The following is a 57,671-nucleotide window of genomic DNA, read 5'->3' on the forward strand; positions in this document are numbered from 1 at the left end:
AGGTTGTTCACCGAAGGCTAATGCGCTTAAAATCATAATTTTTTTAAAGGCATCTTGACCTGATACATCGTTATATGGGTCTGCCTCAGCATATCCTAGACGTTGTGCCTCTTTTAATGCATCCTCAAACGCCCAGCCTTCTGCACGCATCTTTGTTAAAATATAATTTGATGTACCATTTAAAATACCTTGAATACGTGATACATCATTCACCAGTAAAATATTTTTCATTGTTTTAATAACAGGTACACCGCCTGCTGTAGTTGCCTCATACCCTACGAAAACACCATACTCTTTTGCTAATGCTTGCAATTTTAAGCCATGTTTGGCAAACATCACTTTATTTGCTGTTATGACATGACATTTATTTTCGATTGCTTGTTTCAAGTATGTATAAGCGGGTTCTTCGTTCACAATTGCTTCAAATACTACTTGCAGTCCATCCTCTTCTAAAATCTCTGCCATGTTGTCTGTCATTAAATGTTGTGTACCTGGTACACGTTCACGGCTTGTGTCTGTCACAAGAATTTTAGCTACTTCTAATTCTAAACCTAACTTATTTTTAAGCTCTTCTCGTTTTTCATTTAAAATATGATAGATACCTTGCCCCACCGTACCAAAGCCTAAAATCGCTGCCTTAATTGTTGCCATATCGCTTAATACCTCCACTATTGATGTGTTGTTTGCACATACGCGTTCAAACTATAACTTATGCTGAATTGTAACGCATTCAATCATATAAAACAAGGAAAATCTTTTCCACACGCACACTTGTTTATTTAGAAAGGGCATTACTTTGAGTTTCTTCTATTATAATAGTGACATAAAAAAAGCTGTTGAGCATCTGGCGTCTCAACAGCTTTATTGTATTATTGTGCTGCCATAATGGCTTGGTCTAAATCAGCGATAATATCTTCGATTGCTTCTAGACCAATGGACAAGCGAATTAACTCCTCAGATACACCTGCAAGTTCTAACTCTTCTTTTGATAACTGTTGGTGTGTTGTTGATGCAGGGTGAATGATTAGTGACTTAGCATCTCCCACATTAGCTACATGTGAGAATAATTTAACACTATCAATTAATTTAGCACCTGTCTCACGACCACCTTTAATACCAAATGTGATGATAGAACCAAAGCCATGTGTGAAATATTTATTCGCTAAATCATGTGTAGGGAAGTCAGCAAAACTATTATGATTCACAAATGTTACTGCTGGATGTGCTTTTAAGTATTGTGCTACCTCATTGGCATTTTCATTATGTTTTTGTACACGTAAATGCAGTGTTTCTAACCCTTGTAGGAAATTAAACGCCGCATCTGGACTTAACGTTGGCCCAAAGTCACGTAATAATTGTACACGTAGTTTTGTTGCAAATGCTGCTGCCGCTGTGTCAATACCGTAACGAATACCATGGTAACTCTCATCTGGCTCAGTAAAGTATGGGAATCTTCCTTGTGTCCAGTCAAACTTGCCTGCATCAATCACAATGCCCCCGATTGTTGTGCCGTGTCCCCCAATCCACTTTGTTGCCGAATGAATGACAACATCAGCGCCAAATGCAATAGGATTACAACCATATGGAGAAGGGAATGTATTATCAATTAGTAAAGGCACCCCATGATCATGGGCAACTTTCGCTACTGCCTCAATATCTAACACTTGTAAGCTTGGGTTACCAATTGTCTCGGCAAAGATAGCACGTGTTTTGTCTGTAATGGCTGCTGCAAAGTTTGCTGGGTCTTTCTCATCAACAAATTTTACTGTAATACCATAACGAGGTAATGTGTTAGCAAATAAATTATATGTACCACCATATAATGAGCCAGCTGCTACAATCTCATCACCTGCACTTGCAATGTTTAACACAGCAAATGCAATTGCTGCCATACCTGAAGATAATGCTACTGCTGCTGTGCCACCTTCAAGTGCTGCAACACGTTGTTCAAAGGCGTCTACTGTTGGATTCATAATACGTGAATAAATATTGCCTGCCTCTTGTAAAGCAAATAAGCGCTGCGCATGAGCTGTATCGTTAAAAACATAAGAAGTTGTGCGGTAAACGGGTACGGTACGAGAACCTGTTGTAGGGTCTACCTCTTGTCCTGCATGTAATAATAAAGTTTCTGGTTTAAAGTTTGTCATTAAAAAAGCCTCCCAAATTTGTTTTTACGTTGGCATTGTGTAGAGGAGGTTTTGCGAAAAAAATAAAACCCCTTCTTATCAAAATAAGAAGAGGTTGTCATATCATTTTCCTCCCCTTATCTGCCAGACAGTTGTCTGTAGGACTTAGCACCATTGTGAATTTTCTATACAACTTCACTGGTTGCTGGGCATCATAGGGCCTATTCCCTCCGCCGCTCTTGATAAGAGTAATTATTAAATTGCCTTCGTTGTTACACAGTATATACCCTACTGTTTTACTATGTCAACAAGTAAATTATTTTTTCTGAAACTTTGAAAGCTATTCATGCGTATGTATGTTGTACCATTTCACGTAAAAAAGGAGCGATGATCATCATGTTATTTGCACTTATTTGTACAATTATTAGCGGTTATTTTATCGGTTGTATTCATGGTTCTGTTATCGCTCAGAAATTATCAGGGATCAATCTAAAAACGCAAGGTTCTGGCAATGCTGGCGCATCAAATGCCACACTTTTATTAGGTTGGAAGTATGGCATTCTAGTTGCCATTATCGATATTTTTAAAGCTTTATTTGCCGTCATCATAGCGCGTTATCTATTTTCATACTATCATCTTTCAGATGGCGATAGCATCATTTTACTGTATGTGTTATCTGCTTTTGTTATTATAGGGCATAATTTTCCGTTTCATATGAAATTTAACGGCGGTAAAGGAACAGCTTCTTTAATTGGTGCATTTTTAGCCTTATATTGGCCCTTAGGGTTACTTGGTACAGTAGCCTTCGTTATTATTGGACTGCTCACCAACTATTTAATCATAGGGCTATTTGCGATCTATCTTATTTTTATAGTAAGCGCCTATTATTTAGGTGGTTGGCTCACATGTTGCATCGCATTATTATTATTTATCATTACCTGCTACTTACACATACCTAATATCAAAAATGTGTACCATGGTACTGAGCCTAAAGTACGTAATGCCTTTAAAAAGAAAGTACCATAATGAGTAAGGCGGTCGTTATCGCATCGCTATATGTTGTGACAGCTGGGCTTGACACATAGGCCGAGTCTTTGAAGACGTAAGGCATTAACGTACCAATAACAGAAGATAACATAACTGCACCATATGTCACACTAAAGATTTGTAGCGCAAGTTTATTGTCATTTTGTACAACATAACTCAGTATGGCTACTATTGTAGCACTAACACAACCAATGATAATTGCTGAACTACTGTCTCTCTTTAGTAGTTTAGCAAAACCTGCTTTACCTTCTTGCTCTTTCACACGCAGAGACGCTGCTAATGCTTGAGTGCCTACATTCCCTGCAATACTTGCAATAATAGGAATAAATAGGGCTAAAATGAGGAGTTGTTGTTGATAAAAGTAAATCAAACTAAACGGGATCACACTAATAACTAACATTCTAAGCAACCAAGTTAAACGTACTTGAGTTGCTTTTTTTGTCCCGACTTCTAAATCAATAGCCCCACTAACACTCGCCATCTCACCAAAATCTTCTTCGGTTTCTTCATAATAAACATCCATCACATCATCCACTGTCACAATGCCAACTAATTTACCTTGTTCCACCACTGGCAATGCTAATAAGTCGTAATCACGTACAATATGCAAGACCGTTTCTTGGTCAGTATCTGACTCAACCGTAATCATTTTGTCTTGCATAATCGAAGCCATTGTTGCGGCATCACTCTCTAACAAAATATCTTTTAGCGAGACAACACCACATAATTGCTCTTGTTCGACGATATAAATATAGTAAATTGTTTCAGCGTGCTCACCTTGTTGGCGCACATGGCGTAATACTTCCACTGTTGTTTGCTCAGGTGTTGCTGTAATAAACTCTGTTGTCATAATTGCGCCAGCAGTGCTTGCACCATAACCTAGCATATGCTTTACCTTATCTCGTTTGGATTGGTCAAGTTTATGCAAGTAGGTTTGACGATTCGATATCGAAAACTCGCTCAAAAAATCTACCATTTCATCTGTTGGTAATGCTTGTACCGTTTCTTTTGCATAATTTTCTTCTAGCTCTTCTAACACTAATTGTTGTTCACTCGCCTCCATACGACCAAAAATCTCTGCAAACTCTGTTGGTGTAATAAAACGATATAATTTCTCTCTGGAATGCTCATTTAACATGTAAATAAACGCGAGTTGATTATTAGGATGCAAGGTTAAAAATTGTGCGCGAAAAGATACTTGCTCACCATTTTTTAAGTGCAATGCTAAATAATAAGAATACTCTTGCCAATTTTTAATTGTTACCATTCGGATCACCTACTTACAAATGTTCAACCTCCACATTTAACACATGGTCTATTTTTTTAAATAAATAATAAATCTCTGTTGTATATTGATTCTCAGGTGCAGAAAGTAATAATGTTACATGTTGACCATTATCGCCATCTTTAATTTTCACATTTCGCACGCGAATTTCTTGTTTTGTCTCTTTTTTAAGTGTTCTCGTTTTACCTTCGATTGTTTTTAAGAGCTCTGTCATTTTAGCATTAGGCTCCATAACCAACTTCACAGCCACATCGCGTTGACGTAAACGTTGAGGCCCTAATCGTTTAACAAACTGAGGGATAAAATTAACAGCCATAATAAATAAAAATACAGCATATGCTGTTTCTGCATATAAGCCGACACCTACTGCGATACCAATACCTGATGCTGCCCAGATTAAGGCGGCACTTGTCAACCCTGAAATAACATCGTTTTGTCGGCGTAAAATTACACCTGCCCCTAAAAAACCAACACCGCTCACAATTTGAGCGGTGAGGCGCATAGGGTCCATATTACGAAAAGTTGGTGTAGCAAAACGATGAAAGGATTCAATTGATACAACTGTAACAAGGCAACTTGCCACACATATAATCATTGTTGTTTTTAAGCCTAAGGGTTTATGCTTTAATTGACGATCAATGCCAATTAATAGTCCAAAGAAAAGGGCTATTGTTAATTTCATCATGATTTCTGTATGAGTCATCTGCTACACCGCCTTTCTTGTTATAAACCTAAATACCAACTAGCAATTGAGAAGTAGATTAACACACCTACAATATCTGCTACAGAAGTGATTAATGGTGCGCTTGCTGTTGCAGGATCCATCTTTAATTTATTAAAGATAAATGGCAGTGACATACCAATCAAACTACCTACCATAACGACTAGTGTCATCGTTAGTGAGACAACTACTGCGATTTCTGCACCTCCACGTACAAAACCTACAATCGAAACAGCGATTGCCATTGTAATCCCTAGTAAAAAGGAGATAGAAATCTCTTTTGTAAATAATTTGAGCCAATCTTTAATTTTGACATCACCTAAAGCCATCGCTCGAATCATTAAGGTGGAGGCTTGCGAACCTGCATTCCCTCCACTGTCTACTAACAAAGGTAAAAAGAAGACGAGTGCAATATTATTTTCAATTACATCTTCAAAATGAGCAATACCAGCACCTGAGAATACATTCATAAAGACTAATAATACGAGCCATGTAATACGTTTTCTGTAAAGTAAGCTAACACTTGCATCTTTTAAACCTTCACCTAGTGGCGAAACTGGTGCCATCTTTAAAAAATCTTCTGTTGCCTCATGTTTGACTACATCTAAAATATCATCAACATGAACAACACCAATCATTTGAAAACGTTCATTCACAATGGGTACTGACAATAAGTCCTCCTTTTCAAACATCATCGCTAGTTCTTCTTGGTCCATATCTGATGGCGCATACACTACATCTTTTGTCATAATATCTTGAATGCGACTGTCCTTCTCTGCAATTACAAGCTCCCTAACAGATAACACACCACATAAACGACTGTAATCATCTGTCACATAAATATAATGTAGATTTTCTTTATTTTTTGCATGCTTTCTAAAGTATGCGATGGCATTATCTACGATGAAGTGACCTGGTACTGTAATGTAAGTGGTCTCCATAATTTGTCCAGCTGACTCATGTTTAAAGTTTGCCATTGTAAAACCTCCCTTAACTCCACCTCCAACATGATGTTAAGAAGTGAATATTTCCTTGCTTACTCCTATGACTCTCAGGGGAACTATCCAATTCCCATCACCACACAATCTCTAATTTAATGAATTAAAAGTAACGTTTTTTATAAAATACATACGTAAAGGCAGCACTTAAACTCACCATAATAACGATTAATGCTGTAAAAGCATAAGGCTCGTCTTGGAAGGGTAAAGGTACATTCATGCCATAAATACTCGCTACTAATGTGGGCACAGATAATACAATAGCTGCCGCTGTTAAAAATTTCACAATATGGCTCACATTATTTTGGATAACATTCCCATAAGCATCCATCACGTTATTTAAATTTAATTGACTAATCTCTGCAATAGCATGCGCTTGATCTAATTCAATCATCGCGTCTTCTACTACATCTTCATCATGGTCTTGTAATGGAAAATATTTCCCATACACCATCTTCTCTGTCATTGACTTCATCTGCTTTAACGATGTTGTCATGTGCAATAAACTTTCGTTGAGATTTAATAAGGTATACAACTCTTTATTTTGATAGGATGCTGCAAGTTGTTTCTCTGTATGTTGAATCGCTTCTTCAATTTCTTCTAAAAATGCCACGTAAGCATGAGCAACGGACTTAATGACATTTAATGTATTGCGTGTTGGGCCACCATTTTGCCAGAGCAAAGCCTCTTTAGCGAGCGACTCATATAAAAAGGAGGTATCCTTTTGACATACTGTAATAAATTGCTGCTCATTTTGAATGATGCCAAGTGGTATAGTTTTGTAGCGTACCTCTTTAGATAAATCTTCTACCACATCGTCTTCATAAGGGATATGAACAATAATAAGGCTATTTCCTTTATGTTCTTCAATCCTTGCTCTTTCATGAGGGTCTAGGGCATCTTGTAAAAAATGCGCTGGTAAATGATATGCTTTCGTTATCTTTGCAACTTCACTCTTTGTTGGTGCTGTTAATTGTACCCATGAGCTACTATTCATTTGAGAGGTAGGTGCTAAGCCGATACCTGGTTCTTCTTTAAAATACGTTAACAATGGGAACGCCCCTTCCTTAAATAGTTAAAAATCGTTTCTTTTTAAACAATGCCATTAGCACGGCAACAATAAGCACCATTAAAATGCCAACTACAATTGTGGAAATCCACTCTGTTTCATATGGCAATGCTACGTTCATAGAAAAAATACTGCCCATCATTGTTGGAATGACGAGAACGATCGTTAAAGTAGTCAAAATTTTCAAAATAGAATTTAAATTATTATGGATTACCACAGCATAGGCATCCATGAGATTACTGAGGCTTTCTCTTCGTAATTCGGTTACAGCTTTTGCTTGTTTAATATCTAGTAAGGCACTTTGTAACATGCGCGCATCTTCATCATATAGTTTAATATCACGCCCATTAAGTAAGCGTTCAAAAACCATTTGCATAGCCCCTAATGATGTTGAAAAATAGACTAAACTTTTATTCAAGTTAATTAAGCCAAATAACTCATTGTTACGATAGGCTTTTTTCAACTTATGTTGGAGTCTACCTACTTGTTGTGTAATGGTCATTAATGTTTGTTCATAAGCTATAGCAACACCCTCAAATAAAAATAACGTCATGCGTGTTTTCATATGAGTATCAAAATCGCCATACGTTCCTTTGATTAATGACGCAAACATAGGGACTTCTTCTTTTGCTACTACTACCATGTGATCTTTAACATGGATAATGCCAAATGGTATCGTTTGATAAGGCAAAGCCTCTAATACATTGTGCTTTGTTTTAGTTGGCATATTTAAAATCATTAATAATGCTTCTTGCTCACGTGTAATCCGTGGACGTTCATTGACATCCAGTACATCACGGAAAAATTTTGCCGGAATCTTTAAATCCTTCGCTGTTTGGGCAATTTCTTGTGATGTAGGATTTACCATGTATATTAAGGCATTATGCACAATGCGAGATGCTTGCTTTAATTGCCCTTGCTCAGGGCTGTAGTATATCGTCTGCACAGCTTTTCCTCTTTCCTAAATGATTTGTTTTTTACGTAAAATAAAACCTGATAAGACAATCATCACAACACAGATGAACATAATTATCGTTAAAGCATACGGCGCATCTTGGAACGGTAAAGGCGTATTCATACCGTAAATACCAGCTGCTCCTAAAGGCACAGCTGCCATTAAAATGTAAACCGTTAATCGTTGTACACTTATACTTAAATTATTTTCAATCATCGCTGAATAGGCATCCATTAATCCGCCTAAATTGATGTTGTATACTTGTGCCATATTTGCTGCTTGATTTAACGCCACCTCAATATCTAGCAATTGTTGATCTTCTTCACCATCTAACCAAGTATGTAACTCATAGACCAATTTATGCACCATCATTTGATTGGCTTTTGCTGTGCGAGCCATCATCGTCAAACTGCGATTATACGCCATCAAATTAAACATTTGCTTGTTGTGAATTGCTGTCTTTAGTTTATTTTCTGTTTCAGTTACACGCATATCAATCTCATATAGCGCATCAATGGTGTGCATGGCTATGAGTTGTAATAACGCCAACACATACTCATGTGAAAATGTTGTAGTCATTGACAGTATAGGGTGCGTTGAAGCACAAATGGTTACAGTATAAGTGGGGGCTAAATAAATGCCAATTGCTATACTATCGTAAGCAATGCCCTTCTTCTTTTCTGTTGCGATTGGGGCTTGTACAATCATCATTAAAGCATCACCACGTAATTTCACACTTGGCAAGGCATTTTTTTGTAATGCCGCTTGTAAAAAAGATGGTGGCACATGATGCTTCACCTTTACATTTTTTACTTCTTGATCTGTTGGTTGCATGAGTAACACATGTTCATGATTAATCTCACTTGTTTTACTACGCGACCTTGTTATCGTCAACATCGTAACACCTCCTTTTGTATAAAACATGGTACAAAAAAACACCCCTCTACAAAGAGGAGTGTGATAAAAGCGCATCGAAAAAACGCCTAAATAAACCCCCTTCGTAGAGTTTTAGCACTATATGACATAGGATAATTCCAGCTACATTAAAAATCACCTTAGCTCGATGATTCCTGTTGACCCATTGGCGTCTCTGGACATTTCTGGGCAGCAGCTTATCTTCATATAGGAGCCTCACCTAACAAGTGTTTAAGTGTGCATATATTTTGTATCGTTTTGGCAAAAAATAAAAAGCATCCCTCTCTACAAAGAGGAATGCTTAATGGACATCACTAAATAAATACTTATGAATAACATAAGCCATAGTAAATTAAGCCTCTTTCGTAGAGCTTTAGCACTATATGACATAGGATATATCTAATATCCAGCTACATTAAAAACCACCTTATGTCGATGGTTCCTGTTGACCCATTGGCGTCTTTGGACATTTCTGGGCAGCAGCATGTCTCCATATAGGAGCCTCACCTAACGAGGAATCTGTATCATTTTTTTCTTGCCGTTCAACAACTCTAGTTATACGCCACTCTTTTTTAACTGTCAACCATATATTTTTATTTTATGGCACAGATCAGGGAGCAAACCTTGTCATAACAATGTTTGACAAATTTAAAATAAATTTAGACAAGTCGCTTTCAACACCTCAACTTTTATACTAAAATGAGGGAGAATGCATTTGAAGGGATGGATTAAAGATGGTAAAAGAACTTTTACGTAACCACTCATCTGTACGCATTTATGATGGCGTGCAATTGAGTAAAGACAAGGTAGTCGATTTAATCACTACAGCACAAATGGCAGCTACTTCACATTTTGTACAAGCTTATAGTGTAGTGTGGGTAACAGATGAAAAAAAGAAAGAACAATTAGGCTTACTCTCTAATAACCCTCGACAATTTGAAACATCTGGTGCAGCCTTCGTATTTTGTGTAGACTTTAAACGACTACAAGTAGCAGGGCAGCTTGAAGGTGTAGATATTGTGGCTGATTCAGCAGAAAATGTACTTGTTGGGGTTGCTGATGTTGGTCTTTTCGCACAAAACTTCGTAGTAGCGGCAGAGAGTGAAGGATACGGAATTTGTTATATTGGAGGAGTGCGTAACAAACCTGAGGAAATTAGTGAATTATTACAATTACCTGACCATGTCTTTCCGTTATTTGGTCTAACCATTGGGGTACCAGCAAGACGTAATGAAGTGAAACCACGCCTACCTATTAGCACAATTCTTCACGAAAACACCTACGATGCAAGTCACTATGAAGAAGATTTAAACGCTTATAATAAAACGATGGAAACGTATTATAACAGCCGTTCTTCTAATCGTAAAATTGATAATTGGACAAAACAAATGGCTGATTTTTTAGTAGAGCAACGTCGTCCACATATAAAAGAATTTTTACAAAAAAAAGGCTTTACTTGGCAATAAAAAAATCGCGCGCATAACAGATGCGTGCGATTTTTATTTATTATGCTTCTTTCACAGGTTGGTCAAAATAGGTTGCGGCTGCTTGTTCATCAAATCTACCTTCCCATTTCGCAATAACAATCGTTGCTAATGAGTTACCCATCACATTGACCGCCGTACGAGCCATATCAAGTATACGGTCAATACCAGCAATGAACGCTAAACCTTCAACTGGAATACCAACAGAACCTAACGTTGCTAACAATACAACGAAAGACACACCTGGTACACCCGCAATCCCTTTTGAAGTAATCATTAATACTAACACTAATGTAATTTGTTGACCTATTGTTAATGGAATATCATACATTTGAGCAATGAAAATAGCGGCTATTGCTTGGTATAATGTCGAACCATCTAAATTAAAGGAATAACCTGTTGGTACAACGAAGGAGACAATGTCTTTTGGCACACCGAAACGCTCCATCTTTTGCATAATTTTAGGCAAAACGGTTTCCGAACTTGACGTTGAATAGGCTAGAATCAGTTCTTCTTTTAAAATCTTTACCAATGTAAAAATACTTGTCCCTACATATTTTGCGATTAACCCTAGTACAATAATGACAAATAAAAACATACAAACATATACTAATATCGCTAATTTCCCTAGCGCAACTAAAGAGCTTAAACCAAATTTTGACACAGTAATACCAATTAAAGCAAACACACCAAATGGCGCGAACTTCATTACCGTATTAGTTACCCAAAACATCGCATCAGCTACACCTGAAAAAAACTGAAGTACAGGTTGCCCACGCTCTCCAATGGCTGCTACCCCTAAGCCAAATAATACAGAGAAGAAAATAATAGCTAACATATCCCCTTGTGCCATAGCGTCGATAATATTCGTTGGCACAATGCTAACAATCGTATCACCAAACCCTGAGCTTTCAACATCCTTTGTCGTTTCCACATATGTTGAAATATCTGTTTGTGTAATGTCATTCATATTTACACCAACACCTGGTTTAGCAAGGTTAGCTGCTAATAAACCAAAGACGATGGCAATTGTTGTAACAACCTCAAAATAAATGATGGTTTTTGTCCCTAGGCGACCTAGCTGCTTCATATCACCTGTGCCTGCTACACCTAGAATTAGTGTAGATATAATAATCGGAACAACAATCATTTTAATCAAATTTAAAAATATTGTGCCAATTGGTTGTAAATACTTCTCTACGTTAGGGTTACCATAAAAAATAGCTCCTACAATAATACCGAGCACTAAACCAATTAAAATTTGATAAGCTAAGCTTATTTTTTTCTTTTTCAAGCTTACTCCCCCCTACAATGATATCGTTTTCAAAAAACTTGTTATCATTGTAGAAGGTGACTTATCAATTCCGACAAAATCCTACATTATTTTTTAAAATTTTATTGATAATATTTTTCGTTAGTTTCCACCAGTAACACTTGTAAAAAACGCTTTATATTCACTTTTATCTTTTTAGGCATGGGCTTTTCATCTTGAATCGCCTTCATACATAACCTGATTTCAGCAAATTCAAAATAACGAGGGGCATAATACTCAAACTCTTGACTGGCATAATCTACAGCTCCCATAATCGCAATATTATGCATAGCTGTAATAATAGCACGGCGTATTCTCTGTTCAATTGCTTTTGTTTCTTTCATAATATCGAGGGCTGTAAACTTAGTTTGCGATGCTAATTTCTCATATAAATCTTTGAGTGGTGGTAATTGTTTTAGCACATCATTTTGCTGGGTAAGCAGTTCGATGATGGCTACAATATCTTCACTCCCTGACTCGCCTACAATCCCTAAATCATTTAAAATAGACAATACAATATCTTTAACGGTACGCTGTTGCTCTTCAACCGCCTCTTTTTCAATATGCACTAATGATTTTTTGATAGTTAATAAAGATTGCTTTAAAAGAAAGCGCTCTGCTGTCTTTTTCAACACATTTGTTACTTCTATTTTATTAATCGGTTTATGAATAAAAAACTCCACATCTTGTTGATACGCCTCGCTAATCATATCTTTATTCACGACTTGTGAGATCATAACAAAATGCCCTTTAAAGTTAGCTTTTCTTAATTGATCAATTGTGACAATGCCATCTTGTTTTGGCATTAATAAATCAATCAAAACAAAGTCTGGATGACTTAATAAAATAGGTGCTACAGCTGATTCCCCGTCTTCAGCCTCTCCTACAATTACACCTAAATCACTATCAATAATAATTTGACTTAACATTCGTCTGCTCACAATGTCATCATCTACTATAAAATAACGCATATTCTCACCCCTGTAGTTTCTTAGTTGGTACTTTTACACGGAAACAAGCGCCCTGCCCCGTGCTTTCACAAGTAATCACTCCTTGTAATTGATGAACTAAATCTCGCACGTGAGACAGCCCAATACCTGTAGCTGCAACGCCTGCTTGATTATACTTCGTTGTAAATCCTGGCTCAAAAATAATCGTTGCATCCTCTGTAGCCACACCCATACCCTCATCCGTAACGATAAACCACGTATTCAACCCTTGCTCTTTCACTTGTATCGTAATAACCCCTCGCGTCATTGCTTCTACAGCATTGGCTACTAAGTTATTTAGAATCGTTAAAATGACTAATTGCTCTTTCACCGCATAATCTGTTAGTTGGTCCACTTGAATTATAATATTCTTTTGTAAATGTAACGCGTAATTTTCATTACTCACTCTCACATGTTGTACAAGTTGAGATAACTGTGCTTCATAACTATGATGGGTTGTTAAATTATTCAAACTTGCATAAATACGTTGAGAATCCTTCTTTACCTCATGAATTTCTTGGGCAATATGTAGAGCTGATGTGTAACTTTGATGCTCTTCTGTTTTTAATTGCCGATATAAGCTATAACTTTGCGCCATTACTTTTTCAATTTGATCCATCATTTTTTGCAAATAAAACGCTTCCATATACATAGTCGAGTTTACTGTTAAGTCAGCTGTCAGTTGACGTTGGCTGTAAGCTTGTGCAATTGAATAATAAATACCCACAACAAAAAAGCTCCTAAAACAAGCCACACCAATAATAAGAAGCCAACCCGTATAATCAATTGTAGTATGCAAAAATGCGTAACGTAACAATTGTTCACTACTGTTTGCAGTCACTTCAACGGCAACAGCTAGCACCCCTAATATAATAGCCCGCTCTCGCTGTTGATCTAACTTTAAAAACCGATAGCCGATACTATAAACTGTGTAAAAAATAAGCACAGGTGTATTTTCGTATAGGCTACTTAAAAAGGTATCACGATGGAAACCAATATCAATTAATGTGCGTGTTAATACAACAACTACGCCTGTTACAACACCTGTGCGTACAATGTGGGATGTGGGTCGAATTAATAATAATAACAAAAAAACAATACTACCTAAACCAAAACGAAAACTAATATGTTCAAAAGGTAATAATTTTATCTCACTGCTAATTGCTGTTAAGGTTGCAATAATAAATACCCATAGCCATTCATATTTATTATGGGATAATTGTAATGAACGTGGCATATCATCGCCTCTTTCTCTCCTGCTTATTCATTATTTTAACATTACTACACGGTCGAGAAGCATATAAAAAATGTCGTCATATGAATCAAACTTTATTAACTGAGCCACTATCTTCGCTATGCTACAACAACTCTTTATGAAGCATAGACTACGAGGCTTGATATGAAAATAGAAAAGTGGTAAAGGGAGCGATTATTTTCCCTTTACCACTTATTTTATTCTTTGATTTTAAGACCTTTAAGTTCGACCTCTTTAATCGGTAAGAATTGCTCGCCTGTGTCGCCATACGTAATCGCTAACTCATCTGCCACTTCAATATAAATAGCTAATGGTTCAGCCTCTGTGCTCACAATAAAGTTTTGACCATTATCTAGTAAAATGTTTACCATCGTATAATCGCCAATACGCTCTTTATACACACGTTGCACTTTACCTGTTACTTTTTTCTCCTCTGCATCTGCTACATTTTCTACTGTAGAGCCGCCTCTAGTAAGTGCCACTTTATAGAGTTTTAAAGCCTCTTGTGGTGTAGTAGCGAACACAGAAATTTCTGGGTTAGCTGCAGATACGATGAAATAATTTTGTAAGAAACCATTGGCATCTAACACAGGAGTTAGCCAACTTGCCTCTCCATAGAAATTATAAAGAATTGGCATTTGACCTTTCCACTTTTTCTCGATAAATTTCTTTTCAATGATTTGCAACGCACCTTGTGAGTCCATATATGACTCTGATAAATCACCTGTATAGTAGGTGGCTTCACCTGTTTGAGCATTCGTTAATGAATAACCTAACATAGAATCCACGCCTTTTTTCGGGCTGGTGAAGTCGGTAAAGTAATACATATCACCATTCTCATCAAAGACAGGACTAACGTTAGCTTCTGTCCCTTCATCTGATGGTAATTTAACATCTTTTTTACTCATAACGGAGTTCCAGAAGCCATGAATATAATTTCCGTAATAGCTATTTTGCAAGCTTACTACCTCTGGCGCAATTGCACCATCCACCCACTTAGGTACATCTTTTAATGCGTACTGCTCAATCTTACCTGACTGCGCATCTACCATAATTAAACCTTTGACGTCAAAGCCGTCACGAGCACTAATATATTTCCCGTATGAGCGAATGTAATAAGGTTTACCATCATCATTTACTTCCATTTGTGGTTTGCCATAGAATATCATCTTAGGGTGATTTAAGCGCATATGACGCGTTAAATTTTTATTTAAATATGCAGATGGGATATAGCGCATCTCTTGTTTAATAAATTTAGGGTTAGCTGTAGAATCTGTAGCACTCATCATAAAATAACCTGGTGTTGTGTCGCCCTTCATCCAGCGGAAAAAGCCTGTAAATTCCACTGGTGCTACATATACATAATCACCAGCTACTTTTTGAATTTGTAAACTACCTAATTCATAATAACTTGCATCAGGTACTTGTCCGAACGCTTTTTTCATTTTATTACGCACAAACTTTGGTGGTACACTTGCTGGTTTTTTCGTTTCATCAAATGGTGTTAACTCTACCTTTTCTTTCATCTCAGCCGATTTAAATTTATCATTGGCATTTAATAAAGGAGCAGCAAATAAATACGCACATGCCAATAAACTAACTAAAAAAATAGCCCCTTTTACCTTTCTCTCTGTACCCATTGCAAAAATGGCACCTAATAAGGCTAGCACAACAATCGCTGGCGCAAAGGCTAACCAGTTCATATCCATTTTTGTTACATATACAACAATCATCGTTGTCATTAAAATTAAAATAAAAGCACCAATAAATACTTTTACTTTAGCATTCATACTAGGGCCTGTACCATCTTTACGTTTACTAGCCATTGGCACAAGTAATATACTTGCTACTAGTGCAACAACTGCTGATGTTATAAAAAAGATCATTTTATGTCATCCTCTCTTCTTGTTATTTACGCAACACATTGAATTAAGTTTCACTTTAGGAGGTATTTTTCATGTTAGTACTCGCCGTTATAATTGGCCTATTTTATATTTTTGGCTTTTCATTTATTCCAGACTCACTCATATATGTGGTTAAAATAATCCCGATGTTATTGCTTATCATTTATGCTGTGCGTCTGCCAATAGCTAAATCAAATTACCGTACTTGGCTTATTATTGGCTTGATACTTTGTATGGTTGGTGACTTTACTTTGCAATGGTTTATTATTGGCTTATTGTTCTTTTTAAGTGGGCATATTGCCTACATTATCGCTTTCTTGTCAACGGCTAAAAATAGTCGCCCTATATGGATAACATTACTTATTACAGGGCACGCATTGTTGATGATTTATTTTATAGCCTTTGCTGTTTATCAGCGAGGGGACACCATACTAGCTATTGCTATAGTCGGTTACATTAGTGTCATTTTAACGATGGGGCTCATTGCTTTTAGAACAGGTAATTCATTGGCTATTCGTGCAGCGTTATTATTTATTATATCGGATTCTGTTTTATCTATTGATCGCTTTATTATTTCTTTAGATATGGCTCATATTATTGTGATGTTTACGTATTATAGTGCACAGCTTTTATTTGTTTTAAGCCTTTCGCAATATTCAGCCAATACTAAAAAGTGATACAATAGTATCGACATTCATGAGGAGGCATCAGTTATGATGAAAGAAAAAGTAATTGAACGTTTAATTCGTTATACAAAGATTGATACACAATCTGATTTTAAAAGTGATACTACACCATCTACCCCAAAACAGTTTGATTTATTACATGTTTTACAAGATGAACTTAAAGAAATTGGTTTGACTAATATCACACTAGATGAAAACGGCTATTTATTTGCTACATTAGCTAGCAATACTACAAAAGATGTACCTACTATTGGCTTTCTAGCGCATGTTGATACCACACCTGATTTCACAGGTACACATGTAAAACCACAGCGCATTGATCATTATGATGGCAAAGATATTGTATTAAATGATTCACTGACAATGTCAACAACCGAATTTCCTGAACTTAAAAATTACATTGGCCAAACATTAATTACAACGGATGGCACAACATTATTAGGTGCAGATGATAAAGCTGGAATTGCTGAAATTATGACTGCTATGGAATACTTAGTACAACATCCTGAGATTAAACATGGAGAATTACGTGTAGCTTTCACACCAGATGAAGAAATTGGTAGAGGCCCACATAAATTTGATGTCGAAAAATTTAATGCTGATTATGCTTATACGATGGATGGTGGCCCTTTAGGCGAACTACAGTATGAGAGTTTTAATGCGGCTGGTGCAGTAGTTACAACGACAGGCACAAGTGTACACCCTGGCTCGGCTAAAGATAAAATGGTCAATGCTATTACATTAGCTATCGAGTTTCAAAATGCGATGCCAAAAGATGCTGTACCTGAAAAAACAGAAGGTTATGAAGGCTTTATTCATTTAATGGACTTCTCTGGTCAAATTGAACATGCCGAGCTTTCTTACATCATTCGTGACCATGATAGAGAAAAATTTGAAGATAAGAAAAAATTAATGCAAACGGTTGTTCAACAAATGCAAACTAAACATGGCGAACAGGCCATTCAAATTGCGATAGAAGACCAATATTATAATATGGGTGAGAAGATTTTACCTGTAAAAGAGATTGTAGATATTGCAAGTGAGGCTATGAAGAAGCTGGGTATTGAACCTATTACTATGCCGATTCGCGGTGGTACAGACGGCTCTCAATTATCTTATATGGGATTACCAACACCAAATATTTTTGCTGGTGGCGAAAATATGCACGGAAAGTTTGAATATGTAAGTGCTGAAACGATGGAAAAAGCCACACAAGTCATTTTAGAGATTGTTCAAATGTTTGAAGCTCGTTAAGTTTGATGACCACACATAAGAGAATAGCGCCAATGCGTTATTCTTTTATTTTTATTCATAAAAAAGCTGCCTTGCTCTATAGAACAAGGCAGGCTTTCTGCATGTGATACACTTCCTAAATATGAGGGGGGTTTAGGAGCGTTTCATGAACTAGCAAACTTCTGGAGAAAAGTAGCTAAAGTTCAACCTCATTACACTCGTTTTGTAAGTGAGGATTAATCTTTACAATGATAATGATAATTGTTATCAATTAAAATGTCAACTGTTTTCCTATAATTTTTTTAAAAGGAGTGATTTTTATGCCTGCTTTAACGATGGACCAAGTACGTCAACTCAATAGTTACAGTATTTATACGACTGAACCTAAACGTGTTTTATTTACACTGGCTAATTTAGAACAAGACTTTTATTTAACCGATTTTCGCAATCTCCTTATGGGCTTAACAAATGCGCCTACTGAAGCGGCGGCAGTTTCCCACTTTGCAAGACGTTATGGCATGTTTTTTGCTATGCAATTTTATATGTTAGCCGCTTATGATGAAATATGGGATGGCAAGTTCGAGGACATACGCTTTGATGCAACAGAGGAGTTTGGCAATCACACGGTTAGTATGTTTGTAAATCCTAATGATTGGCGTTATGTTGACGATGATGAGAGAGAATCCGTTATCCAATCTATTTTATATAAACAAGGTCACATTTTTGTACAACAATTACGAAAGGTGACAAGTATTTCTCCACTTACGATTTGGGAGAATTTTTTCGGTTATTTACTTTGGCATTATCATGTATTACTAGAAAACCCCGGTTTAGCTGACCAAGCAATGGCGGATATTGAGATATTAGAAGCCTCAGAAACATGGGCATTATTCTCTAATAAATCTTGGTGGGCGGATTATACAGGTGGACAAAGCCCTTCTGCCCTTATTAATGTACCTGTACGAAAGAGTTGTTGTTTTTCTAAAGATATGCCTGGTTTAATGGCATGTGGCTTCTGTCCTTTAAAGTAAAATAAAAAAGTGCTATTATTTGAATAACGCAATGGTAAAGGAGGCATCCATATGACAGCATTTATAACAAATGCGTGTTTAGTACGTCACTAATTGTCTGTGGAGCGGTTACAAATACTCTCTTCAGACAATCATAAACATGATTAAAGAAGAGGAGCAAAAAAATGTTTATTAATGTGGCACAATTTAATTTTATAAAACAACAAGCAAAAAAAATAACGCAAGCAAAAAACACTACAAATGATGGTGCCGTTTTAAAGGCTGTACAGGAAGTCGTTATTGCTGACTTGGCGCAAAAAATTACCATGACAGAAGAAGAACTCACGTTATTATTGCCCATCATTGACCTTAAAAATCAACAAGAAGCAGAACAGTTTGTCAATACATTAGCTTCTTATGTTAAACCTTTTCCTGTTTTAACAAAGGCGACCATTAAAACATTATTTAAAAAAGAAAAGAAATTAGCTTATCCACCATTGGAACAAGTTGACTGGCAAAGTTGTTCTTTCATTGCATGGGATGATGTAAGTACAAATCGACGATATATCGTTTATGAACATGGCGACTTGCGTGGACTAAGAGGTGTAATCAGTAAAAATCATGTTAAAGGTGTTTGTAGTGTGTGTCACCAACATGGTACTGTTACACAATTTACTTTAGCTAAAAAAGGGAATCAAGTAGACCAATTCACGAGTCGTACCAATTATATTTGTGTAGATTCAGATACTTGTAACGAACAAATTAGCGATTTAGAACATATGCTGCAATTTTTTGCTTATATTGCACAAACCTAACAAAAAAGCATACCGAAATGGTGCTGCACCCCAAAAGTTAGAGTTAAAAACTAACTTTTGGGGTGTTTTTCTATGGCAAAATATAGCGAAGAATTCAGATTAAAGATTGTTCGAGAGTATTTGGAGGGTACTCAAGGTTATCTATTATTAGCACAAAAATAGGATATTCCATCTACAACGCCAATTAGAAGATAGGTAAAGGCTTATAAAGCTTTTGGAGTTGAAGGTTTACAACGGAAAATAGGTAAAGAAGACTATCCTGTTCAATTCAAATTAGATGTATTAAACTTTATGAAACAAACAGGTGCTTCTTACCAAGATACAGCGATTCAATTTAACATGAATAATCCGAGCTTAATCGCAATTTGGAACAGTAAATTTTTAAAAGAAGGAATAGAAGGCCTGCAAGAAAAAGCAAAGGGACGGCTGTCTATGTCAAAAAAACCAAAAGCTATATCTACTAAACCAGAAAAACCAATGTCTCGTGAGGAGCAGTTAGAACGCGAAAATGAACTGCTTCGTCTGGAGGTTGCGTATTTAAAAAAGTTGAAGGCTTTTCGAGAGAAACCGGATGCCTTCCTCGAAAAGCACAAGCAGCGATTGCCATTGAACTCAAAGAAGAAGGATTCCGATTAAAAGACATTTTTAAGCAAGTCGATATTCCAGAAGCAACGTATCATTATCATATCAAGCAGCTGAAGAAAAACGATCCAGATCAGGCTTGGAAAACGTTGATTTTAGAGGTTTTCGAGAAACATAAAGGTCGGTATGGCTATCGTCGAATCCATGCGGAATTAAAAGCGCAAGGACACAAAATCAATCATAAAAAAGTACAGCGAATCATGAATGAAATGAATTTAAAATGCGAAAAATTCGTGCGTAAGTCTCGTTATAAATCGTATAAAGGAACTATTGGAAAAGTCGCAAAGAATCGATTAAACTGACGTTTCAACACACCAAATGCCTTTCAAAAACGAGTGACTGACGTAACAGAATTTAAGTGTACAAATGATGAAAAATTGTATTTAAGCCCAATCATGGATTTATTCTACAGTGAAATTATTAGTTTCAGTCTGTCTAAACGCCCTACACTTGATTTCGTGATGGACTCACTTAAACAAGCACTTCCAATCATTCATGAGCGTGCGAATTATCGAACATCGATTCATTCCGATCAGGGCTGGCATTATCAACATAGCAAATGGATGAAAACATTAAAGCAAAACAAGATTTTCCAAAGTATGTCTCGTAAAGCAACATGTGCAGACAATGCGGTAATGGAGAACTTCTTTGGCTTACTCAAACAAGAAATGTATTACGGGGAGAAATTAATCTCATACGAAGCGTTACAGAAGAAAATTGAGAAATACATCGATTATTATAATAACGAGCGAATTAAACAAAAACTGGCCGGCATGAGCCCAGTAAAATACCGAACTCACGCCAGCCAATTAGCTGCATAAATAAAACTCTAACTTTAAGGGGTCACTACCAATTCGGTATGCTTTTTTGTTATTAGTTGCATGTAAGATGTATAGCTAAATCTGGCTGTGCTCCACTTTGTGTCACAACATATGCTGCAATCTCATTCGCATAAGAAATGGCATCTTCTAATGATTGGCCCTTACTTAAAGCTACGGCGAGTGCACCATTGAAAGCATCTCCAGCGCCTGTCGTATCCTTGACTGGTACTTTTTTAGCTGCCACATATCCATTACGCTTGTTAGTATAATAGAATACCCCTCTACTTCCTAAAGTAACCACTACTCCTTGTACACCTTTAGCAAGCAATAATTGGCACGCTTCCTTCAAACCTTTATCGTCTTGCGCTTTTACACCTGTTAGCAATGCTAATTCTGTTTCATTTGGCGTTAAAATGGTTACTTGTTGCAATAAGGCATCACTTAATGGTTGGGCAGGTGCTGGATTTAACATAATTTTTGTACCAGCAGCTGTCGCTAATTTGGTTGCTTGCTCAATAATCGCAAGCGGTACTTCTAATTGTAATAACAATATGTCGGCTGTTTTAATACAATCACATACTTCGTCTAATTGTTGAGCTGTAATATGATAATTAGCGCCTGGCACTAAGATAATCGCATTCTCACCCTGATCTGTTACTTGAATGATTGCCTGCCCTGTAGCGCCTTCTTGTTTTATGAAGGGCGTTTTAACATTTCTATCACGTAAATTTTGCAAGGCGTAATCTCCGTAATGATCCTCACCTACTGCACCAACAAAATACACTTCCGCTTGTAATTGCGCCGCTGTTACTGCTTGATTAGCACCTTTTCCCCCCATTCCAATATGGCATGATGTACTGTGTAATGTTTCACCTGGTGTAATAATATAAGGGACGCGATAAATCAAATCGACATTTATGCTACCTACTACTAAAATTTTTGGCATATGATCCCTCCAAACGCTCACTAATAATGTGCACTGCGTCAATAAATTGTTGTACAAAACCTACACGATTCACTTGATATAATACGTGTGCATTAGGCATGTGGTGGCTTCTTTTCTCATAATCCACTACTGTGGTCCCTGCTGTGTACTCACCTGTTGTTTCAACTGTTACAAAATAATCTGCACCTTTAAATAATTCAGGTGTAATTAAACAAGAAACTGCACATAAATCATGAAAACGCATAGTTCTATCATAATTATCCGCATGAAATGGTGTCTTTTTCATCATGCCCAAATAGAACGTTAACATCTCATAAATCTTATTTGCAAACGGACTATTTAATGCTTTAATCGCTTGCGCTTCCTCTAACGTAATATAAGCTTTATGTGTCACATCTAAAGGGCTCATCGTGATGGGGACGCCAGATTGAAAAACAAAAGCAGCAGCATGTGGGTCAACATAGGCATTAAACTCAGTGGTTGGCGACATATTCCCACCAACAGCAGCACCTCCCATCCATGAAATTTGTTTAATATTAGATTTCACTTCGGGGTGAGCAAATAATAGAGCGGCCACATTCGTTAATGGACCTGTTGCAATAATTGTAATTGGTACTTCACTTTTTTGAATAACATCTACCATTGCTTGGACAGCAGGGCGTTCACTACAAGGGAGTTGAGGCGTAGGAAATATCGTTTGACCAAAACCTGTTTCACCATGTACATCTTCTGCTACTGTTAATGTTTTAAACATAGGATGTTCTAACCCACGTGCCACTTCTACTTGCGCACCAATATAACTTAAAAAAGCACGCGCATTATAATTTGTTTTATCTTGTGAGATGTTACCACTACTCGTTGTTACAAGTTGTACAGCTAGACATTCGCTAGCAAATGCTAAAGTCAGCATCATCGCATCATCAATGCCTGGGTCTGTATCAATGATTACAGGTATCTTCTTCATATTCCCACTCCTCATCAGGTCATATCATAGGATTAATACTACATCATATTTTCATTTTTTCTTACATTATACATGAAGAACACGCCAAAAAAACCGACTTTATACATCTTGATAACATGTATAAAATCGGTTTATGTTTGATTAAAGGCTTGTAAAGAAACCTTCTGGATATTGAGCTTTATCATAATATGTGGTCGGTTTTGATTCCTCCTTATGTGTCAATGTTGTTTGTTGATCTAATAAATATGTCTCTAACGTAGATTGTAATAAACTCATCGCATCATTCCTCTTCTTTTAATTATCAGTATTTTCAGATTAATAAGAATATAGCATGTAGACATAAAAAATGCAAGCAGTAAAATTTACTGCTTGCTTATTTTATACCGTTACACGCTGAGGGCTTGCGTCACCATTTTTATCCTTCGTCATAAGTTGGATGATCAATAATACAATAAATACTGCAATCCCTGTAAAGTCTGTAATCTTTTCTGGCATGATCAATAATAAGCCTGTTGCAATAGCAATGATACGCTCAAACCAGTACATTTTACGATACCAAAAGCCAATAACACCTGCGCCAATGGCAACCATGCCAGTAATTGCTGTGATTACAACCCATAAGGTAGCATACCAAGTTGTATCAATCATTAACAATTGCGGAGAGAATACAATCATATAAGGAATAATAAAAGCTGCAATGGCTAATTTAGCCGAATTAAACCCTGTACGAATGGGGTCTCCACCCGATATACCAGAGGCGGCAAAAGCGGCCAACGCTACTGGAGGCGTGATATCAGCAATAATGCCAAAATAGAATACGAAGAAGTGCGCTGCTAATAATACTGCAATTGGAATCGCTGCTCCCGTCGCATCTGGTGCTAATAATGCAATAATTGCAGGCGCCGCAATCGTTGACGTAATAACATAATTAGCTGTAGTTGGCGCACCCATACCTAATATTAAAGAGGCAATCATGACGAAGAATAGCGTCAATAAAATATTGCCACCAGCTAATGATACTAAACTATTAGCTAAGCTTAATCCTAAACCTGTTTTAACAACGACTCCTACGATAATCCCCGCAGCAGCCGTAGCAGCTACAACACCTAATGCTGTACGTGCTCCGTCAACTAATGCCTCAATAATGTCCACTAGCTTCATTCTTGTATCTTTACTAAAGAAGGAAACAGCAATAGAAATGACAATACCATATAATGCTGCGTGCATTACAGGTATGCCGATTAACATTAAAACAATAATGGCTACAATAGGTAATAATAAATAAATCTTTTTGAAAACATCGCTACGTTTAGGCATTTGTTCATCTGTGAGCCCAGATAAACCAACGCGCTTCGCTTCAAAATGAGTCATAATCCAAATTCCTGTAAAATAAAGCAGGGCTGGAATGGCAGCTGCTTTCGCAATATCCCAATACGTAATATCACGTCCAATAAACTCCACCATTAGGAATGCTGCTGCACCCATAATAGGTGGCATTAATTGACCCCCTGTAGATGCTGCTGCCTCAACTGCTCCAGCAAACTCTTTACGATAGCCTAACTTTTTCATCATCGGAATCGTGTAAGAGCCTGACGTTACAACATTCGCCACAGAACTGCCAGAGATGGTGCCTTGCAATGCACTTGAAAAAATAGCTACTTTTGCAGGACCACCCACTAATTTACCAGCTAAAGCTACAGCTAAGTCATTAAAGTATTGACCAACACCTGTTTTAACAAGGAAAGCACCAAACAATAGAAACACAAAAATAAAAGTAGCAGAGACACTAATTGGGGTGCCTAAAATACCATCAGTTGTGTAAAACATTAAACTGACCAAGCTCTCTAAATCTTGCCCACGGTGCGCCATAAAATCAGGAAAATAAGCACCAAAATATGCATAGATTAAAAAGCAACATGCAATGATGGTAATGGGTAACCCTACTGCTCGCCTAGCTGCCTCTAACACTAAGAAAATAGCTATTAATCCTACTATAAAATCGACTTGTGATAAAATGCCAAAGCTCTGTACTAACGTTTCATAATTAAAAGTCCAATACAAGCCAACAACTACTGCTAAGAGCGCTAGCAAATAATCATAAATCGCAATCTTATCCTTGCGTCCGCCTTTTTTAGCAGGAAATAACAAGAAAATAAAAGTTAAACCAAACCCCAAATGGATTGTTCTTTGAATTTGTGCAGGAAACTGCCCCCATATTGCGGTATATAATTGAAAGAGGGAGAATGCTAATAAACCAAAGAAAATAACATGTTTCATGACACCACTTAAATTTCTCGTATTAGACTCCACATCATATTTTTCTAATATGGCTTGTTGTTGTGCTGCTGAAATTTGTTCAAACTCTTTTTTAGGCTGATTTGAATTTGTCATCGCATCTGAACTCCTTTCCACAATTGATATAATGACAACTTATCGACCCTACATTCATAGGCATGCCCACGTTGCAAATTATGCTTTAGATCATATTCCTTCTTATGATGGACAGCTAAGTCCAAATCAATATCACCAATATATATAACAAACGATGCTAACAAAGTAGGTTTATCAAAATATAAATGGTATCGATCTCCCTTACGCTCTAATCGTTGCCCTTGCTCTGCAGCGCTCGGCATACCTATACTCATATTTTCATATATCATCTCTGTCATCTTTATTTGCTGATCTGGTGTGATATCAAAATATTCAAATACATCTGTACGATGGATCGAATGCGTATAACGAATATAGAATATGCGGGGCTCTTGTAGCTCAATAAAATATAATGGCGCTTTTTCTTGATTTGTTTCTTGAAACACAATAACTGTTTGCCATGGCATATTTATTAAGAGGACTAGACTGCAAATTAGGAGTAAGGCGAGTATGCCTATTTTATATCGCTTGTGCATAATAAAAACTCCCTGTAATGAAAAAGGGCTCCAAGCCTTGTCGACAGAGCCCTCTTTTATCCTTATTGATTTACTTCGTCAAAATACTTTTGTGCACCTGGATGAACGGGAATACTAATCCCCTCTAAACCTTTTTCAGGTGAGATGAATTCGCCCTTGGCATGTGATATTTTACTCGCATTATCGTAAATGGCTTTTGTAATTTTATATACTAACTCTTCAGATAAATCGTTACGTACGCCTAACATTGCCCCTACAGAAACCGTTGTGCTGTCCTCTTTTAAGCCATACGTACCTTCTTTTACAACATCTTTTGCATAGTACGGATACTTTTCAATAAGCTCATCCGCCTTCTCTTCTGTCACTGGTACAATATAAACATCCGCTGTCGCATTTAAAGATTCTACAGCGCCTGTTGGTGTACCTGCTGTAATAAATGCTGCATCAATTTGGCCAGATTGCAGCCCATCTGTAGACTCACCAAAGTCTAAGTTCTGCGCTTTAATATCATCCATTGTTAAACCATGTACCTCTAATAATTGCTCCGCATTTGCATACGTACCTGACCCCGGTGCACCTACAGATACTTTTTTTCCTTTTAAATCCTCAAATGATGTAATACCTGTTTTTGCAATGGTAACCAGTTGAACAGTTTCAGGATATAATGCCCCTAATGCAGAAAAAGAATCTACTTTTTTATCAAACATAAATTCACCCTCTGTTGCATAATATGCAATATCTGTTTGTAAAAATGCAATTTGTCCTTTATCTGCCTCTAAACCTGCTACATTCGCTGCTGAAGCTTGCGATACTTCGGCTGTTGTTTTAATCCCTGTCTCATCTGTGATTAAATCTGCAAATGTCCCACCAAGAGCATAATACGTACCTTGTGTGCCACCTGTTAATAAGCTTAAAAACTTTACATCTTCTGTCTTTTCTGACTCGCTACCTTTGCCATCGTCCTTGCCTTGATTTGCACTAGAGTCATCCTTTTTGTCTCCACAAGCTGCCAATACTAATAATGCAAAGGCTAAAAGTAATACTACATACCACGATTTCTTTTTCATATCCCCTGTCATCTCCCTTACTTTTTTTGCGTATTTTTAACTACAATTTACTTTGTCACACAAAATATACGATACGAGAAAACAAAATCAGTTAGAACATCATATCCCCTTCTATATCAGTCGTTTATTTCATATAAGGTGTTATGCTACAACAATTATCGCGATTTTTTAAAATAATTGTAAAAATAAAAAGTAGTTATTGTTTTAAAAATTCCCAAAATTTCATTATGATAAACATAATATGTTATGCGATATGGCAAGCGCTCTTTTTTAACCGATAAGAGCATTAAGGAGGTGAATAAGGATGGATATTAATTCTCTCATGTCTACACAACTTATGGACCTACAACAAACTGTTCAAATGAGTGTAATGCAAAACGCCATGAACATGAATACAACTGCTGCCATGACATTACTAGAAGAGATGCCACAAAATGCTAGCCACCCATACAAAGGTGCTACTATTGATATCTCGGTTTAATCATGTACCCTAGATAAAAGAATACTAAAAACCAGCAAACCGACTTTTGCCAGTTTGCTGGTTTTTCATTCATAATAACAAGTAGGTCGCGTTTTATGAGTCACCTTCGCCACGCGTCAACGTAAAATCATATGTTTTCTCTGTGTCCTTATAGCTTCCTTCTATTCGGTCTCCTGTTAATGACCCTTCAATTTGAAGCATACGCTCACCCAAATGCAACACACCTGTCGCTTTTTCCTCTTCATATGTTACTGTGGTGAAGTCTGCTTCTTCAATAGCCTCACTAGGTACGGTAATTTGCCCTCCTGTTGGCGTTAAATAAACGTAAATTGCCACTGGCCCATCTGAATGTCTAATCTCGCCATGCCAATGACCGATAAATTCGTTCGTATAATCTTTTTCTTCCTCTTTTTGTTTTGCACAGCCTGTTAATACAAGTAAAAAAATAGCACAAACTATTAGATATCGCTTCATAGTTGCACCTCCTTTACCATAGTATCGGTTTAGCCACCATCAGCCATAACATAATGAGTAATAATAGGATATAAAGCCATACTGCTCGTGTTAACTTTTGTACAAATATAGCTTGATTGTAATGTGGTGTGGCAAAAGTGCGGATTGTTGGTTTGAACGCACGAGCTAAAAAGAAAACAGAACCAATCATAACAGCAAATGTTAAGACAACCCATGATGTTAACCAACTATACCCTCCTAACCATACGAGTAACATACCAGATGGCACGACTACATACATGCCCTGCATGCCCTGCATGCCCTGCATGCTTAACAAGGGCGATACTAATTTGGAAAGTAACAAGATAGCTAGTCATTTGCTCATAACTAGCCGTTTGCATACGCTTTAATAAGGGTAGTAGTACAAAGAGTGGCCCAATTGATAAAATCGCACTCACGATATGTATGTAAAGTAAAATAAGATACACGGTTTGAAGTCCTTTCTGTCCCATTTCGACTTCATTATACCATGCATCATTGTTAATGCTTTATGAAGCTGTGTTAAAGGTTCATGAAGTCTATTGCATAGCGCTATACAATTGGTCACACCGTAGTTTATAGTAAAAATAGAAGGAGGTGAATCAGATGGGCATTCATCACTTTTTTACCAGTCTAAATGACTTAGAACGAATTATCCGTTGTCCTGGACGCTTTAAATTTGAGGAACATAATGTAGCAGCACATTCTTGGAAAGTTTCACAGTATGCCATGTTTTTCGGTACGTTAGAGGAAATGGAGGGTGCAACTATTGATTGGAAAGCTTTGTATGAGAAGACGATTAATCACGACTTTGCGGAAGTATTCATTGGCGATATTAAAACCCCCGTAAAGCATGCAAGTCCTGAACTCAAGCAAATGCTTTCACATGTAGAAGATAAAATGATGGAACAATTTATCGTAAAAGAAATCCCTGATCGTTTCCAAGCCGTATTTTTTGACCGTATGAAAGAGGGTAAAGATACAACCGTTGAGGGTCGCCTGCTTGAGTTTGCAGATAAACTTGACCAATTTTACGAGGCTTTTGCGGAATTAAAGCGTGGGAATAGTGACCCTGAATTTGTCAATATGTATGAGACAGCACTAACTAAATTGCTTGCTATTCCATTACAAGCAAGCGTTGACTATTTCCGAAGGGAAATTTTGCAAGACGCCATAAACGAAGAAACACAAATTGACATCCAACAAATCACCAAAAACATATTAGCCAATCATTAAGTTTTCGAACACGTTTGTGACGAAAGCTTTTTTATTTGGTGATATACATAATAAAGAGATAAAAGAAGATGAATATCCCCTTTTACCTCTCCTCTTATATAACCACACTTTTATGCACTAAGCATTGCCTAACTGTATTAAACGGTCTGCACTTTGTGCCTGCTCCATATTATGAGTAACCAGCACAATCGTCTTCCCGTAGTCATCTCGTAATGATTGAATGAGATTGAATGAAATGTTGGCTAACTCCTCGTCCAGCGCACCTGTAGGCTCATCTGCCAAAATGATATCGCCTGGTTTAACAATCGTGCGAGCAATAGCGACACGCTGTTGTTCTCCACCAGAAAGTGTATTCACTTTGTCATTGGCTAAGTGAGCAATGTTTAGGAGTGCTAACACATCATGGATTTTATGTTGTTTTTCTTGTGATGTTTGCTTGTCATATGCCATAGCAAGCATGAGATTTTGTGTCACTGTAATCTCTGAAACTAAAGCATAGGATTGAAATAAATAGTTAATATGGTTTCGACGAATTTTAGTGGCTGCTCTCGAATTAATGTTTGGCAAAGTTTGTTGTTTAATTTTAATTTCGCCTTGGTCTATCGTCTCTAATAAACCAATCATGTTTAAAATAGTAGATTTACCACAGCCAGAAGGACCAACAAGTGCGACAAACTCTCTTTCAGCCACTTGCATGGATAAATCATTAATGACTACCCTACTCCCAAACTTTTTCGTTACATGATTTAATTCAATAATGTTCATTCTTATTTCTCCTTAATTGAAAGAAGTAATTGTTTTATGTCATTGCGAGACATATAAAAATAGAAAATGATTAGTTGTAATAAGCCATAAATCCCCACTAATAGCATTCCCATATTCGATTGGAAAAGTATTACGATGAGGGCTTCAATTACCCATAACAACAGTAACAATATAACGGGCACCTTATACATTTTAAAGAAATCAAATCCTAAAAACTTGGACACATATAATCGCTCATTATTAGAGAGACGGTACACATACGCAAGTGATAACAATACAACAATAGACAATCCAATAATCCCTAAAATAATCCCTAAAAACCAAGTAATCATTTGCTTTAAGTCTTTTTGTAGACCATTAATATACGCTTCGATTTTCACAAACTTTAACTTATTGTCATTCAAATGATATTGCGTTAAATAACGGTCTGTTGTATATTTTTCTGCTGTTTGCTCATCTTTAAATTTGATAAAGCCACTTAAATCATTCACTCGTAAACTCTCAGACTGTTTAAAGTGCATATTCTCAGGTGTTACCATATAAATAACAGCATCCAACGTTGTAATACCGCCTTTTGCTTCGGTATTCCAGTTAAATACTGGTTCTTTATAATGATAGTCGATGAATTTGAAGGATTTATGCTCATTAAAGGTAGTTGCAATATCATCCTCGGTAATGCTCATCACATCATTTTCTTTTATCCATGCAATGAGATTGGCTTTCTCACTATCTGTATATGTATCTGGGATAAGGTATACTTTCACACCAGACTCTGCTTCTTTTATGACAGCCTCTTCTACATCAATCCCCAACTCTTTTAAATAGGACGGTGAATATGTCATATACCAAAATGGTCGGTCTGGTACACTTTCATAAATAGCAACACTTCGATAATTATCCAAAATTTCTTGGCTCATGTATTCTGTTGATGCGATGAAAACAGAGGGGTCCTGATTAATGGCGTAATACCAGTCGTAAAAATCCTGATTTAATGTATTAGATGAACCCATAATAGTACCTGCATCATTACCTGGGAGTACATCTCGTAACGTCAGATAATCGGATACCGATTTCCACTGTTGAGAAGTCTTTATATTTTCAGCTACCATTTTCATTGGGCCATCTAAATAAACACTACTCCAAACGAGCATCACGCTGAGTACGATATAACCTAAAGTACCAATGGCATACAATGATTTAGTGGGAATTTTGCCTTTAATCGCATCTATGGACTTCATAGAAAATACAAGAATACAAGCTACACTAATCATTAGGACAATTAATAAAATATTAAATAGACCACTTAGGAAAATATAGGATAACGCCATTTTTGAAATGACATACCAGCCACTCATATACCAAATACTAACACCAAATAAAGGAACAATACTAAGCGCTAACAGAACGAATGGTGTAAACAATTTTTTGGCAATTGCCACTTTAGACCATCCTAATAAGAGTAAGTTGCCAAAGTTTTTCAAACTGCTAATCGCAATAGACAAGAATAGCACAAATGTACTTACCATTGTCATAGCGCTAAAAATAAATAAATATATAGACATCAGACTTCTAATGCTGTTGGAGCCACTCTGTGATTTAACTAACTCCTCTGGTGATTGATTCGTCACGGCTGATAGCTCTTTAAGAAACATAGCTACTTCATTGTCATTAGCAAAGCCATAAATCGTATAATCCCCATTCACACTACCATTTTTCTCCATCAATGTTTCCAGTTTAACAATTGCATGTGACGAGCCAAAACTAATGCTAGGCACTTCTTTTATTTCATTAATCGAACCATTCACATTACCTATCGCAGCATACTTATTATGATGCGTTAAGAGCGTTGAGATATCGTCTTGCGAGACTAATGTACTCCCTAAAATAGAAACGGTAGGAAAATGATTGGCAGAACCTGCAACTCCAATCATATTACGTTGTGTTTCTGTATTCTTTACAGAAGTAATTATTGTGAGCTCTGATTGACGATTAAATAGTTGAAGAAGATCTTCTTTTCGATCTTGTGAAAGGTTTTTCAAATAGATTTTTTGTCCGTTGGGGCTCTCTTGAATATTTGTCCATTCTTTATCGTATAGCAAACTTAATAGAAAAGTTGCCATCACAAGAATAAGACCTGCTTGGATGGCAACTAATAGATAGGCAAGATAACGAATCGGACCAATTAATTGTACTTTTTTCATGCCATCTCACCTTTTATCACCACTGTGTATATGTTGATTCAATAAATCATCAATATGCCTTTAATGGTTTTTACTTACAATTATACGTTATTCGTTAGTAAAGTAAAGGTAAAGTGCCATCATTTAGCAAAATGAGAATAAAACAGAAATTGATTTGCCTAAATAGCAATAAATCCATACTTGCACGCATAAAAAAGCAACCAACTGATAAATCAGCTGGCTGCTCTTTAAAATAAAGACCATGGTAAAGTTTGAGGTGGTGCACATTGAAAGCTAAGTTGCTCTTTTGTAGTGGGGTGAGGGAATGCTATAGTAGTTGACCATAAGGCAATTTGTTGTCCTTTTTGATTCACATGTTGACCATATTTTTGGTCGCCATATAAGGGCCATCCCATGGTGGAAAACTGCACGCGTATTTGATGTGAGCGCCCTGTTTCTAACTGCACTTTGATAAGTGATAAGTCGCCGCTTGTTGCTACACGCTCATAATGTAAGATGGCTTTCTTCCCTCTTTTATCATGAGCAGGTACTACAAATACTTTGTTTTTTGCTTGGTCCTTATAAAGATGATGCACAAGTTGACCTTTAGCTTCTGGTTTGCCCCTTACTACAGCCAAATATACTCTCTCCATCTCATGTTTACGTAATGTATCGGATAAGCGAGACGCTGCTTTTGAGGTTTTAGCAAAGACCATAGCACCACCCACCGGTCGATCTAAACGATGCACTAACCCCAAATATACATTGCCCGGCTTATTATAACGCACTTTAATATCTTGTTTTAATAATGTTAGTAAGTCTTCATCACCGCTTTCATCTGCTTGTACAGGTACATTCACAGGCTTTTGTACAACGAGAAGGTGATTATCTTCATATAATATCATTTATATCTTTTGCTCTTTTCTAATTTTATTGAGTAAAGCTTCACTTGCCTCATGAATCAACTGATAAGTTTGCTCAAAATCATTCGTAAAGTAAGGATCAGGCACTTCTGTTAATGGATTGTCGATTAGCGTTAAGAGTAATAGTACTTGCCCTTTAGGTGCTGTAATAACTTCTTTTAAATTTGTTATATTACTCTCGTCCATAGCTATAATATAATCGTACATCTCATCCTCTTTTACGATTTGTCTTGCCTTCATACCCGTTGTATCAATACGATGCTCTGCCATTTTCTTCAATGTGCCTTGATGCGGGCGCTCCCCAATATGCCAAGAGCCTGTACCTGCTGACTCGACTTCAATTTGGTTTTGTAAACCGGCTTGTAATACTTGGTGTCTAAAAATTGCCTCCGCCATAGGAGAGCGACAAATATTACCTAAACAAACGAATAATACACGTACCAAAATGATTACCTCCCAATTATTTTTTATTTTATTTCATCATTTACATACTAGCGAAATATTGCTATATTAGGAAGCCAAAACTTGTAATTATGGGGGCTGAAAGAGGTTTAGCATTTATGAGCTGTGGTATACTTTCCTATATGAAAAATAAAGAGGTGGCATCTGTGAAAAAACCATTAACGATTATGTTAACAAAGTCTATTCAAAAAGCAAGTCAATTAGCAGGTAAGGGCGGTAGTACAACACCTGGTGTGTATGCACGTAAGTTATTCCCTAATATTTTACGTGAAGTGCGTAAAAATGTGGGCCATGTTATTTTCATTACAGGTACTAATGGTAAGACTACAACATCTAACGTGTTAGCAACTATTCTTTTAGCCAATGGTAAGCGCGTTATTAATAATAAAGAAGGCGCTAATTTAATTACAGGGATTACAACAGCTTTTGTAGCACCACAAAATATTAGTGGTACAAAGAAATTTGATTATGCGGTTATCGAGATTGATGAAGGTTCTATCCAACGAGTGACCAAAGAAATTGCTCCCGATTACTTTGTTTTTACTAACCTTTTTAAAGACCAAGTAGACCGCTTTGGTACAGAAGAAGATTTAGCCAATACATTACGTAATGTTCTTGAACCTTTTGATTGCCGTTTCATTTTAAATGGTAATGACCCTCACGTCTCTCACATTGTGACACACCAACAAGCAAAATACTTCGGCTTAACAAAAGATGCTTTTAATTTTGATGCTATTGCAAATGACGAGCATGTTCACTGTCCAAAATGCCAAAGCACATTACACTTCGACTATCAATTGTATTCAAAACTCGGCAACTTCGCATGTACAAATTGTGATTATAAAGCACAGCCACTTGAATATGCTGTGACACAAGTCAAACCCGGCGAAATTACGATTAATAATCACCCTTATCGCGTAGCTTTAGAAGGTGGCTACAATGCCTTTAACGTGGCAGCAGCTGTCGCTGTAGCAAGCGAATTAGGTTTAACAGATGCTGAAATCGCCAAGGGATTAAATGCTTTAGCATTAGAGAACGGACGTATGGAACGCTTCTCGTTAGAAGGCACTGAAATATTATTAAACTTAGCGAAAAACACTGCTGGCTTAGACGTGAGTTTATCCGCAATTGATACATTAACAGGCACTAAAAATGTTTACATTGGTGTAAATAACACAGAATATGACGGCACAGATAGCAGTTGGGTAAATGATGCGGATTATGAATTAATTAAACGTGATGATGTGCATGCAATTTATTGTGGCGGTACTTGTGCGAATGATGTTAAACAAGCACTTTTAGCTGCTGGTTTTGAAGAAAGTCGGGTGCATATTACAACCTCAGCACCACTAGGTAGTCAAATTATTCAAGGTGCTGATAGCGTTCTCGTTATTCCAAATTACACATTGTTAGAACCTGTGCGAAAACAGTTAGTTAAATAAAGGATATTAACAACGGATGGCGAAGTAAGGTAGTACACCACTATTAGGAGGAATGTTTATGCTTTCAGAAAAATTACATCAAGCGTTAAACGATCAAATGAATTTTGAGTTTTATTCTGCTCATGCTTATATGGCTATGGCTGCTTATTGCACAGACGAAAATTATGATGGATTTGCTAATTTTTATCTTGTACAAGCAGAAGAAGAACGTTTTCATGCTATGAAATTTTATAACTTCTTAAGTGATATGGGCTACCGTGCTACCATCACAGGCTTTGACACACCAGGCAATGACTTTGCTTCTATTTTAGATACCTTTAAAACCGCGTTATCTCACGAGAAAGAGGTAACGAGCCGCATTTATAAACTAGCAGATATCGCTTTTGATGAGCGTGAACATGCTACAATCGCTTTCTTAAAATGGTTTATTGATGAGCAAGTAGAAGAGGAAGCTACGTTTGATAACTTGATTAAACGTATTGAACGTGTAGAAAGTGACTCTAACGCCATCTTTATGTTAGATACCGAATTAGCATCTCGTAAATTTGATGCTGCAGCACAAGAATAATCTTTATGTGAAAGCCCTATGCGATTGTTGGCATAGGGCTTTTATTTATCTATAATTTTTTAACAAATTCGGATTTTAACTGCATAGCACCAAAACCGTCAATCTTACAATCAATATTATGATCGCCATCTACTATGCGGATGCTTTTTACTTTTGTACCTTGCTTTAATGGCGTAGAACTGCCCTTTACTTTTAAGTCTTTAATTACAGTAACACTATCACCATCTTGCAACACATTACCATTAGCATCTTTTACCACAACGACTTCTTCTTGGTCTTCTCCATCCACCCACTCATGAGCACATTCTGGACAAACAAATAAATTACCATCTTCATATGTATAAGAAGAATTACATTTTGGACAATTTGGATACATGATTGCCAACTCCTTATTAAAATTTCGTAAATACGCCTATATCATGGCACATATTAGCGACTTTAGCAAATAACGTTTTACTCTTACTATGTGTGGAATACATATAAAAAGGAGGAATAATATGAACAAAGCAACGCGTTTTTTATTGCATGTAGGCTTACCTGTCGCTGGTGGCTCGCTTGTTGGTTATTTGGCTAATCGCAATGCTAAAAAACAATACACAAAGTTAAAAACACCAACCTTTGCTCCACCTAAAGAAACGTTCCCCATTGTTTGGCCACTTTTATATAGCACTATGGGCTATGCACATTATCGCGTAGTAAAAACAGATACGAATTCAGAAGGTATAGCTTGGTATTATGTGCAACTGACATTGAATTATGTATGGTCTTTTTTATTTTTCAAATGGCAACTCCGCGGGTTAGCTCTTATCGAGATGTCCTTTTTACTAGTCGCTATTTTAATGACAATGCAAACATTTTACCGAGTAGATACAATGGCAGGCGCATTATTAATTCCTTATTTCTTATGGACAAGTTTTGCTTTTGCCCTTAATTTTGAAACGTGGCGTTTAAACCGTTAAACATTTTACTTGCACATTGTAAAAAGTCAGCGTATGATATGGCTAAAGCTACATTGTACGTAACATATTAAGTTTTAACCTTTAAGCTGTAAAAGGGAGTTTTATATCGAAGCAGGAATGACGGGCCTCACACTTTGTGCATGAGGATATGCAGGAATGTTTTTGCGAACACCCACTTGTAGGAGTGGTGGTTTAAAACTTTCTATAACTCTTACGGCAATTGTGGCTTTTTCTTTTATTCATAGCAAGCTCTATTTTAGAGCTTTTGCCATAAAACAGCGAGTACAATTTCCATTGTACTCGCTGTTTTTCATTTCATTGTTTTTATCTCGAATTCAAAACATTTTACTTGCTATTTTATCACTTGCATAGTAAAGTGATGATAATAACGAGGTGAAGTCTATGAAAAATCACACATTAAATACATTATCTTGGTTACGGATGATGCGCTTTATACGTAATAGTAATCATGCATCCCAACAATTTTTACAAGATGTTAAACTAACGCCTGCACAATTTGATGCACTTGCACAAATTTATCATCATGCTCCTTTAACACAGAGTGAGCTGGCGCAACACCTCTTATTAACAGAGGGTAGTATTTCGCGCATGTTAACTCGTTTAGAAAAAGATGGTTACATTTGTCGCACACAAAATTGGAAAACAAAAACGATTGCTTTAACAAATACCGGGAAAATGTTAATTGAAAAAGTACTACCTCAGCAAACCCATTTTCAATCGTCACTTTTTGAACAAGCCTTAACAAAAGAAGAACAAAAACAATTATACAAACTACTCACTAAATTGCATAAATCAAGTGAAGGCTATTAAGGAGGCTATTATGACAACATTAACGGGGCATCATCATATTTCTATGTTAACGAAAGACGGGAAAAAAAATCATGATTTTTATACGCATATTTTAGGGTTACGTCGTGTAAAAATGACCGTAAATCAAGATACACCGACAATGTATCATTTATTTTATGGGGATTTAACAGGTAGTCCTGGGACAGAACTTACTTTTTTTGAGATGCCTATTGCTGGGCGCACAACACGAGGCACAAATGCTATTACCCGCATCGGCTTATTTGTTCGCTCTTATGAGAGTTTACATTACTGGAAAAAACGTTTTGAAAATCACGATGTACAACATGGTGAGATTACAACTTATGCAGGAAAAGACGCCTTACATTTTGAAGACCATGAAGGTTTACGTATGGTACTCCTTAATTTAAACTCAAACGAAATACCTGCACATTGGCAACCTTTTGAAAATAATACTATTAAGCGTGAACATACAATATTAGGTATGGGTACGACTGAAATTACAGTAAAATCATTGTCTTCTACTATCGATTTATTAACAACAATATTTGGCTATACCATTTGTTCACAAAGCCATACACAAGCGCTGTTACAACACGAACAAGGAAATGCTTATGGTGAAATTAAACTCATTGAACAAGATGGTCCTACAGAACGACCTGGGCGTGGCAGTATTCATCATCTTGCTTTGCGCATTGAGAGTGAGGAGGCCTTGCGTGAACTGAATGAACAATTATTAGCTTATGGCTTACACACATCAGGTGTTATTGATCGTTATTACTTCCATAGTTTATACGTACGCGATCATAATCATATTTTATTTGAGATTGCTACTGACAGTCCTGGCTTTACAGTAGACTCTAGCATTGAAGAGTTGGGCACAAGATTGGACTTACCACCATTTTTAGAGCCACGACGCAAAGAGATTGAAGCAGCTTTAACACCATTAGATTAGGAGGCTATACACATGAGACAATACCGTATTGACGAAAGTAAAGGCATGGAATTTGGGATTTATTCGATTGGTGAGCATGTTGCCAATCCACATACTGGTGAACGTATTAGCGCTCAACAACGCATTCAAGAGCTCATTACAACGAGTCAATTAGCCGAGCAAGCAGGTATCGACTTATTCGCTATTGGAGAAAGTCATCAATCGCATTTTACTACGCAAGCACATACTGTCATTCTAGGTGCTGTTGCTCAAGCTACGGAACACATTAAAATCTCTAGCTCTGTCACTGTGTTAAGCGTAGCTGACCCTGTTAGAGTATACGAAGACTTTGCAACATTAGATTTAATCTCTAATGGGCGTGCCGAAATTATTGCAGGTCGTGGTTCACGTCTTGGTGCGTTTCATTTACTGGGCTATGATATTAATGATTACGAAGCATTATTTGAAGAGAAGTTGGCATTACTCACACAATTAAATCGCGAGGAACGCGTCACTTGGAAGGGGCACTTTAGACCTGAGCTACGCGATGCTGTTATTCATCCACAACCATTAAACGGTAGTATCCCGATTTGGCGTGGTGTTGGTGGACCACCAGACAGTGCTATTTTAGCTGGTCGTGCTGGTATTCCTATGACGCTAACAACATTGGGTGGCCCTGCTGAAAATTTTAAAATTGCTGTTGATGCTTATCGCAATGCCGCAACAATTAGTGGGCATGATGTTAGCCAATTACCTATCGCTACAACAAGTTTATTTTATACTGCAAAAAACTCACAAGACGCTGTAAAAGAATATTATCCACATATCGATAAAGGAATGCTAGCGTTACGCGGAACAAATTATCCACAAGCTCAGTTTGAAGCGGCTACAGATGCAAAAGATGCCTTAATGATTGGTAGCCCTGCTCAAATTATCGAAAAATTACATTACCAATACGAGCTTTATGGACAACAACGTTTCCTAGCACAAATTGATTTTGGTGGAGTGCCAATGGATAAAATCCAGCAAAACATCGAACTCATTGCTACTGAAATTATGCCAGCTGTTAAAAAGTTTACCGCGAAATAATTACAACAATAAAAGGCGAAGTGACTTTTCAGTTACTTCGCCTTTTAAAACGTATAAAGTTATCCACAGTGGATAACTTTATACGTTGTCTGGTAGGCTATAACGATACATACACCTTTTCTCCTCATCATAACATGTTATGTAATGTTCTTTTACGAGTATTTTCTTTCTTTCACAAGTAGTCATGTTGTTTTAGTAACGTTATGATAACTACAGCTTAAAGAAAAGGAGATTTCTTAAATGGATACAAATTCGCACCCTTCTAAAAAAATACAATGGACAAGTGCGACCATTATTTTAGTCGTAGGCATTGCTTTTATTGCGGCAACTTTACGTACACCTATTACTGTCGTTGGTCCTATCATTCATTTTATAAAAGATGATTTACTCATTTCAAACGCTTTGGCAGGCTTTCTTACTACAATACCTTTGCTTGCTTTTGCTGTCGTATCACCTTTTGCCCCACGTATTTCAAAACGCTTTGGTTTAGAGCTTACGTTATTATTATCAACAGCTGTTGTAGCTGGTGGTATTGTATTACGTTCTGTGGGCAGCATTACCCCTCTGTTAATAGGTACTATTTTAATTGGTGTTGGTATTTCATTTGGTAACGTATTAATGCCTAGCTTTTTAAAGTTAAAATTCCCTATGCAAGTTGGGATTATGATGGGGATTTATTCTGTTGCGATGAATGTGTCTGGTGGACTAGGTGCAGGGTTAAGTTACCCTATTGCTGAAGGTTCACGCTTTGGTTGGCAAGCGGCTACGGGTGTTTGGGTAGTCTTAGCCATTGCGGCAATAATCATTTGGTTACCTCAACTTAAGAATAATGCGCCTGCACAACCAACCACTCAAACAACTGCACCAAAGATGAAGCTTTGGCGCTCACCATTAGCTTGGGCTGTAGCAATTACAATGGGCTTACAGTCAATGCTATTTTATAATTCTTCTGCTTGGTTACCAGAAATCTTTGTGGCTCAAGGTTTAGCCGCTGACCAAGCGGGTTGGATGATTTCTATTATGCAACTTGCTCAATTACCTTTTACGTTTATTATTCCTATTTTGATTGACCGCTTACCATCTCAAAAACCACTTGTTATTTTAAGTTGCGGACTCTTTTTAATAGGCTTCCTTGGCATCGCACTAGAATTTACTTCTCTCACATTATTGTGGATGATTTTACTTGGGTGTGCAGGTGGTGCTATGTTCGGTATTACCATGATGTTCTTCACATTACGCACTCAAACCGCTTATGGCGCGGCTGACCTATCAGGTTTTGCTCAATCCATTGGCTACTTACTTGCCGCTACTGGCCCTGTGACATTTGGCTTCTTACATGATGTAACAGGCTCATGGACAGTACCACTTTGGTCATTCGTAGTCGCTACTATTATTTTATTTATGGCAGCCTATAAAGCATCTGAAAATCGCTATGTTGATTAATCTGTATCTCAATAAAGTACCCTTGACTAGTCAAGGGTACTTTATTTGATATTACGTTAAATATTCACTCGGATTACAGCCAAAATGCTTGCGAAAGGCTACTGTGAAATTGCTCATATTACTATAACCCAACTGTACAGCGACCTCTGTCACTGTACAGCCTTCTACTTCTAATAACCATGCCGCTTGTTCCATACGCTGCCTGCGAATAAAGGTGAAAACAGTTTCACCAAATAATTGTTTAAACCCTATTTTCAATTTACTCTCTGTTATTTGAACACGCTCTGCTAATGATTGTAGCGTATGTGTTTGTTCTAGTTCTTGTAATAATATCGCTTTCACTTCATGCAATTTTTCAGCATCTTTTACATTAGGCATCGCTACTTTAGGCTGCTGTTTGGCAAAAAAAGTAACAATTAATTCCATTACTTTTGCTTCAATGTAAATGCTTTTAAATGGCTCTTCATAAACACAATGTAAAATTTCATACACGCGTTGTTTAATGGTTGGCGTGAATGGCTCTAATATGATTTGTCCCAATTGTTGTCTTAAAAATGTAGCTATTTGTGCCTTTGTCTCTGTCGTCTTAAAATAAGAGAGCAATTGGTTAGGTGTCATTCTAATTTCGACACGTTGTAATCGCTCATTAGCTTTATTTTTGATTTGTACGTTGGAGTGATGAAAATAAGAGATGGCATAATCTGTAGATTGTAAGCGAAAAGGTTCTTGATTAATACTACAAATTACATGTCCATTTAACACAAAATTTAATTCTACCATCTCACTATCATTATGAAATTGTGTAGTTAAATCCTGAAATAACATCACATCAGATATGACCACTTGTAACGTTTCACTAATTGTAATCATAGTGATTTTTCCTTCACCAATAGAGCTAGGTAACTGTAATACACCTGTATTTTGTGTCAACTTATGTTGTAAAACATCTGTGATTTGTGCTATTTGTGCATCGTCTCTCATCGCTTCACCTCCGCCTTATTATTGTAACAAATGTCGGCAAATAAAGCCTTTGTTGCTTTTGCCATCCATAAAAAAAATGGCAAAGGGGAATTACAATCTCCCCTTTACCACTTTTATCTTTCAAATTTTGATTATTGCTGTTTAAATTGTTCCACCGTATATAGGAAGTTGGCGAACATCTTAGCAGCATGTGCACGTGTTGTGTAGCTAGCTGGTAAATACTTACCGCCATTGCCATCTGCAATTGCCTTATCTTGAATAAAGCCAATCGCTTGTTGCGCTTCCGCATCTAAGTGATTAATATCACTGAACGTTGCTTTTGGTGCTTGGTAATTAGCATCTATATTTTGATAAGCTCGCTCATACATTAATGCTAATTGTTTACGTGTTACAGGATCAAATGGTTTAAATTTGCCATTAGAGCCTTTGATAATACCTGCCTCTGTCGCTGCTGCAATAGCCAATTTCAGCTCAGCATCCTCTAAATTTTTAACATCATCATATGTTGGTTCGTTCTTCGCTTCTAAAGCTAATGCACGCGTTAACATTAATACCACATTGGCACGTGTTAATGTTTTTTGTGGATTAAATTTCTCAAGTGGCTTGAACACTGGCGCTTGCCCTTCTTCAGCAACTTGGAGTCTTGCCACATAAGGATAGAACCAGTTAGCTGTTGTGATGTCTTTAAATGTAGTAGTTGTTGTGATTCTTCCCTCAACCTGTTGTGTCACATCACCTAGTTCAATTAAACGATTCGCAAAATTTTCCCAATCACTAAAGCCTGGCTCACTTGCACGCCCTTCTTCATAAGCACGTCCTAGTGCTTCAAAGCCATCGCCACCACGAGCTGTGAATACGTTAGTCGCTGCTTTATAATTTGCTTTTCGGTCTACTTCTTTACCACCAATTTTTAGCGATACAAGACGCTCTCCAGCTTTTTTTGTAGGGTCAAATAATACTTCCATACCTGCTACATGCAAAAAGCCACCAGATTCTTTCGGATATTCTTTTACAGAATGCTCAAACGTTTCGTACAATTCATCACCTGTCACTTCAATAATCGCAAGTGGATTACCAAAAGGTAACACCGTTAATACTTCTCCATATGTTACAGGTCCTTTAGTAATAGATGAACGAATACCACCGCCATTTTGGAAAGCAATCACGACGTCTTTATCGATTTCTTTTGCTTTATCTAACATGCCATCCGTAATAATATTACCGAGGTTGGTTTCGCCTGCTCTAACTCCTCCTAAGCCACGTAAACCACTTAAAAATACCTTAGCATCTGCACCAGTTTCTGCATTCATTTTATTTTGCACTTGTTTTACATCAGCTGCGATTAACGCTTCTGCTTCTTTATCTGACGGTAGTACATAATTCCCCGCCTCATCTTTTTGTCCTACAAGATGTAATTGCCCCATGTAATCTGCCACTACACCATTATCATCAAATGTAATATCTAGTTGCCCTAAATATTTATTGTATTGATTTGCCTGTACAATCACGACAGGTTGTTCTGTCTCTTCATTTACTACTTGCACAGGCTGTTTTAATTCAGTATGTGTGTGACCACCAACAATAACATCAATACCTGGGACCTTTTTGGCTAGTTCTTGGTCATTATCCATCATTGCATTATCATCATAACCGATATGAGTAAGCGCAATGATTTTATTAATACCTTGTGCCTCAAAGGCCGCTACCGTTTCCTTAGCGCTATCAAGATAAGCTTTAAATTCTACTTTTTCTGGGCTAGCAATGGCTGTAGTCTCTTCTGTCGTTAATCCAAAGATACCTACCTTCTCGCCATTAATCTCTTTTATAATACCATTATATATTTTGCCATTCTCCGCTTGGTCTGTAACAGCTTGTGTTTGTAATCCTGTAAATTTTTCGTCTTTTGAAAAATCAACATTCGCTGACACAAACGGGAATTTAGCACCTTTAATAAAATCAACTAATTTATTATGACCATCTTTTGATAATCCTAAATCAAACTCATGGTTACCAAATGTCATAGCGTCGTAACCTAAGTAATTCATAATTTTTAAATCTGTTTGACCATAAAATTCATTGAAAAATAGTGTACCTGAGAAAACATCACCTGCATCCAATAAAACATTATTCGGATTTTCTGTGCGTAATTTGTTCACTAATGCTGCGCGTTGTCCAACGTTATCCACATGTGCATGTGTATCATTTGTGTGGAAAATTGTCATATCAAGTGCAGCCGCTTCTACTTTTTCTGTGGATAAAACATATGGTGCAATAATAGCGGAACTTGCGAGTGCTGCTGTAATCATAGCTTTTTTACTCATCATCTTTATCACCTTACCCATCTTCATTTTATGTTCTTTTTTAACATACCATGTGCCATTTTTTTGTACAACGGCAATTATGTAACTTCTTCGTAAAAAATAATAAAAAAAGAATCACCATAGTAATGGCAATTCTCTTTTTACTTAAACAACGTCATAACCTTGTTCTTCTATCTCATTCACAATAACCTGTTGCGAAGTTTGTGTAGCATCAAATGCCACGGCTACCTTAGCCGCTTCTAGGTCTACTTTCACTTCGTTAACACCTGTTAATTGACCAACACTTGTTTCAATAGCATTTACACAATGACCACAAGACATACCTTGTACTTGTAATGTAATTTCTTGCATGAGGCTTCCTCCTTTATACTTTACTATATTCACAACATATCATACCCCTTATAGGTATGTCAAAACATTCGTTTTATATTTCACCATGACTTTTTTTATAAGCTATGGTACATTGTATGTAATTACATAGCCATCCACTGGAGGTGCCGTTGTGAACGGCTGAGATCAAAGTAAACTTTGGGATTCCTGGAACCTGATCTAGTTTGTACTAGCGTAGGAAAGTGGGCGCCGATTTTTCGTTACTATTTAAGTAAGCGTTACTTTTCCTATGGAGAGGTGACGCTTTTTTTGGTTGGCTTTAGGAGGATACGATGATACATGCCATTACATCAGGACAAGGCTTAGGAAAACAACAACTCATAAATATTAAAACAGTAGCTGAAAAAGTTGATGCGGTAGTCATTCGAGAAAAGCACTTATCCATTCAAGAAATTGAACAAGGTATCATTCAATTGTTAGCACTAGGTGTTGAACGTTGTAAGCTCATACTTCATACCCATGTAACACTAGCGCAAAAATATGCGCTGTTAGGCTGTCACTTTGCTGCTGGCGAGGTGCCTTTACATAAGCCACCATCACTGTTATATGGGCAATCGACACATAATCTCACTGAAGTAAAAAAAAGTGAGATAGATGGTATGGACTATATTTATTATTCGCCCATTTTTCCTACTACATCTAAGCCACATGCACAAGGACAAGGCTTAGCTAACTTAGCAAAAATTTGTCAACAAACTACATTACCTGTCATTGCGTTAGGTGGTGTAACAACACATCGCATCCCTGCGATTTATGCGAGCGGGGCTAAAGGTTATGCAAGTATATCGTTATTCTTTCATTAAAAGGAGGCACTATAGTGCATTGTAAAGGATTCTCAATCATTGGTGGTGGTGTGATGGGCTTATCTATTGCTTATCAATTACTTAAACAACAACAACAAGTCACCATCTTTCATACACCAAAATCAACTACGGCATCTTTAGCTGCTGGCGGTATGTTAGGCGCCCAAAATGAATTTCATGCGCCATCACCGCTTTATCCTATAGCTTTAGAAAGTCGTGCATTACACCCTGTTATTGCACAAGAGTTATATGACCTAACACAACTACAAATCGATTGGTTACCAACAAGTTTGATAAAGGTAGCTACTTCGCAACAAGCCGTGCCACAGTTGAAAAATCAATTTCATTTTTTAGCTTCACAAGATGCTACTTCTATTGATTGGTTAGATGGGCAACAAACTCGCCAATTAGAACCTTTCTTACATGATGAGATTGCTGCTAGTGTTCATATTCACCAAGATTATCAAGTAAATGCTAGAAAATTAATGACAGCACTCTGGCAAGCTGTTAAACAACTCGGCGCAACTATTATTGAAGATGAAGTGCTAGCATTTGAGCATCACCAAAAAAAAATTACCCACGTGCATACGACTACAACTCGCTATGCTATAGAGCATGTCGTAGTTGCAACAGGTGCTTTTACAACGGCATTATTATCATCGCTAGCATTGCGCTGTCCCATGCATGCTGTTAAGGGCGAATGTGTAATGGTAAAGTCAGATAAACCATTAAAGCACACCATTTTCACTACTGATGGCTATTACCTTGTACCAAAATGCCATCAACAAATACTGATTGGCGCAACAAGTTACCCGTTCCAACAAGATGATATCGTTACAGTTAGCGGTGTACAACGGCTATTATCCAAAGCAATGGCAATCATGCCTGCGTTAAAAGATGCCCACATCTTAGACAGTTGGTGTGGCGTACGACCACAGACGATGGATGGCCTTCCTATAATGGGCGCATCTCCTTATATTAATTTGAGTCTTTGCACAGGGCATTACCGCAATGGCATATTATTAAGTGCCATTACAGGGCAACTATTTAGTCAATATTTATTAGGTGATAAGACAGCTAAACAGCGATTGGAACCGTTTCAATTCGCTCGCTTTAGCTCTTAAAGGAGGTGAATGTTAATGCAAGTACTCATTAATGGTGTAACAATGACCATTCCCATCGACACGAACACCGTAGTACAACTGCTAGAGCATCTCAAGTTAAATAAAGAACTTGCCATTGTAGAGGTTAATCAGGTCATTTTACAACCTGAGGAAAGAGATAATACACCCATTAAAGAACAAGACAAAATTGAAATTGTTCAATTTGTAGGAGGCGGATGAATATGTTAACAATTGGCCCTTATACGTTTCAGTCGCGCTTATTATTAGGCACTGGAAAGTTTGCTGACTTTGATACACAAAAACAAGCAGTAGCCGTTTCTGAAACGGAGATTTTAACATTTGCGGTAAGACGAATGAATATTTTTGAGCCTACACAGCCTAATTTCTTAGAAAAAATAGATGTTTCTTCTTATACATTACTACCTAATACAGCCGGCGCAAAAACGGCTGAGGAGGCTGTACGTATTGCACAATTAGCTAAAGCATCTGGCTTATGTGACATGATAAAGGTAGAGATCATTGGTTGTGACAAAACATTATTACCAGACCCTGTAGAAACACTAAAAGCGACTGAATTATTACTAGCTGAAGGTTTTATTGTATTGCCTTATACTTCTGACGATGTATTATTAGCTAAACGCTTACAAGATTTAGGCTGTCATGCCATTATGCCAGGTGCATCACCCATTGGCTCAGGCTTAGGTATTTTAAACCCTGTACAACTTTCCTTTATTATTGAACAGGCTCAAGTACCTGTTATTGTAGATGCTGGTATTGGGTGTGCTACTGATGCGGCACAAGCAATGGAGCTTGGAGCTGATGCTGTACTGCTTAACACCGCGGTGGCTGGTGCACATAATCCTGTTAAAATGGCTTCTGCTATGAAGCATGCGATTATTGCCGGTCGTGAGAGTTTTGAAGCAGGACGCATTGCCAAGAAGCGTTATGCTACAGCATCTAGCCCTATGGAAGGTATGAGTTTGTGAGTCGTTACAGCCGTCAAGCACGCTTTCAACCTATTGGTGATAAAGGACAAATACAATTACAAAATAAGCATGTACTTATTATAGGTGTGGGTGCTTTAGGAGCGACTGTGGCAGACTTACTTACACGAGCAGGTGTTGGCACATTATCTCTAATTGACCGTGACTTTGTAGACCTCTCTAACTTACAAAGACAAACTTTATACAATGAACATGATGTAAAGCGTCGTTTACCAAAGGCAAGTGCCGCAAAAGAAAGATTACAAAGTATCAATTCGAACACTACCTTTTATGTATATAATGAAGAGGCGACTGTGACACGATTGGAACAACTAGTAAAACAACAAGCGATTGATCTCATGATTGATGGGACAGACAACTTCGATATTCGTTTTATTATTAACGATATTGCCCATAAATATCACATTCCTTGGATTTACGGGGCATGTGTTGGGGCAAGTAGTTTGTCTTTTTTTATCACACCTACTGTTAGCGCCTGTCTACATTGCATCATGCGGCATTTACCGCGCAGTGGCCCCACATGTGATACAGCAGGGATTATTGCGCCTGCTTCACAAATTACAGCGGCTTTACAAGTCACTGAGGCATTAAAATATTTAACAAATAATCAACAAGCATTACGTGGTACCGTTTGGTCTTTTGATTTGTGGCAAAACACACAAAGTACGATAGATGTGTCAACATTAAAGTATGCAGCTTGCCCTACTTGTGGCACGAACCCTAGCTATCCTTATTTACAGCCAGATGCCACCACTCGTTTTGCTTCACTCTGTGGGCGTGATACCGTGCAAATACGCCCTACTTATCACCATCGTGATTTAAGACTATTACATGAGCAATTGCCAACTAAAAAAATTACGCATTATAATGATTTTCTTTTAAGTTTTCAACACCAAAATTATACGTTGACCGCTTTTAAAGATGGTCGTGTGTTTATTCACGGTACAGCAGATATCATGACAGCTAAAAAAATCTATCATCATTATTTCACATAAAAAAGTGCCACAGGGGCATACAACATTTCCCTGTGGCACTTTTCTACTCCCTTATTATGCCAACTTTTGCTCAAACATTAACATATGTTTAGCTATAATACCGTCCTCAATAATTTCTTCGGTATAATGTTGAGTGAAGAAAAACCATTTGACATCGTACAATGTAAAACCTAGCTTTTGATAGAAGGCAATATTTCCAATGCTTGAGTTAGCTGTGCCAACGATAATCCTCTTTTTATCTTCATAATGACGACATAATTGAGTAATAATCCACTTACCATAGCCCCGTCCTTGAAAAGCTTCATCAACAGCGATATTTTTAATCTCGATTGTCTCATTCTCTAAAAGGAGACAGAGTGCCACACCAATGACTTGACCTTCTTCTCGTAATTCAAATAAATCACCTTCATGTAAATAACGGTTCACAACAGCTTGTTCTTCATCTGCCAATAACAATAAAGGCATATATTCTTCTCGATGTTGTTTAACTTGTTTTAGTTCCATACACTTCTCCAAAATTCGTAGCCAAAATACAGGGAAAATCCAATTAGAACAATACCTGCTATAACTGAAACCCATGTAATAGCTGTTTTATTCATCACACGACGTGAAGTAGCAACAATTATCAATAAGCCGATATCATGTATTAATATGCCTGTTAAAATACCAAGCCCTACAACAATGAAATCACCTTTTTCCGTGTTGTCAAAGGAACTTGCAAGCACTGTACCAAAAACTGTGACCCAAAAAACTAAATTGCCTGGTGACACCGCTACTAATAAGCCATTACGGTAAGATGCCCACCATGACTTTGTCGTTCGTTCTCCAACCATTGTGATGCCTTGGTTAGCATGTTTAATGCTATCTATGCCGATATAACATAAAAAGATTGCACCAATTAACCACATAATGGACTGCAATATCGGTTGTGTTAAGAGATTGGCTAATCCAAAATATAAACTGATAATAAGTGCTACGTCAATTGTCATGCCCCCAAGACCTACTGCCCAACCATGCATAAATCCATTTTTCAATCCTTGTTTAACCATCTCTACCGTAATTGTTCCTACTGGTAACGCAATGGATAAACCTAATAATACATATGTTAAAAATAATGTCACATAATTAACTCCTACTCATCACTAAACTCCACACTTGCTTATCACATTGTCAAATTTTCATTGTTCACGCCATATACTATACGTCTGTGTGATTTTATGTGCCATATTTTCATATCGCTCCCATGTAAACAACACATGATACGGAGTGTGTGCATAAGAAAAAACCTCTCTAAAATCTTGATGATATTGTGGGTAATAGAAAAGAGAAAAAGCATTTCCCTCTTCTGTTAACATATCGCTCACCAACTGACCTCGCCAATACTCATATAGAGCAAGAGGTGTATTTTCTTTATGATGCAAGGCCTCAAACAAACTATCCGGTGTCTCGTGAATAAACCATTCATTCACGAGTCGATTGTCCACTAGCCATTGTAAATACATGCCGCCTATTACATACATCTGTGTCTCATCTACATCCGAAGGAAAATATCCTTGTTGATGCACTTTTGCTTGGTCATAAATAAAAATCTTCATTTCATTCACTCCTTTGCAATTGTGTAACGAGTAACGCCACTATTTCTCAATGCTCATTTCCTTAGCTAGTTAACACTTAATATTGATAACTTCTCCCTTTGTTAAGGTCAACAATTCATCTGCCGTTAACTGAAAAACCGCTTTAGGATGGCCTGCTGCTGCCCATAATGTATCATAACGCCATAAATCTTCATCCAATAAGATGCGTAAAGGGGTAGCATGTGCTATAGGTGCAACACCACCGATCACAAAGCCTGTTTTCTCTTTTACAAACTTAGCTGTTGCTTTAACCAATGGCTCTTTAAGATACGCTGCTACCTTTTGCTCGTCCACACGGTTCGCTCCACTGGCTACAATGAGTAATGCTTCACTACCTAATTGAAAGATTATTGACTTAGCAATTTGGGCAGTATGGCAACCGATAGCATCAGCAGCTGCTTGTGCTGTATTAACTGCATCTGGCAGCATAACAATTTCATTTGGCAAGCGATGTGCTGCTAAATATGTCTTTACCCTTAAAACCGCTTCATTCATCCTACATCCCCCTTTATTCTCCGTAAATATGATCGTTAGCTAATGCCCTTAGCTCTTTCTCATCCTTCACATAAATACATTCCCTCGTTCGTTCAAGCAGTTGTCGTTCGCATAATTTTTGGATGACGCGATTAATATGGCGATAACTAGTACCAATAAAGCTTGCTACATCTGGTAAATGTGCGGTGGCAAGCGGTCTATGGTGCCCTTCATTACAACATGTGGCAACGATATAACTCGCTAAACGCATCTCAACAGGGTGCATCACATTTAAACTAAGAGCATGCGACTTATTATAAAATTTCCGTGTGATTTCTTGTAAAATAAAGTGTAAAAATATTTTTTCTTCATATAATTTATCCACTTGATCTAAAGGTATACATAACATCACTACATTTGTAACAGCCTCTACTGTATTTAAAATTTCAACCTTTTGGATATATTCGATATCGCCTATCACTTCTAACGCATTTTTAAATGATAATATGAGGTGACGCCCTTCCATAGAAGTTGTATATATTTTCACCTTTCCTTCTACTAAAATGGCAAGACTTTGCAACTCATCCCCTTGACTACAAATTTGTTCGCCTTGTTCGTAATACATTAAGTAGTAGGTATCATCAATAGGTAAGGTTGTTGTTAAATCATGGCTATTAATATAATCTTGAATGCGTGCCGTATCTTTACTCCGTTTCATGACAAACCTACTCTCCTCTATATCCCTATATTAAAAGCTTTGCCATATTATATTCACAGGACAAATGACCGCATGTTATGGATGGTATGCTTCTAACGCTTTAATGGTTGTTAATGTTAATGGTTCGGGTAAATCATTTAACGCATACCATCCAATTGCCTCTAGTGCATGAGGCTCTTGATTTTTAGGCTGACCACAACAAATATGAGCTACAAAAGTAGGCGCAACAAAATGGATTTGCTCATCAGGTAGAATATGGTTTGTCACACATAATAATCGCTCTAACGTAATCGTAATGGCTAATTCCTCTTTGATCTCACGTATAATGGCATCTTCTATGGTCTCCATAAAATCTACCTTACCACCAGGCAAACTCCAGTGAAATGATTCCGGTGCTTTCTTTCTTTTCACAAGTAGTAGTTTGTCATCTTGTATAATAAATGCACCAACGCCAACACCAATCATGTCACTTAGCCCCTTCAAGTGTTAATAACTGTTCTTTTAAGGGGAGGCCTGCACCATAGCCTACTAGTTTTCCATTGGCGCCTATGACACGATGACATGGCACAATAATTAAAATGGGATTTTTATTATTAGCATTCCCTACCGCTCTCGAAGCATTCACATTTCCTATGGCAGTTGCTACCTCTTTATATGTACGAGTCTCACCAAAAGGAATTTCCTTTAGAGCTTGCCACACTTTTTGTTGAAACGCTGTACCTTGTGGCTGTAGGGGTAAATCAAATTGCTGACGCTTACCTTCCAAATATTCTGATAGTTGTTGATAACCTTTTTTCATCCATTCATTTTCCGGCCCATCTACTGGTTCATCTGTTATCGTGACTGCTTGAATTGCCTCATCATTAGCTTCAATCAATACTAACCCTATCTTTGTTTCATACGTTTTTTTCATATTGTTCACCTAACTTTCTTTTAATTTCTGGCCATTCTGTTGCAATAATGCTATACATTGCTGTATCACGAGATGTGCCATCCTTGCGAATCATATGATTGCGTAAGATTCCTTCAAATATACCACCAATGCGCTCAATAGCTGTTCTTGATCGTATATTTTCGGCATCTGTCTTAATCGTTACACGCTGTAAACCCCATACTTCAAAAGCATAATGTAGGAGAACTAATTTAGTATTAGTATTAATGCTTGTTCGCCATGCCGCAGGTGTTAACCAAGTAGCACCTATTTCTGCTGTTCTATGCCCTTCTTTAATATCCATAAAGCGTGTGGAGCCAACAATCTTATTTGTCGCTTGGTCAATAATAACAAAAGCTTTTTCATCCGCTTTAACTTCATTCACATATGCCTTCACGCGCGATAAACTATTTAACGTTACTGAGAGATATGTCCATATTTCAGGGTAATCTGCTACTTCCCAAATTCCATCAACATGCTCTGTAGCCATTTCTTCTAGCCGTACAATGGTATTCTCCATACTCCTACACCTCCATGTTTTTTACATTATACCGAATGTATTTTCGGATGTACAAGACTTTAACTATTGACAAATACTCGAAGATACGGCATTGTTATATACAACAATATACCCCATTAGGTATTTTAGGAGGAAAGAAAATTGACGCAACCAATTCCAAATAGTATTCCAAAACCACTTGTGACAACTAACCAAGCTTTTATTGTCATCACCTCTTTGTTAGGCGTTTTTGTGAATACAAATATTTTATTCATCCCTTTTATTCTTGGCTTATTTACAGTTTTAACTAAAATCAACCCAATTGTATTAGCAGGTAAACGCTTTTTACGTAAACCATTACACACTTATCATCCTGAAGATAAGGATCAACAGATTTTTAACCAATGGATTGCTACAACGTGTTTAGGTCTAGCCTTACTCTTCTTTTATCTCGATTGGGCAATCGCTGGCTATGTAATGGCTGGTATGGTTATAGCTGCATCAGGGATTGCTTTAACAGGCTTCTGCATCGGTTGTTGGATTCGCTTTAAAATTAAAATGTGGCAACATAAACGTCGCATGGCAAAAAATATATCGTAATGATTGCTCACGCATCTTGTGAGTTATCTCACCGTGAGGAATCGTGATTACCACTTTTCCTCATTGTTATCTTTACAATAAAAATAAAGGAGATTATGTATTATGCTCAGTAAAATTTATCGCTTCCCACAAAAATACATGATGATTAGTGTGCCTCTCATATTAGTGTTAGGCTTTGTTATTGGAAACTTTGTCGATACTTCCGTATTACAACCAACGATTTTAATTGGCACAATTATTATGATTTATGCCACAATGATTGGGTTTAACTTCAAACAATTAGCCTCTCCTAAAGGCACTAAAGTATTACTGTATGCAGTAGTTATTAATTTTGTAATTATTCCTGTTGTTGCGTATAGTTTAGGAACTATCTTCTTAAAAGAGTACCCTCTTATGTTTGCAGGCCTTGCCTTATCTGCTTTGCTACCTACAAGCGGTATGACAATTTCATGGACAATGTTACAAAAGGGAAATGTAGCTGTCGCTGTAAAACTAACGATTTTTGGTTTACTCATTGGCTCTATCTTAACACCTTGGTATTTATTGCTCATGGTTGGCCAATATGTAGATATTAATATTTGGCAAACGATGCAAACGATTCTACTTGTTGTTTTTCTTCCTATGTTACTAGGTCACTTCACATTCAAATTAATTTTGCGTAAACATACCCCTCACTACTTTAAAGAGCAAATTAAACCTAAATTAGGTCCTTTAAGTATTTGGGCTATGCTCTATGTGGTATTTGTAAGTATGAGTATGCGTGCCACAATGATTGTTGATAATCTTGCACTTATTGCTATTGCTCTACTTGTTTTATTATTGTTTTACGCACTAAACTTTGCGATTAGCACAGGCATTGCTGTAACAAGATTTAATAGAGCAGATGGGATTGCTTTAGTAAATGGTACAGTGTTGCGTAACTTATCTTTAGCTATCGGGATTGCAGCAACTGCATTTGGCGCAGAAGCCGCTCTTATTGTTACCCTTGCATTTATTGTGCAACAACAATTCATTGCAAACTATGCTCAAATTTCTAAACGTTATTGGTTCAAAGAACAGCACAACAGCAATGAAGTAACGGCTAAAGCATAATTTATAAGACAACGACATCAGATTGACTCACAGAAAAATGGCAAAGGGTCTACTATTCCCTTTGCCACTTTTATAGCTTACACTTCATTTTACATTGCTACTTTACTCCGTTTTAACAATAGGATGATTGTTTTGTGAACTCTTGATCTATTATTTACTCACAGCGATAGCTACTTCTAGTAAAGAAAATTCCGTACCTAAGTAACACTATTTTTGCGTTCTTCTGGTGTCTTATGATGCACATCTTTAAAAGCTTGGCTATGTAACCCATTGATTGAATGTTTTCTCATTAAAAATCTTATTTTAAAGGTGTCCTTACTTTTTCATCATTAAGAGTATAAAAAATAATGTTCTTATCGTTTACTTCATGTTATTTTTGTTATTGTAAAATCTTTTTTAGATTTAATTGAAAAGTTTATTTTCCTTGTTTCTCTACTAATGCCAACTGGTGATGATCCTTCGCTTGTTGTAATAAACTAGCGTCTGTTAATAGACGATAGCCTGTTTTAGCTAATGCTTTAGCGCCTATTAACAATGCCTCGTTACCTCTATCAGATTTTGCAGCTTCTCTAAATGCATCTGTATGGGCAATCAAGCCATCATTACCTATTTTAATATAGGGATGTGCAGTGGGTACTTCATAACTAATATTACCAGCATCTGTTGAGCCTAGCCCTTCTCTCGCATGATGCACTTCCTCACCTAGGTCGCTTAATTCTTCTGCAAGAATGCGGTCTAATGTTGGGTTTAATACTAAGTCTTTCACTTCATTTTGGAAACGCTCAACTTCTACTTTTGCACCTGTTGCTAACGCTGCACCTTGTGCAATCGCTTTAATTTTCTCTGTTACTTGCTCTGTGTGTTGCCATGTTGTTGCACGTATATAAAAGCGAGCTGAAGCAAAGGCTGGGATAATATTTGGTGCTTCGCCACCATTTGTAATAATGCCATGAATACGCACCGTTGACGGTAATTGCTGTCGTAAAGCATTAATGCCATTGAATAGCTGAATCACACCATCTAATGCATTAATTCCTTGCTCTGGTGATGCTGCAGCATGTGCAGGTTTGCCATAAAATTTAAAGTCTAATGGATTTACTGCTAAGGAGTGAGATGTTGTGGCCGTTTTACCAGATGGGTGAATCATTAGCGCAACATCAATATCTTTCAAATAACCATGTTTTACAAAGCTACCTTTAGCACTGCCATTTGGCCCACCCTCCTCAGCAGGTGTACCTAAGACAATTACACGCCCCCCTGTATGATGAATCTGCGTAGATAATGCAATCGCTGCTGCTACACTGGTTGTCCCAATAATATTATGACCACATGCATGGCCTAAAACGGGTAGGGCATCATATTCCGCTAAATATGCAATTGTTGCACCAGGCTTCCCACTCTTGTACTCTGCATAAAATGCCGTATCATGACCAGCTACACCCGTTTTTACTGTAAATCCCGCATTAACTAGTAATGTCGTTAATTGTTCACTCGCAAAAAATTCTTCATTGCCAATCTCAGGGTTTGCATGAATGACTTGACTTGTTTCAATCCATGTTTTGCTATTTTCATCTATCACTTGTTCAATCGTTTTTACTAATGTTGTCATGTTATTTCTCCTCCTGTAGATCTTTTAATACTTTCTCTAACTCAGCGCCTGTACGCTCTACTACAATAGAACCGCCTGCTGTTTCCTTTTGTACTTCGTCAATTACAGCTTGATCGTGGTAAAGTTCGACAATACGCTGAAGTACTTTATTATCTTTATCTGCTGCCTTTGCTGCAAAAATATTGACATATGGCTGGGCTTCTTCACTTTCAGCATCTTCTAAGTAAATGGGATCTTTTAATGGGTCAAATCCGGCTTGACCTGCAATACCATTATTAATGATTGATAATGTAACATCTTCTAATGCACGTGGCGTTTGCTGTGCCACCATAGGAATGATATCTAAGTTTCTTTTATTTTCTGTAATTTGACTTACATCTGCAAAAAGACCTGCATTATCAGCTAGTTTAATTAAACCTGCTGATTGTAATAATTGAAGTGCTCTTCCTTGGTTGGATGGGTCATCCGGAATCGCCACCTTGTCGCCTTCTTTTACTTCATTTACATCTTTTACTTTACTAGAATAAATACCTAGTGGTGCGATAACGGTTGCACCGATTGGCACTAACCCTGTATTATTTTCTTTTTCAAATTGGCTTAGGAAAGCGATATGTTGGAAAGAGTTTAAATCAATATCGCCATCTGCTAATGCTTTGTTGGGTAATGTGTAATCCGAAAACTCTTGCAAGGTAATAGTAATGCCTTCTTTTTCAGCTAACTCTTTTAACACATTCCACTGCTCACCATCTGTACCTGTAACACCAATCACAACTTCTTTCTTTTCTTCTTTTTTCTCTGCGCCTGTATCTTTGCCACAAGCTGCTAATGCGAATAAACTAATCACCAAAAGACTAATAATTCCAAATTTTTTCATTATAAAAACTCCTTATCGACGTAAAATTTTGCTTGATAATGTATTGCCCAACCACTGCGCTAATTGAACAAGTATGATTAAAATTACTACTGTTACAACAATGACACTTGTATCGAATCTTTGATAACCATGAGTCATAGCAATATGCCCTAGACCACCGCCACCAACTGTGCCTGCTACGGCAGAAAAATCGATTAAACTAACGGTCACAAACGTGAGACCTAACACTAATGGACCTAATGCCTCTGGAATGAGTACAGTTCGTATAATCTGTAAAGGACTCGCTCCCATTGCCTCAGCAGCTTCAATCACCCCTGGGTCAATGCTAATTAAATTATTTTCTACTACACGTGCTACTACAAATGATGCTGCAATTGTAATCGGGAAAATCGCTGCAGCAGTACCAATTGTTGTACCAACAACTGTACGTGTTAATGGCATCAATGCTACTAATAAGATTACAAATGGTATGGGACGAATAATATTAATGCCTAAATTTAATATTATGGCTACCCATCTATTCTCTAAAATACCACCTTTACGTGTCGCAAATAATGTTAGCCCAATTATTGTCCCTATAATGGTACTAAAGATTAATGTCGCAATAACCATCGTTAACGTTTGTCCTGTTGCCTCTACAATTCGTGGCCAAAATGTTTGCCAATCTACC

62 protein-coding genes, 1 other RNA gene, 2 pseudogenes and 4 riboswitches (2 of these 69 running past the window's edge) are annotated in these 57,671 nt (G+C 37.2%); of the genes and pseudogenes, 26 read left to right on the forward strand and 39 right to left on the reverse strand.

Annotated elements, in window-relative coordinates:
• On the reverse strand, nt 1–651 hold the 5' portion of the coding sequence (locus IEW44_RS09965; RefSeq protein ID WP_188614902.1) for a homoserine dehydrogenase. 336 nt of this gene lie to the left of the window's left edge; only the first 651 of its 987 coding nucleotides appear in the window; it begins with the start codon at nt 649–651; its stop codon lies beyond the left edge, outside the window.
• Between the two features lie 218 nt (nt 652–869).
• Nucleotides 870–2,147 (reverse strand): O-acetylhomoserine aminocarboxypropyltransferase/cysteine synthase family protein, encoded by a 1,278-nt coding sequence (locus tag IEW44_RS09970; protein ID WP_188614903.1) that lies wholly within the window; start codon nt 2,145–2,147, stop codon nt 870–872.
• 113 nt (nt 2,148–2,260) lie between these two features.
• A riboswitch (SAM riboswitch) is annotated at nt 2,261–2,375 on the reverse strand.
• Between the two features lie 147 nt (nt 2,376–2,522).
• Between IEW44_RS09970 and IEW44_RS09975 the strand changes: the two genes are divergently transcribed.
• Nucleotides 2,523–3,152 carry a glycerol-3-phosphate acyltransferase gene (locus IEW44_RS09975; protein ID WP_188614904.1) on the forward strand — a complete coding sequence of 210 codons (630 nt, stop codon included), beginning with the start codon at nt 2,523–2,525 and terminating at the stop codon, nt 3,150–3,152.
• Here IEW44_RS09975 and mgtE (IEW44_RS09980) read toward each other — a convergent pair.
• The 6 genes from mgtE (IEW44_RS09980) to IEW44_RS10005 all read right to left on the reverse strand — a co-directional run bounded on the left by mgtE (IEW44_RS09980) (nt 3,133) and on the right by IEW44_RS10005 (nt 9,098).
• Nucleotides 3,133–4,440 carry a magnesium transporter gene (gene mgtE / locus IEW44_RS09980; RefSeq protein WP_188614905.1) on the reverse strand — a complete coding sequence of 436 codons (1,308 nt, stop codon included), beginning with the start codon at nt 4,438–4,440 and terminating at the stop codon, nt 3,133–3,135. The two genes, IEW44_RS09975 and mgtE (IEW44_RS09980), sit on opposite strands and share 20 nt — an antisense overlap.
• 13 nt (nt 4,441–4,453) lie before the next feature.
• Nucleotides 4,454–5,161 carry an MgtC/SapB family protein gene (locus IEW44_RS09985; RefSeq protein ID WP_188614906.1) on the reverse strand — a complete coding sequence of 236 codons (708 nt, stop codon included), beginning with the start codon at nt 5,159–5,161 and terminating at the stop codon, nt 4,454–4,456.
• Nucleotides 5,162–5,181: 20 nt separating this feature from the next.
• Nucleotides 5,182–6,156 carry a magnesium transporter gene (mgtE, locus tag IEW44_RS09990; protein ID WP_188614907.1) on the reverse strand — a complete coding sequence of 325 codons (975 nt, stop codon included), beginning with the start codon at nt 6,154–6,156 and terminating at the stop codon, nt 5,182–5,184.
• Between the two features lie 124 nt (nt 6,157–6,280).
• Entirely contained in the window at nt 6,281–7,228 is a 948-nt protein-coding gene (locus IEW44_RS09995) for a magnesium transporter CorA family protein (RefSeq protein ID WP_188614908.1), read from the reverse strand.
• Nucleotides 7,229–7,244: 16 nt separating this feature from the next.
• Nucleotides 7,245–8,192, reverse strand: coding sequence for a magnesium transporter CorA family protein (locus IEW44_RS10000; protein WP_188614909.1), 948 nt, complete (start codon nt 8,190–8,192; stop codon nt 7,245–7,247).
• 15 nt (nt 8,193–8,207) lie between these two features.
• The gene (locus IEW44_RS10005; protein ID WP_188614910.1) at nt 8,208–9,098 is read right to left on the reverse strand and encodes a magnesium transporter CorA family protein; all 891 of its coding nucleotides are present in this window, start codon (nt 9,096–9,098) and stop codon (nt 8,208–8,210) included.
• 90 nt (nt 9,099–9,188) lie between these two features.
• Nucleotides 9,189–9,351: riboswitch (M-box (ykoK) riboswitch) on the reverse strand.
• Nucleotides 9,352–9,467: 116 nt separating this feature from the next.
• A riboswitch (M-box (ykoK) riboswitch) is annotated at nt 9,468–9,638 on the reverse strand.
• Between the two features lie 212 nt (nt 9,639–9,850).
• Here IEW44_RS10005 and nfsA point away from each other — a divergent pair.
• The gene (nfsA, locus tag IEW44_RS10010) at nt 9,851–10,582 is read left to right on the forward strand and encodes an oxygen-insensitive NADPH nitroreductase (RefSeq protein WP_188614911.1); all 732 of its coding nucleotides are present in this window, start codon (nt 9,851–9,853) and stop codon (nt 10,580–10,582) included.
• Nucleotides 10,583–10,622: 40 nt separating this feature from the next.
• Here the strand turns inward: nfsA and IEW44_RS10015 are convergent, their stop codons facing one another.
• From IEW44_RS10015 to IEW44_RS10030, 4 genes are all read right to left on the reverse strand, one after another.
• On the reverse strand, nt 10,623–11,894 hold the full coding sequence (locus tag IEW44_RS10015) for a cation:dicarboxylate symporter family transporter (RefSeq protein WP_188614912.1): 1,272 nt from the start codon (nt 11,892–11,894) through the stop codon (nt 10,623–10,625).
• Between the two features lie 101 nt (nt 11,895–11,995).
• Nucleotides 11,996–12,883, reverse strand: coding sequence for a response regulator (locus IEW44_RS10020; RefSeq protein WP_188614913.1), 888 nt, complete (start codon nt 12,881–12,883; stop codon nt 11,996–11,998).
• Between the two features lie 4 nt (nt 12,884–12,887).
• Nucleotides 12,888–14,138 carry an ATP-binding protein gene (locus IEW44_RS10025; RefSeq protein WP_188614914.1) on the reverse strand — a complete coding sequence of 417 codons (1,251 nt, stop codon included), beginning with the start codon at nt 14,136–14,138 and terminating at the stop codon, nt 12,888–12,890.
• A gap of 215 nt (nt 14,139–14,353) precedes the next feature.
• Complete coding sequence (locus IEW44_RS10030) at nt 14,354–16,042, reverse strand: hypothetical protein (protein ID WP_188614915.1); 1,689 nt, start codon at nt 16,040–16,042, stop codon at nt 14,354–14,356.
• 71 nt (nt 16,043–16,113) lie between these two features.
• On the opposite strand from IEW44_RS10030, the gene IEW44_RS10035 reads away from it, so the two are divergent.
• From IEW44_RS10035 to IEW44_RS10065, 7 genes and pseudogenes are all read left to right on the forward strand, one after another.
• The gene (locus IEW44_RS10035; RefSeq protein WP_188614916.1) at nt 16,114–16,737 is read left to right on the forward strand and encodes a lysoplasmalogenase; all 624 of its coding nucleotides are present in this window, start codon (nt 16,114–16,116) and stop codon (nt 16,735–16,737) included.
• Between the two features lie 39 nt (nt 16,738–16,776).
• Nucleotides 16,777–18,000: a peptidase T gene (gene pepT, locus IEW44_RS10040; protein WP_188615061.1), complete on the forward strand. Its 1,224-nt coding sequence runs from the start codon at nt 16,777–16,779 to the stop codon at nt 17,998–18,000.
• Nucleotides 18,001–18,299: 299 nt separating this feature from the next.
• Nucleotides 18,300–19,010: a Fe-S oxidoreductase gene (locus IEW44_RS10045; protein WP_188614917.1), complete on the forward strand. Its 711-nt coding sequence runs from the start codon at nt 18,300–18,302 to the stop codon at nt 19,008–19,010.
• A 164-nt stretch (nt 19,011–19,174) separates the two neighbouring features.
• Nucleotides 19,175–19,804 (forward strand): FusB/FusC family EF-G-binding protein, encoded by a 630-nt coding sequence (locus IEW44_RS10050; RefSeq protein ID WP_188614918.1) that lies wholly within the window; start codon nt 19,175–19,177, stop codon nt 19,802–19,804.
• 291 nt (nt 19,805–20,095) lie between these two features.
• The gene (locus tag IEW44_RS10055) at nt 20,096–20,440 is read left to right on the forward strand and encodes a hypothetical protein (protein ID WP_188614919.1); all 345 of its coding nucleotides are present in this window, start codon (nt 20,096–20,098) and stop codon (nt 20,438–20,440) included.
• Between the two features lie 95 nt (nt 20,441–20,535).
• Nucleotides 20,536–20,748: an IS3 family transposase gene (locus IEW44_RS16130; RefSeq protein ID WP_188614920.1), complete on the forward strand. Its 213-nt coding sequence runs from the start codon at nt 20,536–20,538 to the stop codon at nt 20,746–20,748.
• Between the two features lie 15 nt (nt 20,749–20,763).
• Nucleotides 20,764–21,267, forward strand: a pseudogene (locus IEW44_RS10065) (IS3 family transposase); the annotation flags it as partial.
• Between the two features lie 52 nt (nt 21,268–21,319).
• Here the strand turns inward: IEW44_RS10065 and rbsK are convergent.
• The 6 genes from rbsK to IEW44_RS10090 all read right to left on the reverse strand — a co-directional run bounded on the left by rbsK (nt 21,320) and on the right by IEW44_RS10090 (nt 27,150).
• On the reverse strand, nt 21,320–22,213 hold the full coding sequence (rbsK, locus tag IEW44_RS10070; RefSeq protein WP_188614922.1) for a ribokinase: 894 nt from the start codon (nt 22,211–22,213) through the stop codon (nt 21,320–21,322).
• Nucleotides 22,188–23,177 carry a nucleoside hydrolase gene (locus tag IEW44_RS10075; RefSeq protein WP_188614923.1) on the reverse strand — a complete coding sequence of 330 codons (990 nt, stop codon included), beginning with the start codon at nt 23,175–23,177 and terminating at the stop codon, nt 22,188–22,190. Before IEW44_RS10075 ends, rbsK begins: the two co-directional genes overlap by 26 nt.
• 141 nt (nt 23,178–23,318) lie before the next feature.
• A complete protein-coding gene (locus tag IEW44_RS16010; protein ID WP_268236365.1) occupies nt 23,319–23,453 on the reverse strand; it encodes a hypothetical protein in 135 nt (44 codons plus the stop codon).
• A 102-nt stretch (nt 23,454–23,555) separates the two neighbouring features.
• Nucleotides 23,556–25,568: a TRAP transporter permease gene (locus tag IEW44_RS10080; protein ID WP_188614924.1), complete on the reverse strand. Its 2,013-nt coding sequence runs from the start codon at nt 25,566–25,568 to the stop codon at nt 23,556–23,558.
• Nucleotides 25,565–26,083 carry a DUF1850 domain-containing protein gene (locus IEW44_RS10085; RefSeq protein WP_188614925.1) on the reverse strand — a complete coding sequence of 173 codons (519 nt, stop codon included), beginning with the start codon at nt 26,081–26,083 and terminating at the stop codon, nt 25,565–25,567. Before IEW44_RS10085 ends, IEW44_RS10080 begins: the two co-directional genes overlap by 4 nt.
• 62 nt (nt 26,084–26,145) lie before the next feature.
• Nucleotides 26,146–27,150, reverse strand: a complete 1,005-nt coding sequence (locus IEW44_RS10090; RefSeq protein ID WP_188614926.1) for a TAXI family TRAP transporter solute-binding subunit — start codon at nt 27,148–27,150, stop codon at nt 26,146–26,148.
• Nucleotides 27,151–27,454: 304 nt separating this feature from the next.
• Here IEW44_RS10090 and IEW44_RS10095 point away from each other — a divergent pair, with 304 nt between their 5' ends.
• Entirely contained in the window at nt 27,455–27,631 is a 177-nt protein-coding gene (locus tag IEW44_RS10095; protein WP_188614927.1) for a putative motility protein, read from the forward strand.
• A gap of 93 nt (nt 27,632–27,724) precedes the next feature.
• Here the strand turns inward: IEW44_RS10095 and IEW44_RS10100 are convergent, their stop codons facing one another.
• Both IEW44_RS10100 and IEW44_RS10105 read right to left on the reverse strand, forming a co-directional pair.
• Complete coding sequence (locus IEW44_RS10100) at nt 27,725–28,105, reverse strand: hypothetical protein (RefSeq protein WP_188614928.1); 381 nt, start codon at nt 28,103–28,105, stop codon at nt 27,725–27,727.
• A gap of 13 nt (nt 28,106–28,118) precedes the next feature.
• Nucleotides 28,119–28,596: pseudogene (locus IEW44_RS10105) on the reverse strand (hypothetical protein).
• A gap of 133 nt (nt 28,597–28,729) precedes the next feature.
• Here IEW44_RS10105 and IEW44_RS10110 point away from each other — a divergent pair.
• Nucleotides 28,730–29,359 carry a YfbR-like 5'-deoxynucleotidase gene (locus IEW44_RS10110; RefSeq protein ID WP_188614929.1) on the forward strand — a complete coding sequence of 210 codons (630 nt, stop codon included), beginning with the start codon at nt 28,730–28,732 and terminating at the stop codon, nt 29,357–29,359.
• 117 nt (nt 29,360–29,476) lie between these two features.
• Here IEW44_RS10110 and IEW44_RS10115 read toward each other — a convergent pair whose 3' ends face one another.
• The 4 genes from IEW44_RS10115 to IEW44_RS10130 all read right to left on the reverse strand — a co-directional run bounded on the left by IEW44_RS10115 (nt 29,477) and on the right by IEW44_RS10130 (nt 33,671).
• Nucleotides 29,477–30,124, reverse strand: coding sequence for an ABC transporter ATP-binding protein (locus tag IEW44_RS10115; protein ID WP_188614930.1), 648 nt, complete (start codon nt 30,122–30,124; stop codon nt 29,477–29,479).
• Nucleotides 30,125–30,126: 2 nt separating this feature from the next.
• Entirely contained in the window at nt 30,127–32,325 is a 2,199-nt protein-coding gene (locus IEW44_RS10120) for a bacteriocin-associated integral membrane family protein (protein ID WP_188614931.1), read from the reverse strand.
• Nucleotides 32,326–32,552: 227 nt separating this feature from the next.
• Nucleotides 32,553–33,209, reverse strand: a complete 657-nt coding sequence (locus IEW44_RS10125; RefSeq protein WP_188614932.1) for an RluA family pseudouridine synthase — start codon at nt 33,207–33,209, stop codon at nt 32,553–32,555.
• Complete coding sequence (locus tag IEW44_RS10130) at nt 33,210–33,671, reverse strand: low molecular weight protein-tyrosine-phosphatase (protein WP_188614933.1); 462 nt, start codon at nt 33,669–33,671, stop codon at nt 33,210–33,212.
• A gap of 164 nt (nt 33,672–33,835) precedes the next feature.
• Between IEW44_RS10130 and IEW44_RS10135 the strand changes: the two genes are divergently transcribed.
• Nucleotides 33,836–35,131, forward strand: a complete 1,296-nt coding sequence (locus tag IEW44_RS10135) for a MurT ligase domain-containing protein (protein ID WP_188614934.1) — start codon at nt 33,836–33,838, stop codon at nt 35,129–35,131.
• A 58-nt stretch (nt 35,132–35,189) separates the two neighbouring features.
• Nucleotides 35,190–35,699 (forward strand): ferritin, encoded by a 510-nt coding sequence (locus tag IEW44_RS10140; RefSeq protein WP_188614935.1) that lies wholly within the window; start codon nt 35,190–35,192, stop codon nt 35,697–35,699.
• A gap of 49 nt (nt 35,700–35,748) precedes the next feature.
• On the opposite strand, the gene IEW44_RS10145 is transcribed toward IEW44_RS10140, so the two are convergent.
• Nucleotides 35,749–36,075, reverse strand: coding sequence for a zinc ribbon domain-containing protein YjdM (locus tag IEW44_RS10145; protein ID WP_188614936.1), 327 nt, complete (start codon nt 36,073–36,075; stop codon nt 35,749–35,751).
• A 121-nt stretch (nt 36,076–36,196) separates the two neighbouring features.
• On the opposite strand from IEW44_RS10145, the gene IEW44_RS10150 reads away from it, so the two are divergent.
• The 6 genes from IEW44_RS10150 (at nt 36,197) to IEW44_RS10175 (ending at nt 40,952) form a co-directional block, all read left to right on the forward strand.
• Nucleotides 36,197–36,658, forward strand: a complete 462-nt coding sequence (locus IEW44_RS10150) for a TspO/MBR family protein (RefSeq protein ID WP_229704217.1) — start codon at nt 36,197–36,199, stop codon at nt 36,656–36,658.
• A 42-nt stretch (nt 36,659–36,700) separates the two neighbouring features.
• Nucleotides 36,701–36,891: non-coding RNA, 6S RNA (gene ssrS / locus IEW44_RS10155), on the forward strand.
• A gap of 169 nt (nt 36,892–37,060) precedes the next feature.
• Nucleotides 37,061–37,489, forward strand: a complete 429-nt coding sequence (locus IEW44_RS10160) for a MarR family winged helix-turn-helix transcriptional regulator (protein ID WP_188614938.1) — start codon at nt 37,061–37,063, stop codon at nt 37,487–37,489.
• Nucleotides 37,490–37,499: 10 nt separating this feature from the next.
• Nucleotides 37,500–38,441 (forward strand): ring-cleaving dioxygenase, encoded by a 942-nt coding sequence (locus IEW44_RS10165; RefSeq protein WP_188614939.1) that lies wholly within the window; start codon nt 37,500–37,502, stop codon nt 38,439–38,441.
• Nucleotides 38,442–38,453: 12 nt separating this feature from the next.
• Nucleotides 38,454–39,509, forward strand: a complete 1,056-nt coding sequence (locus IEW44_RS10170; RefSeq protein WP_188614940.1) for an LLM class flavin-dependent oxidoreductase — start codon at nt 38,454–38,456, stop codon at nt 39,507–39,509.
• Nucleotides 39,510–39,749: 240 nt separating this feature from the next.
• Entirely contained in the window at nt 39,750–40,952 is a 1,203-nt protein-coding gene (locus IEW44_RS10175) for a CynX/NimT family MFS transporter (RefSeq protein ID WP_188614941.1), read from the forward strand.
• A 51-nt stretch (nt 40,953–41,003) separates the two neighbouring features.
• On the opposite strand, the gene IEW44_RS10180 is transcribed toward IEW44_RS10175, so the two are convergent.
• The 3 genes from IEW44_RS10180 to copZ form a co-directional block, all read right to left on the reverse strand.
• The gene (locus IEW44_RS10180; protein WP_188614942.1) at nt 41,004–41,933 is read right to left on the reverse strand and encodes an AraC family transcriptional regulator; all 930 of its coding nucleotides are present in this window, start codon (nt 41,931–41,933) and stop codon (nt 41,004–41,006) included.
• Between the two features lie 131 nt (nt 41,934–42,064).
• Nucleotides 42,065–44,254, reverse strand: coding sequence for a 5'-nucleotidase C-terminal domain-containing protein (locus tag IEW44_RS10185; protein WP_229704218.1), 2,190 nt, complete (start codon nt 44,252–44,254; stop codon nt 42,065–42,067).
• Between the two features lie 144 nt (nt 44,255–44,398).
• Nucleotides 44,399–44,605 (reverse strand): copper chaperone CopZ, encoded by a 207-nt coding sequence (gene copZ, locus IEW44_RS10190; protein WP_188614944.1) that lies wholly within the window; start codon nt 44,603–44,605, stop codon nt 44,399–44,401.
• Nucleotides 44,606–44,734: 129 nt separating this feature from the next.
• Nucleotides 44,735–44,842, forward strand: a riboswitch (TPP riboswitch).
• Nucleotides 44,843–44,916: 74 nt separating this feature from the next.
• On the opposite strand from copZ, the gene IEW44_RS10195 reads away from it, so the two are divergent.
• The 5 genes from IEW44_RS10195 to IEW44_RS10215 are packed head-to-tail and all read left to right on the forward strand — an operon-like array spanning nt 44,917 to nt 48,570.
• Nucleotides 44,917–45,447, forward strand: coding sequence for a thiamine phosphate synthase (locus IEW44_RS10195; protein ID WP_188614945.1), 531 nt, complete (start codon nt 44,917–44,919; stop codon nt 45,445–45,447).
• Nucleotides 45,448–45,461: 14 nt separating this feature from the next.
• Complete coding sequence (gene thiO / locus IEW44_RS10200; protein WP_188614946.1) at nt 45,462–46,571, forward strand: glycine oxidase ThiO; 1,110 nt, start codon at nt 45,462–45,464, stop codon at nt 46,569–46,571.
• Nucleotides 46,572–46,586: 15 nt separating this feature from the next.
• The gene (gene thiS / locus IEW44_RS10205) at nt 46,587–46,790 is read left to right on the forward strand and encodes a sulfur carrier protein ThiS (protein WP_188614947.1); all 204 of its coding nucleotides are present in this window, start codon (nt 46,587–46,589) and stop codon (nt 46,788–46,790) included.
• A gap of 2 nt (nt 46,791–46,792) precedes the next feature.
• The gene (locus tag IEW44_RS10210) at nt 46,793–47,557 is read left to right on the forward strand and encodes a thiazole synthase (protein ID WP_188614948.1); all 765 of its coding nucleotides are present in this window, start codon (nt 46,793–46,795) and stop codon (nt 47,555–47,557) included.
• Entirely contained in the window at nt 47,554–48,570 is a 1,017-nt protein-coding gene (locus IEW44_RS10215) for a ThiF family adenylyltransferase (protein WP_188614949.1), read from the forward strand. Before IEW44_RS10210 ends, IEW44_RS10215 begins: the two co-directional genes overlap by 4 nt.
• A gap of 54 nt (nt 48,571–48,624) precedes the next feature.
• Here the strand turns inward: IEW44_RS10215 and IEW44_RS10220 are convergent, their stop codons facing one another.
• The 8 genes from IEW44_RS10220 to IEW44_RS10255 all read right to left on the reverse strand — a co-directional run bounded on the left by IEW44_RS10220 (nt 48,625) and on the right by IEW44_RS10255 (nt 52,847).
• A complete protein-coding gene (locus IEW44_RS10220; protein ID WP_188614950.1) occupies nt 48,625–49,074 on the reverse strand; it encodes a GNAT family N-acetyltransferase in 450 nt (149 codons plus the stop codon).
• The gene (locus tag IEW44_RS10225; protein WP_188614951.1) at nt 49,065–49,691 is read right to left on the reverse strand and encodes a LysE family translocator; all 627 of its coding nucleotides are present in this window, start codon (nt 49,689–49,691) and stop codon (nt 49,065–49,067) included. The genes IEW44_RS10220 and IEW44_RS10225 overlap by 10 nt, the downstream gene beginning before the upstream one ends.
• Nucleotides 49,692–49,748: 57 nt before the next feature.
• The gene (locus IEW44_RS10230; protein WP_188614952.1) at nt 49,749–50,165 is read right to left on the reverse strand and encodes a DUF7832 domain-containing protein; all 417 of its coding nucleotides are present in this window, start codon (nt 50,163–50,165) and stop codon (nt 49,749–49,751) included.
• Between the two features lie 69 nt (nt 50,166–50,234).
• Nucleotides 50,235–50,699, reverse strand: coding sequence for a YbaK/EbsC family protein (locus tag IEW44_RS10235; RefSeq protein WP_188614953.1), 465 nt, complete (start codon nt 50,697–50,699; stop codon nt 50,235–50,237).
• Between the two features lie 13 nt (nt 50,700–50,712).
• Complete coding sequence (locus IEW44_RS10240) at nt 50,713–51,396, reverse strand: Crp/Fnr family transcriptional regulator (protein ID WP_188614954.1); 684 nt, start codon at nt 51,394–51,396, stop codon at nt 50,713–50,715.
• A gap of 75 nt (nt 51,397–51,471) precedes the next feature.
• Nucleotides 51,472–51,861: an NUDIX hydrolase gene (locus IEW44_RS10245; protein WP_188614955.1), complete on the reverse strand. Its 390-nt coding sequence runs from the start codon at nt 51,859–51,861 to the stop codon at nt 51,472–51,474.
• Nucleotide 51,862: 1 nt separating this feature from the next.
• Nucleotides 51,863–52,309, reverse strand: coding sequence for a methylated-DNA--[protein]-cysteine S-methyltransferase (locus tag IEW44_RS10250; protein ID WP_188614956.1), 447 nt, complete (start codon nt 52,307–52,309; stop codon nt 51,863–51,865).
• Nucleotides 52,293–52,847: a GNAT family N-acetyltransferase gene (locus IEW44_RS10255; protein ID WP_188614957.1), complete on the reverse strand. Its 555-nt coding sequence runs from the start codon at nt 52,845–52,847 to the stop codon at nt 52,293–52,295. Before IEW44_RS10255 ends, IEW44_RS10250 begins: the two co-directional genes overlap by 17 nt.
• 141 nt (nt 52,848–52,988) lie before the next feature.
• On the opposite strand from IEW44_RS10255, the gene IEW44_RS10260 reads away from it, so the two are divergent.
• Together IEW44_RS10260 and IEW44_RS10265 are read left to right on the forward strand one after the other, a co-directional pair.
• The gene (locus IEW44_RS10260) at nt 52,989–53,426 is read left to right on the forward strand and encodes a DUF4395 domain-containing protein (RefSeq protein ID WP_229704219.1); all 438 of its coding nucleotides are present in this window, start codon (nt 52,989–52,991) and stop codon (nt 53,424–53,426) included.
• A gap of 102 nt (nt 53,427–53,528) precedes the next feature.
• The gene (locus IEW44_RS10265; protein WP_188614958.1) at nt 53,529–54,518 is read left to right on the forward strand and encodes an arsenic resistance protein; all 990 of its coding nucleotides are present in this window, start codon (nt 53,529–53,531) and stop codon (nt 54,516–54,518) included.
• 415 nt (nt 54,519–54,933) lie between these two features.
• Here the strand turns inward: IEW44_RS10265 and IEW44_RS10270 are convergent, their stop codons facing one another.
• The 3 genes in view from IEW44_RS10270 to IEW44_RS10280 are tightly spaced (at most 12 nt apart) and all read right to left on the reverse strand, a layout consistent with a single transcriptional unit that may run on beyond the window.
• Entirely contained in the window at nt 54,934–56,127 is a 1,194-nt protein-coding gene (locus IEW44_RS10270) for a M20 family metallopeptidase (RefSeq protein ID WP_188614959.1), read from the reverse strand.
• Between the two features lies 1 nt (nt 56,128).
• On the reverse strand, nt 56,129–57,001 hold the full coding sequence (locus tag IEW44_RS10275; RefSeq protein WP_188614960.1) for a MetQ/NlpA family ABC transporter substrate-binding protein: 873 nt from the start codon (nt 56,999–57,001) through the stop codon (nt 56,129–56,131).
• Between the two features lie 12 nt (nt 57,002–57,013).
• Nucleotides 57,014–57,671, reverse strand: the 3' portion of a protein-coding gene (locus IEW44_RS10280; protein ID WP_188614961.1) for a methionine ABC transporter permease. It continues 5 nt past the right edge of the window; only the last 658 of its 663 coding nucleotides appear in the window; the start codon falls outside the window, past its right edge; its stop codon occupies nt 57,014–57,016.

The organism is Lysinibacillus alkalisoli (genome assembly GCF_014643595.1).
Lineage (GTDB): Bacteria > Bacillota > Bacilli > Bacillales_A > Planococcaceae > Metalysinibacillus > Metalysinibacillus alkalisoli.

Coding starts and splice junctions, on each gene's coding strand:
- IEW44_RS09970 (WP_188614903.1), bottom strand. CDS start 2,147: ATGACAAACTTTAAACCAGAAACTTTATTATTACATGCAGGACAAGAG.
- IEW44_RS09975 (WP_188614904.1), top strand. CDS start 2,523: ATGTTATTTGCACTTATTTGTACAATTATTAGCGGTTATTTTATCGGT.
- mgtE (WP_188614905.1), bottom strand. CDS start 4,440: ATGGTAACAATTAAAAATTGGCAAGAGTATTCTTATTATTTAGCATTG.
- IEW44_RS09985 (WP_188614906.1), bottom strand. CDS start 5,161: ATGACTCATACAGAAATCATGATGAAATTAACAATAGCCCTTTTCTTT.
- mgtE (WP_188614907.1), bottom strand. CDS start 6,156: ATGGCAAACTTTAAACATGAGTCAGCTGGACAAATTATGGAGACCACT.
- IEW44_RS10005 (WP_188614910.1), bottom strand. CDS start 9,098: ATGTTGACGATAACAAGGTCGCGTAGTAAAACAAGTGAGATTAATCAT.
- nfsA (WP_188614911.1), top strand. CDS start 9,851: ATGGTAAAAGAACTTTTACGTAACCACTCATCTGTACGCATTTATGAT.
- IEW44_RS10020 (WP_188614913.1), bottom strand. CDS start 12,883: ATGCGTTATTTTATAGTAGATGATGACATTGTGAGCAGACGAATGTTA.
- IEW44_RS10025 (WP_188614914.1), bottom strand. CDS start 14,138: ATGCCACGTTCATTACAATTATCCCATAATAAATATGAATGGCTATGG.
- IEW44_RS10030 (WP_188614915.1), bottom strand. CDS start 16,042: ATGATCTTTTTTATAACATCAGCAGTTGTTGCACTAGTAGCAAGTATA.
- IEW44_RS10035 (WP_188614916.1), top strand. CDS start 16,114: ATGTTAGTACTCGCCGTTATAATTGGCCTATTTTATATTTTTGGCTTT.
- pepT (WP_188615061.1), top strand. CDS start 16,777: ATGAAAGAAAAAGTAATTGAACGTTTAATTCGTTATACAAAGATTGAT.
- IEW44_RS10045 (WP_188614917.1), top strand. CDS start 18,300: ATGCCTGCTTTAACGATGGACCAAGTACGTCAACTCAATAGTTACAGT.
- IEW44_RS10050 (WP_188614918.1), top strand. CDS start 19,175: ATGTTTATTAATGTGGCACAATTTAATTTTATAAAACAACAAGCAAAA.
- IEW44_RS10055 (WP_188614919.1), top strand. CDS start 20,096: ATGAAACAAACAGGTGCTTCTTACCAAGATACAGCGATTCAATTTAAC.
- rbsK (WP_188614922.1), bottom strand. CDS start 22,213: ATGCCAAAAATTTTAGTAGTAGGTAGCATAAATGTCGATTTGATTTAT.
- IEW44_RS10075 (WP_188614923.1), bottom strand. CDS start 23,177: ATGAAGAAGATACCTGTAATCATTGATACAGACCCAGGCATTGATGAT.
- IEW44_RS16010 (WP_268236365.1), bottom strand. CDS start 23,453: ATGAGTTTATTACAATCTACGTTAGAGACATATTTATTAGATCAACAA.
- IEW44_RS10080 (WP_188614924.1), bottom strand. CDS start 25,568: ATGACAAATTCAAATCAGCCTAAAAAAGAGTTTGAACAAATTTCAGCA.
- IEW44_RS10085 (WP_188614925.1), bottom strand. CDS start 26,083: ATGCACAAGCGATATAAAATAGGCATACTCGCCTTACTCCTAATTTGC.
- IEW44_RS10090 (WP_188614926.1), bottom strand. CDS start 27,150: ATGAAAAAGAAATCGTGGTATGTAGTATTACTTTTAGCCTTTGCATTA.
- IEW44_RS10095 (WP_188614927.1), top strand. CDS start 27,455: ATGGATATTAATTCTCTCATGTCTACACAACTTATGGACCTACAACAA.
- IEW44_RS10100 (WP_188614928.1), bottom strand. CDS start 28,105: ATGAAGCGATATCTAATAGTTTGTGCTATTTTTTTACTTGTATTAACA.
- IEW44_RS10110 (WP_188614929.1), top strand. CDS start 28,730: ATGGGCATTCATCACTTTTTTACCAGTCTAAATGACTTAGAACGAATT.
- IEW44_RS10115 (WP_188614930.1), bottom strand. CDS start 30,124: ATGAACATTATTGAATTAAATCATGTAACGAAAAAGTTTGGGAGTAGG.
- IEW44_RS10120 (WP_188614931.1), bottom strand. CDS start 32,325: ATGAAAAAAGTACAATTAATTGGTCCGATTCGTTATCTTGCCTATCTA.
- IEW44_RS10125 (WP_188614932.1), bottom strand. CDS start 33,209: ATGATATTATATGAAGATAATCACCTTCTCGTTGTACAAAAGCCTGTG.
- IEW44_RS10140 (WP_188614935.1), top strand. CDS start 35,190: ATGCTTTCAGAAAAATTACATCAAGCGTTAAACGATCAAATGAATTTT.
- IEW44_RS10145 (WP_188614936.1), bottom strand. CDS start 36,075: ATGTATCCAAATTGTCCAAAATGTAATTCTTCTTATACATATGAAGAT.
- IEW44_RS10150 (WP_229704217.1), top strand. CDS start 36,197: ATGAACAAAGCAACGCGTTTTTTATTGCATGTAGGCTTACCTGTCGCT.
- IEW44_RS10160 (WP_188614938.1), top strand. CDS start 37,061: ATGAAAAATCACACATTAAATACATTATCTTGGTTACGGATGATGCGC.
- IEW44_RS10165 (WP_188614939.1), top strand. CDS start 37,500: ATGACAACATTAACGGGGCATCATCATATTTCTATGTTAACGAAAGAC.
- IEW44_RS10170 (WP_188614940.1), top strand. CDS start 38,454: ATGAGACAATACCGTATTGACGAAAGTAAAGGCATGGAATTTGGGATT.
- IEW44_RS10175 (WP_188614941.1), top strand. CDS start 39,750: ATGGATACAAATTCGCACCCTTCTAAAAAAATACAATGGACAAGTGCG.
- IEW44_RS10180 (WP_188614942.1), bottom strand. CDS start 41,933: ATGAGAGACGATGCACAAATAGCACAAATCACAGATGTTTTACAACAT.
- IEW44_RS10185 (WP_229704218.1), bottom strand. CDS start 44,254: ATGAGTAAAAAAGCTATGATTACAGCAGCACTCGCAAGTTCCGCTATT.
- copZ (WP_188614944.1), bottom strand. CDS start 44,605: ATGCAAGAAATTACATTACAAGTACAAGGTATGTCTTGTGGTCATTGT.
- IEW44_RS10195 (WP_188614945.1), top strand. CDS start 44,917: ATGATACATGCCATTACATCAGGACAAGGCTTAGGAAAACAACAACTC.
- thiS (WP_188614947.1), top strand. CDS start 46,587: ATGCAAGTACTCATTAATGGTGTAACAATGACCATTCCCATCGACACG.
- IEW44_RS10210 (WP_188614948.1), top strand. CDS start 46,793: ATGTTAACAATTGGCCCTTATACGTTTCAGTCGCGCTTATTATTAGGC.
- IEW44_RS10220 (WP_188614950.1), bottom strand. CDS start 49,074: ATGGAACTAAAACAAGTTAAACAACATCGAGAAGAATATATGCCTTTA.
- IEW44_RS10230 (WP_188614952.1), bottom strand. CDS start 50,165: ATGAAGATTTTTATTTATGACCAAGCAAAAGTGCATCAACAAGGATAT.
- IEW44_RS10235 (WP_188614953.1), bottom strand. CDS start 50,699: ATGAATGAAGCGGTTTTAAGGGTAAAGACATATTTAGCAGCACATCGC.
- IEW44_RS10240 (WP_188614954.1), bottom strand. CDS start 51,396: ATGAAACGGAGTAAAGATACGGCACGCATTCAAGATTATATTAATAGC.
- IEW44_RS10245 (WP_188614955.1), bottom strand. CDS start 51,861: ATGATTGGTGTTGGCGTTGGTGCATTTATTATACAAGATGACAAACTA.
- IEW44_RS10250 (WP_188614956.1), bottom strand. CDS start 52,309: ATGAAAAAAACGTATGAAACAAAGATAGGGTTAGTATTGATTGAAGCT.
- IEW44_RS10255 (WP_188614957.1), bottom strand. CDS start 52,847: ATGGAGAATACCATTGTACGGCTAGAAGAAATGGCTACAGAGCATGTT.
- IEW44_RS10265 (WP_188614958.1), top strand. CDS start 53,529: ATGCTCAGTAAAATTTATCGCTTCCCACAAAAATACATGATGATTAGT.
- IEW44_RS10270 (WP_188614959.1), bottom strand. CDS start 56,127: ATGACAACATTAGTAAAAACGATTGAACAAGTGATAGATGAAAATAGC.
- IEW44_RS10275 (WP_188614960.1), bottom strand. CDS start 57,001: ATGAAAAAATTTGGAATTATTAGTCTTTTGGTGATTAGTTTATTCGCA.